The 57,671-nt window shown below is 65.1% G+C and carries 49 protein-coding genes and 1 pseudogene (1 of these 50 running past the window's edge); 21 read left to right on the forward strand and 29 right to left on the reverse strand.

Annotated elements, in window-relative coordinates; translation table 11 throughout:
- The 3 genes and pseudogenes from EV560_RS33995 to EV560_RS34005 form a co-directional block, all read left to right on the forward strand.
- A pseudogene (locus EV560_RS33995) lies at nucleotides 1–519 on the forward strand (porin); the annotation flags it as partial.
- Between the two features lie 291 nt (nucleotides 520–810).
- Nucleotides 811–3,222: an OmpA family protein gene (locus EV560_RS34000; RefSeq protein ID WP_131860311.1), complete on the forward strand. Its 2,412-nt coding sequence runs from the start codon at nucleotides 811–813 to the stop codon at nucleotides 3,220–3,222.
- A gap of 9 nt (nucleotides 3,223–3,231) precedes the next feature.
- On the forward strand, nucleotides 3,232–3,723 hold the full coding sequence (locus EV560_RS34005) for a hypothetical protein (protein ID WP_131860312.1): 492 nt from the start codon (nucleotides 3,232–3,234) through the stop codon (nucleotides 3,721–3,723).
- A 21-nt stretch (nucleotides 3,724–3,744) separates the two neighbouring features.
- On the opposite strand, the gene EV560_RS34010 is transcribed toward EV560_RS34005, so the two are convergent.
- Complete coding sequence (locus EV560_RS34010) at nucleotides 3,745–4,638, reverse strand: alpha/beta fold hydrolase (protein WP_131860313.1); 894 nt, start codon at nucleotides 4,636–4,638, stop codon at nucleotides 3,745–3,747.
- Nucleotides 4,639–4,775: 137 nt separating this feature from the next.
- Here EV560_RS34010 and EV560_RS34015 point away from each other — a divergent pair, with 137 nt between their 5' ends.
- Nucleotides 4,776–5,495, forward strand: a complete 720-nt coding sequence (locus EV560_RS34015; RefSeq protein ID WP_131860314.1) for a class I SAM-dependent methyltransferase — start codon at nucleotides 4,776–4,778, stop codon at nucleotides 5,493–5,495.
- A gap of 196 nt (nucleotides 5,496–5,691) precedes the next feature.
- Here EV560_RS34015 and EV560_RS34020 read toward each other — a convergent pair whose 3' ends face one another.
- Nucleotides 5,692–7,794 (reverse strand): lytic transglycosylase domain-containing protein, encoded by a 2,103-nt coding sequence (locus EV560_RS34020; protein ID WP_131860315.1) that lies wholly within the window; start codon nucleotides 7,792–7,794, stop codon nucleotides 5,692–5,694.
- Between the two features lie 165 nt (nucleotides 7,795–7,959).
- Here EV560_RS34020 and dapA point away from each other — a divergent pair, with 165 nt between their 5' ends.
- Genes dapA through smpB form a run of 3 tightly spaced genes read left to right on the forward strand, consistent with a single transcriptional unit; the run spans nucleotide 7,960 to nucleotide 10,020 of the window.
- A complete protein-coding gene (gene dapA / locus EV560_RS34025) occupies nucleotides 7,960–8,853 on the forward strand; it encodes a 4-hydroxy-tetrahydrodipicolinate synthase (protein ID WP_131860316.1) in 894 nt (297 codons plus the stop codon).
- A gap of 52 nt (nucleotides 8,854–8,905) precedes the next feature.
- Entirely contained in the window at nucleotides 8,906–9,553 is a 648-nt protein-coding gene (locus EV560_RS34030; RefSeq protein WP_131860317.1) for an FMN-binding negative transcriptional regulator, read from the forward strand.
- Nucleotides 9,550–10,020, forward strand: coding sequence for an SsrA-binding protein SmpB (smpB, locus tag EV560_RS34035; RefSeq protein ID WP_131860318.1), 471 nt, complete (start codon nucleotides 9,550–9,552; stop codon nucleotides 10,018–10,020). Before EV560_RS34030 ends, smpB begins: the two co-directional genes overlap by 4 nt.
- A gap of 159 nt (nucleotides 10,021–10,179) precedes the next feature.
- On the opposite strand, the gene EV560_RS34040 is transcribed toward smpB, so the two are convergent.
- From EV560_RS34040 to EV560_RS34065, 5 genes are all read right to left on the reverse strand, one after another.
- A complete protein-coding gene (locus EV560_RS34040; protein ID WP_248312343.1) occupies nucleotides 10,180–10,914 on the reverse strand; it encodes a superoxide dismutase in 735 nt (244 codons plus the stop codon).
- A 118-nt stretch (nucleotides 10,915–11,032) separates the two neighbouring features.
- Entirely contained in the window at nucleotides 11,033–11,659 is a 627-nt protein-coding gene (locus EV560_RS34045) for a LabA-like NYN domain-containing protein (RefSeq protein WP_131860319.1), read from the reverse strand.
- A 305-nt stretch (nucleotides 11,660–11,964) separates the two neighbouring features.
- On the reverse strand, nucleotides 11,965–14,175 hold the full coding sequence (locus tag EV560_RS34050; protein ID WP_131860320.1) for a RelA/SpoT family protein: 2,211 nt from the start codon (nucleotides 14,173–14,175) through the stop codon (nucleotides 11,965–11,967).
- Nucleotides 14,176–14,320: 145 nt separating this feature from the next.
- Nucleotides 14,321–14,713 (reverse strand): DNA-directed RNA polymerase subunit omega, encoded by a 393-nt coding sequence (rpoZ, locus tag EV560_RS34055; protein WP_131860321.1) that lies wholly within the window; start codon nucleotides 14,711–14,713, stop codon nucleotides 14,321–14,323.
- A gap of 235 nt (nucleotides 14,714–14,948) precedes the next feature.
- Complete coding sequence (locus tag EV560_RS34065; protein WP_248312344.1) at nucleotides 14,949–16,658, reverse strand: ATP-binding protein; 1,710 nt, start codon at nucleotides 16,656–16,658, stop codon at nucleotides 14,949–14,951.
- 226 nt (nucleotides 16,659–16,884) lie between these two features.
- Between EV560_RS34065 and EV560_RS34070 the strand changes: the two genes are divergently transcribed.
- From EV560_RS34070 to EV560_RS34080, 3 genes are all read left to right on the forward strand, one after another.
- Nucleotides 16,885–17,637 carry a pyridoxine 5'-phosphate synthase gene (locus tag EV560_RS34070; protein WP_131860322.1) on the forward strand — a complete coding sequence of 251 codons (753 nt, stop codon included), beginning with the start codon at nucleotides 16,885–16,887 and terminating at the stop codon, nucleotides 17,635–17,637.
- A gap of 278 nt (nucleotides 17,638–17,915) precedes the next feature.
- Nucleotides 17,916–18,320: a holo-ACP synthase gene (acpS, locus tag EV560_RS34075; RefSeq protein ID WP_131860323.1), complete on the forward strand. Its 405-nt coding sequence runs from the start codon at nucleotides 17,916–17,918 to the stop codon at nucleotides 18,318–18,320.
- Nucleotides 18,317–19,387: a DUF2332 domain-containing protein gene (locus EV560_RS34080; protein WP_465247067.1), complete on the forward strand. Its 1,071-nt coding sequence runs from the start codon at nucleotides 18,317–18,319 to the stop codon at nucleotides 19,385–19,387. Before acpS ends, EV560_RS34080 begins: the two co-directional genes overlap by 4 nt.
- A gap of 87 nt (nucleotides 19,388–19,474) precedes the next feature.
- On the opposite strand, the gene aqpZ is transcribed toward EV560_RS34080, so the two are convergent.
- Complete coding sequence (gene aqpZ / locus EV560_RS34085) at nucleotides 19,475–20,200, reverse strand: aquaporin Z (RefSeq protein WP_131860324.1); 726 nt, start codon at nucleotides 20,198–20,200, stop codon at nucleotides 19,475–19,477.
- Between the two features lie 227 nt (nucleotides 20,201–20,427).
- Between aqpZ and EV560_RS34090 the strand changes: the two genes are divergently transcribed.
- From EV560_RS34090 to era, 4 genes are all read left to right on the forward strand, one after another.
- Nucleotides 20,428–21,564 carry a mechanosensitive ion channel family protein gene (locus tag EV560_RS34090; RefSeq protein ID WP_131860325.1) on the forward strand — a complete coding sequence of 379 codons (1,137 nt, stop codon included), beginning with the start codon at nucleotides 20,428–20,430 and terminating at the stop codon, nucleotides 21,562–21,564.
- Between the two features lie 156 nt (nucleotides 21,565–21,720).
- Complete coding sequence (gene lepB / locus EV560_RS34095) at nucleotides 21,721–22,479, forward strand: signal peptidase I (protein WP_131860469.1); 759 nt, start codon at nucleotides 21,721–21,723, stop codon at nucleotides 22,477–22,479.
- A complete protein-coding gene (rnc, locus tag EV560_RS34100; RefSeq protein ID WP_248312345.1) occupies nucleotides 22,476–23,207 on the forward strand; it encodes a ribonuclease III in 732 nt (243 codons plus the stop codon). Before lepB ends, rnc begins: the two co-directional genes overlap by 4 nt.
- Nucleotides 23,200–24,111, forward strand: a complete 912-nt coding sequence (gene era / locus EV560_RS34105) for a GTPase Era (protein ID WP_131860327.1) — start codon at nucleotides 23,200–23,202, stop codon at nucleotides 24,109–24,111. The genes rnc and era overlap by 8 nt, the downstream gene beginning before the upstream one ends.
- Nucleotides 24,112–24,219: 108 nt before the next feature.
- Here era and EV560_RS34110 read toward each other — a convergent pair whose 3' ends face one another.
- Genes EV560_RS34110 through EV560_RS34120 form a run of 3 tightly spaced genes read right to left on the reverse strand, consistent with a single transcriptional unit; the run spans nucleotide 24,220 to nucleotide 25,895 of the window.
- Nucleotides 24,220–24,699, reverse strand: coding sequence for an SRPBCC family protein (locus EV560_RS34110; protein ID WP_131860328.1), 480 nt, complete (start codon nucleotides 24,697–24,699; stop codon nucleotides 24,220–24,222).
- Entirely contained in the window at nucleotides 24,696–25,007 is a 312-nt protein-coding gene (locus EV560_RS34115) for an ArsR/SmtB family transcription factor (RefSeq protein ID WP_131860329.1), read from the reverse strand. Before EV560_RS34115 ends, EV560_RS34110 begins: the two co-directional genes overlap by 4 nt.
- Nucleotides 25,008–25,037: 30 nt before the next feature.
- Entirely contained in the window at nucleotides 25,038–25,895 is an 858-nt protein-coding gene (locus EV560_RS34120) for a LysR family transcriptional regulator (protein ID WP_131860330.1), read from the reverse strand.
- A gap of 113 nt (nucleotides 25,896–26,008) precedes the next feature.
- Here EV560_RS34120 and EV560_RS34125 point away from each other — a divergent pair, with 113 nt between their 5' ends.
- The 3 genes from EV560_RS34125 to parC all read left to right on the forward strand — a co-directional run bounded on the left by EV560_RS34125 (nucleotide 26,009) and on the right by parC (nucleotide 29,664).
- A complete protein-coding gene (locus tag EV560_RS34125; protein WP_131860331.1) occupies nucleotides 26,009–26,389 on the forward strand; it encodes a tautomerase family protein in 381 nt (126 codons plus the stop codon).
- 186 nt (nucleotides 26,390–26,575) lie between these two features.
- The gene (gene recO / locus EV560_RS34130; RefSeq protein WP_131860332.1) at nucleotides 26,576–27,304 is read left to right on the forward strand and encodes a DNA repair protein RecO; all 729 of its coding nucleotides are present in this window, start codon (nucleotides 26,576–26,578) and stop codon (nucleotides 27,302–27,304) included.
- A 113-nt stretch (nucleotides 27,305–27,417) separates the two neighbouring features.
- Nucleotides 27,418–29,664, forward strand: coding sequence for a DNA topoisomerase IV subunit A (gene parC / locus EV560_RS34135; protein ID WP_131860333.1), 2,247 nt, complete (start codon nucleotides 27,418–27,420; stop codon nucleotides 29,662–29,664).
- Between the two features lie 566 nt (nucleotides 29,665–30,230).
- Here parC and EV560_RS34140 read toward each other — a convergent pair.
- From EV560_RS34140 to hemB, 10 genes are all read right to left on the reverse strand, one after another.
- Nucleotides 30,231–30,839, reverse strand: coding sequence for an outer membrane protein (locus EV560_RS34140; protein ID WP_165923763.1), 609 nt, complete (start codon nucleotides 30,837–30,839; stop codon nucleotides 30,231–30,233).
- Between the two features lie 131 nt (nucleotides 30,840–30,970).
- The gene (locus EV560_RS34145; RefSeq protein ID WP_165923764.1) at nucleotides 30,971–31,996 is read right to left on the reverse strand and encodes a DUF2336 domain-containing protein; all 1,026 of its coding nucleotides are present in this window, start codon (nucleotides 31,994–31,996) and stop codon (nucleotides 30,971–30,973) included.
- A 145-nt stretch (nucleotides 31,997–32,141) separates the two neighbouring features.
- The gene (locus EV560_RS34150; RefSeq protein ID WP_131860336.1) at nucleotides 32,142–33,491 is read right to left on the reverse strand and encodes a PepSY-associated TM helix domain-containing protein; all 1,350 of its coding nucleotides are present in this window, start codon (nucleotides 33,489–33,491) and stop codon (nucleotides 32,142–32,144) included.
- 35 nt (nucleotides 33,492–33,526) lie between these two features.
- Nucleotides 33,527–33,898, reverse strand: coding sequence for a hypothetical protein (locus tag EV560_RS34155; protein WP_131860337.1), 372 nt, complete (start codon nucleotides 33,896–33,898; stop codon nucleotides 33,527–33,529).
- An 89-nt stretch (nucleotides 33,899–33,987) separates the two neighbouring features.
- Complete coding sequence (locus tag EV560_RS34160) at nucleotides 33,988–34,638, reverse strand: RraA family protein (RefSeq protein ID WP_131860338.1); 651 nt, start codon at nucleotides 34,636–34,638, stop codon at nucleotides 33,988–33,990.
- Nucleotides 34,639–34,776: 138 nt separating this feature from the next.
- A complete protein-coding gene (locus EV560_RS34165; RefSeq protein WP_131860339.1) occupies nucleotides 34,777–35,529 on the reverse strand; it encodes an arginyltransferase in 753 nt (250 codons plus the stop codon).
- 100 nt (nucleotides 35,530–35,629) lie between these two features.
- Nucleotides 35,630–36,100 carry an RDD family protein gene (locus tag EV560_RS34170; RefSeq protein WP_165923765.1) on the reverse strand — a complete coding sequence of 157 codons (471 nt, stop codon included), beginning with the start codon at nucleotides 36,098–36,100 and terminating at the stop codon, nucleotides 35,630–35,632.
- Between the two features lie 66 nt (nucleotides 36,101–36,166).
- Entirely contained in the window at nucleotides 36,167–37,411 is a 1,245-nt protein-coding gene (locus EV560_RS34175; protein ID WP_131860341.1) for a threonine ammonia-lyase, read from the reverse strand.
- 101 nt (nucleotides 37,412–37,512) lie between these two features.
- Nucleotides 37,513–38,850, reverse strand: coding sequence for a branched-chain amino acid ABC transporter permease (locus tag EV560_RS34180; protein ID WP_165923766.1), 1,338 nt, complete (start codon nucleotides 38,848–38,850; stop codon nucleotides 37,513–37,515).
- Between the two features lie 98 nt (nucleotides 38,851–38,948).
- Entirely contained in the window at nucleotides 38,949–40,022 is a 1,074-nt protein-coding gene (hemB, locus tag EV560_RS34185; RefSeq protein WP_131860343.1) for a porphobilinogen synthase, read from the reverse strand.
- Nucleotides 40,023–40,224: 202 nt separating this feature from the next.
- Between hemB and EV560_RS34190 the strand changes: the two genes are divergently transcribed.
- From EV560_RS34190 to EV560_RS34205, 4 genes are all read left to right on the forward strand, one after another.
- Complete coding sequence (locus EV560_RS34190) at nucleotides 40,225–41,280, forward strand: enoyl-CoA hydratase/isomerase family protein (RefSeq protein WP_131860344.1); 1,056 nt, start codon at nucleotides 40,225–40,227, stop codon at nucleotides 41,278–41,280.
- Between the two features lie 3 nt (nucleotides 41,281–41,283).
- Nucleotides 41,284–41,757 carry a DUF6163 family protein gene (locus EV560_RS34195; RefSeq protein WP_131860345.1) on the forward strand — a complete coding sequence of 158 codons (474 nt, stop codon included), beginning with the start codon at nucleotides 41,284–41,286 and terminating at the stop codon, nucleotides 41,755–41,757.
- 426 nt (nucleotides 41,758–42,183) lie between these two features.
- Nucleotides 42,184–42,696 (forward strand): transcriptional regulator LdtR, encoded by a 513-nt coding sequence (gene ldtR, locus EV560_RS34200; RefSeq protein ID WP_131860346.1) that lies wholly within the window; start codon nucleotides 42,184–42,186, stop codon nucleotides 42,694–42,696.
- A 325-nt stretch (nucleotides 42,697–43,021) separates the two neighbouring features.
- On the forward strand, nucleotides 43,022–44,263 hold the full coding sequence (locus EV560_RS34205) for a L,D-transpeptidase family protein (protein ID WP_131860347.1): 1,242 nt from the start codon (nucleotides 43,022–43,024) through the stop codon (nucleotides 44,261–44,263).
- A gap of 194 nt (nucleotides 44,264–44,457) precedes the next feature.
- Here the strand turns inward: EV560_RS34205 and grrM are convergent, their stop codons facing one another.
- The 8 genes from grrM to EV560_RS34245 form a co-directional block, all read right to left on the reverse strand.
- A complete protein-coding gene (gene grrM / locus EV560_RS34210; RefSeq protein WP_131860348.1) occupies nucleotides 44,458–45,603 on the reverse strand; it encodes a cyclophane-forming radical SAM/SPASM peptide maturase GrrM/OscB in 1,146 nt (381 codons plus the stop codon).
- Nucleotides 45,588–45,857, reverse strand: coding sequence for a hypothetical protein (locus EV560_RS34215; RefSeq protein ID WP_131860349.1), 270 nt, complete (start codon nucleotides 45,855–45,857; stop codon nucleotides 45,588–45,590). The genes grrM and EV560_RS34215 overlap by 16 nt, the downstream gene beginning before the upstream one ends.
- Entirely contained in the window at nucleotides 45,847–47,466 is a 1,620-nt protein-coding gene (locus EV560_RS34220; protein WP_131860350.1) for a hypothetical protein, read from the reverse strand. Before EV560_RS34220 ends, EV560_RS34215 begins: the two co-directional genes overlap by 11 nt.
- Nucleotides 47,467–47,488: 22 nt before the next feature.
- On the reverse strand, nucleotides 47,489–49,339 hold the full coding sequence (locus tag EV560_RS34225; protein WP_131860351.1) for an nSTAND1 domain-containing NTPase: 1,851 nt from the start codon (nucleotides 49,337–49,339) through the stop codon (nucleotides 47,489–47,491).
- A gap of 3 nt (nucleotides 49,340–49,342) precedes the next feature.
- Nucleotides 49,343–51,451: a trypsin-like peptidase domain-containing protein gene (locus tag EV560_RS34230; protein ID WP_165923767.1), complete on the reverse strand. Its 2,109-nt coding sequence runs from the start codon at nucleotides 51,449–51,451 to the stop codon at nucleotides 49,343–49,345.
- Between the two features lie 579 nt (nucleotides 51,452–52,030).
- Entirely contained in the window at nucleotides 52,031–54,235 is a 2,205-nt protein-coding gene (locus tag EV560_RS34235) for a DNA/RNA non-specific endonuclease (RefSeq protein WP_131860353.1), read from the reverse strand.
- A 151-nt stretch (nucleotides 54,236–54,386) separates the two neighbouring features.
- Nucleotides 54,387–55,106 (reverse strand): hypothetical protein, encoded by a 720-nt coding sequence (locus EV560_RS34240; protein WP_131860354.1) that lies wholly within the window; start codon nucleotides 55,104–55,106, stop codon nucleotides 54,387–54,389.
- 146 nt (nucleotides 55,107–55,252) lie between these two features.
- Nucleotides 55,253–57,671 carry the 3' portion of a DNA/RNA non-specific endonuclease gene (locus EV560_RS34245; RefSeq protein WP_165923768.1) on the reverse strand. It continues 1,268 nt past the right edge of the window, so 2,419 of the gene's 3,687 nt are visible here — the last part of the coding sequence; the start codon falls outside the window, past its right edge; it ends in the stop codon at nucleotides 55,253–55,255.

Consider the following 57,671-nt stretch of genomic DNA (forward strand, 5'->3'; position numbering starts at 1 on the left):
ATGCTCGCCGCTGGCGACAACATCGTCCTGCAGGCTGCCTATGCTGACGGCTCGCTCGGCTACATCGGCTGGTATCCGGGCACCTTCGGCGTCGGCCGTCTCGGTGGCCTGACCCTGGCTGACGCCACGCTGAACACCATCACCGGCAGCGTCGACAACAGCTCGGGCTTCTCGCTCGTTGCGGCTCTCAAGCACTTCTGGACCCCCCAGCTGCGCACCGAGATCACCGCTTCGTACTCGCAGCTCAAGCTGAAGTACATCGACGCCGCCAGCTTCGGTGCCTTCGCTCGCTCGCTTGATCCGAAGGAATACAACATCGCTGCGAACCTGATCTGGTCGCCGGTGTCCGGCCTGGATATCGGCGTTGAGGTTCTCTACACCCACCTCGACGTTCGCAGCCCGGTTCAGGAAGCCATCAATGTCGGCACCGGCGCTGCCGCCAGCGTCCGCAACGGCCTCCTCGGCATCAAGAACGACGATGCTTGGGCTGGTCGCCTCCGCATCCAGCGCGACTTCTGATCGCCTCTCGCGATCCTAGTCGGAAGCCCCGGGGAAACCCGGGGCTTTTTTGTTTGGATATCGTGACTTAGCGACTTCGCCGCGCTTGACAGGTCAGCGCAGTGTCGAGCGAAATAGGCTACGGTTCGCGTAGCTGAAAGCGCCACAACGGAACGGTCGGATCGCTCACCTGAGGGGTCGGGCCGGAAAATATCCAGGGTGCAATTCGCTCCGAGCCGGCGAGATGGGGCTGGCATCGAGGCGGGGATTGGAATGGCGCAACCGGCAGGTTGGCTATGGGGTCTGATACCTTTGACCCTGCTCTGGGGCGCGACCAATCTCGTCTTGAGCGATGCGGTTCAGCGCGATGTCGCGCGCCGCGCGGTCGCGATTGCGGCGGAAACGGCCGGCGAAGCGCCCGGCGCCCGCGCGATCGCGGCTCGGGTCATCGGTCGCGACGTCTGGATCAGCGGCGAGGCGCTCTCAGCCGATGGCGCCAACAAGGCCATGGCGCGGCTGCGCTCCGAATTCGGCGTTCGCCGCGCCCTTGGCGGCCTGTCGCAGGTCGTGGCCATGACGCCCTATAGCTGGGCCGCCAACCGCGACGACAAATCCGTCACCCTGAGCGGCTTCGTGCCGGACGAGGCGACGGCGAAGGCCAATGTCGCGACGGCCAGGGCGACATTGCCCGGATTGCGCGTCGAAGACCGCCAGGAGCTGGGCTTTGGCGCGCCGGCGGGCTTTGCGGCGATGGCGCAGGCGCTCCTGGCCAGGTTGCCCGGCCTCGCGACCGGCAAGATCGCTCTGGACGATACCCGCTTCTGCATCGAGGGCCGCGCCGCTACGCCGGAGAATTTCCTGGCGCTGCGGGCCGCGACGGGGCAGGGCGATTTCAAGCTGGTCGAGTGCAATCTCGAGCCGCCGGTCGTGAGCCCCTATCGCTGGAGCGCGGAAAAATCCGCCCAGGGCGCGATCGCGATCACCGGCTTCTATCCCTCGGATGCGGTCAGGCGCCAGGTCGCGGCCGCGCTGCGCCGCAGCTTCCCGGAGCCCACCGGGATCGACGATCAGACCAAGCCGGCCCTCGGCGCGCCGAGCGCCTTCATCGCGAAGACCGCGCGCGCGATCACCGATCTCGCCCGGCTGCGCAGCGGCAAGGTCGAGCTCAGCGCCGACAGCTATACGCTGAGCGGCGCCGGGCCGGCGGATTTCGACTCCTGCCAGGCCCTGCGCCTGCTGATCGCGCAGACCGATGGGCCCGATTCGGTCGCGCAGGCCTCGATCGAATGCCCGCCGCCGCCTCCGCCCATGCCGCCCTTGCCGGAGATCCCGCCGCTCTTCATTCCCGTCGAGCCGCCGCCGCCGGCCCCTGTCGCCGACAAGCCCGTCCCGGTGCCGGAACAGCCTGCGCCACCGGTCGCGGCCGTGCCGAAAGGCGTCGAAGCGAAGGAAGCGTCCCTGGCGCCGACAGCCACGGGCCTGTCGGTGCCGGCCGAGCCCCAGGCCCTGCCGAGGCCGCCGGCGACCAGCGCGTCCCTCGCCAGGGAGCCCGCTCCACCTCCTCCTCCAGTTGCGCCTCCTCCGCCGCCGCCACCGCCCGTCGCTTTGCGCTGGCAGGCCGAGAAGAAGGATGGCGGCGTCACCCTCAGCGGGCTCGTGAAGGACGCGACGACGCGAGCCGGCTTGTTGCAGGCGGCGCTCAAGGCGGCGCCGTCCGGCCTCGTTCAGGATCGCTTGAGCCTCGAGCCGAACCTGCGTGAGACGCCCGACTACGCCGCGGCGACCGGCTTTCTCCTCGAAGCGCTCGCGAGCATGAGCGCAGGCTCTGTCGCGATCGACGGCACGACGGCGGCGCTTTCCGGTGCCGTCGCCGACGAGGAATCATGGCGCGCGCTCGACGCATTGCTCGCGACGAAACCTCTGCCGGGCAACCTCTCGGGCAGCCTCGATCTGAAATCCGTCGGCATGCGGCCCTACGCGCTGACGATCTCGGCCGACAAGTCGGGGGCTGGCCTGACCGGCTATTGGCCGGATGCCCAGACCCGTGCCGCCGTGCTGTCGGCGCTGGAGGCCTCGCCCCTGCACGGCAAGGTCACGGACGAGGCGCGGATCGCCCCGGGCGCACCGGCGAGCTTTGCCGCAGCGGCACAGGTGGCTGCGACCAATCTGCTGCGGCTCGACCTCGGCAGCGCCCGCCTGACCGAGGCCGGGCTCGAGATCCAGGGCCTGACCTGCCGCGACCTGATCAAGTCCGAGATCGAGACCAGCATCGCCTCCGGCCTGCCGGCGGGCGTCGGCGGGCGGGCCGATATCGGCCTGCGCCAGACCGGCTGCGTCATCGACCCACCCAATACCTGCCAGAATGATCTGGACGCGCTGACCAAGCGCTATTCCGTGCTCTTCGGCCAGGGGACGGCGGTGGTCGTGCTCGATCCGGTGACCGAGCGGGCGATCACGGAAGCCTCCGCCATCCTCAAGCAATGTCCGGCGGCGCGCGTCACGATCGAGGGCCATGCCAATCGCGACGGCGAGCGCTTCGGCTTCGACAATCTCGACCTGTCGAACCGGCGCGCCCAGCGCGTTCGCGACGAATTGGTCAAGCGCGGCATCGTGGCGGCCCAACTCGACGTGAAGGGCTATGGCGCACAGCGGCCGCTGATCGGCCATGACGAACCGGAGGCGAAGGTGACGAACCGGCGCGTCCAGTTCACGGTCGCGAAATAGGAGGCCGGAATGCTGTATCTGGCCACGCAATTCGCCTGGTTCCTGCTCGCGGCCTTCGCCATGGGCGCTCTCATGGGCTGGATCAGCGGCGCCGGGCGGCTGCCGCTGTCCGGCGGGCCGCTTCCCTATGCCATTGCCGGCTGGCTGCTGGTCGCGGCCCTGACCTGGCTGCAGAGCGTCAATGGCGCCGTCGCGCTCTGGACGGAGACCGCGCTGCTCTACGTCGCGGCCTATCTCGCCGGCTGCTATCTCGCCTGCCTCATTCGCGGCGCGCTGCCCGCGGCCATGCCGGAGCCCGCGGTCGCGGGCGCGGGGCCGATGGTGAAGCCGGACAATCCGCCCGCCGTTGCGCCGGTGGTCGCGGCCGCTGCCACCAGCATGGCGGCGCAGGCCCCCGCGGAAACCGATCCTGTTGCAGTCGGAGCCAGGCCGGCGGATGAAGCCTCTCCCGAGGCCACGAAGCAGGCACGGAAGAAGCGCACGAAGCCGGGCAAGGCCTGAGCCTTCCCGAGATCCTTCGTCTCAGGCCGCCCGCTTCTCGGCCCGGCTGATCAGCTTGCCGACACGCCGGACCATGTCCCTGGAGCCGAGCAGCGGCGCATGGCCCTGGCCGGGCGCGACAAAGATCTCGCAATCGGGATGACGCTCGCCCATCTCCTGCAAGGTCTTCTCGGCGAGCAGGTCGGAATTCGCGCCGCGGATCGCCAGCAGCGGCACGGCGTTGAGCCCGTCGAAATAGCTCCACAGCTCCGGCAGCGGCACTTCGAGGTCGAGCGCCTCCAGCACCTTCATCAGGTTGGGGTCATAGTCGGGCACCAGCCGGCCGTCGCGCTCGGTCCAGGTCCGGCGCGCCATCATCTCCCATGCCGCATCGTCGAATAGCGGGAACTGCTGGTCCGAGAGACGTTTCAGGATCTCGGCGCCCTCGGTAAAGCTGCGCGGCATTGGTAGTTTGCCGACATAGCCCCTGATCCGCAGCAATCCGCGTGCATCGATCACCGGACCGACATCGTTGAGCACGGCGCCCTTGATCAGCGCCGGCCGTGCCGCCGCCAGCGCCATGGTCAGCAGCCCGCCGCGCGACGTGCCGATGAACACGGCCTGCTCGATCCCGGCCGCGGTGAGCACCTGCAGGAGGTCGTCGAGTTCGATGCGGATATCGTAATTCGCCCAGGTCTTGTCGTAGTCCGAGCGGCCGCGCCCGCGATAATCCAGTGCCAGCACGCGCCGCGACTTGGCCTCGTCCTGCGCCAGAGCCAGCGCCAGTTCATGGAAATCGGCCGCGGTGCGGGCAAAGCCCGGCAGGCAGATCACCGGCATTGAGGGCGAGGCGAGCGGGCCATAATCGCGGGCGTGCAGCTTCAGGCCGTCGCGGGCGCTGATGAAGAAAGACCGAAAGCCCGTATCAGCGCTCATGCCGTCCTCGCGCGTGAGATATTCCCGGAACCAGCTTGCGGCTTAGCCGCGAAGCCGGCCAAGCTCAATATCGGCGGGCCAATTGGAGCGCTTGCGCTGCTCCCCTTCTGCGGCCGCCACATCAAAGGACCCAAATCTTGACTGCACCATCCGCCGATGCGGCGCGGAAATTCGATCCGGGCCGCGCTGCCGAATACGAAACCCAGAGCCGCATCGCCCTGGCGGGCTATGATGCCTGCCACGAGCTCTCCGCCTGCATGCTTGCGGCCACGCTCGGCCAGGGCAGGGAAGCCCATGTCCTCGTCGTCGGCGCGGGCGGCGGCGCGCAGGAGGTCGTCACGGCCGGCGCGCTGGAGCCGGCCTGGCGCTTCACGGCGCTCGATCCATCCGAGCCCATGCTGGACCTGGCCGTCGCCAGGCTGCGGCAACATGGCCTGCTCGAGCGTACTGAGGTTCATCTCGGCTATATCGACGATCTGCCGGCCGAAACGCGCTTCGACGCGGCGACCCTGATCGGCGTGCTGCATCACATCCCCGGCGATGAGCCCAAGCGCGCGCTGCTGCGCGCGCTCGCCGCGCGCCTGCGGCCAGGCGCGCCACTGGTCCTGGCCGGCAATCGCTACGCCTATGCCAGCCAGCCCCTGCTGCTCAAGGCCTGGGGCGAGCGCTGGCGCATGCACGGGGCGAGCGCGGACGAGGTCCAGGCGAAGCTCGGCAAGATCCTGCAAGGCGCCGACCCGCCGCATTCGGAAGCGGCGGTCGCGGCCCTGCTGGACGAGGCCGGCTTCGAGCCGCCGACCTGGTTTTTCTCGAGTCTGTTCTGGGGCGCCTGCATCGCGCTCAGGCGCGGCGGCTGAGCCGCCTCGCGCATCGGCCCGAAAAGTGGATTGCGGTTTTCGGAAACAGCCGATGCGCAAGACAGGAAGCCAGATCATCGGCCCGAAAAGTGGATTGCGGTTTTCGGAAACAGCCGATGCGCAAGACAGGAAGCCAGATCATCGGTCCGAAAAGTGGATTGCGCTTTTCCGAACAAGCCGGTGCGAAGACAATAACCTAGTCGGAGTTGCGGCCGCCGCGCTTCAGATCGTAGTCGATCAGATAGGCGGTGCGCTGGTCGAGCCTGTGGCGGTAGACCTGCAGGTTCTCCATCACCCGCTGCACATAGTTGCGCGTCTCGTAGAACGGGATGCGCTCCACCCAGTCGACCGCGTCGACCTCGGGCTTGCGCGGATCGCCATAGGCGTCGATCCATTTCTTCACATTGCCCGAGCCGGCATTATAGGCGGCGAAGGTCAGGATGTAGGAGCCCTTCCAGTCCTTCAGCAGGTCGTTGAGATGCGCCGCGCCCATCTGGGCCGAATAGAGCGCATCCTGGCTGAGCCGCGGCAGGTCGAAGGGCAGATTGGCGCGCCGCGCCGTCTCGCGCGCGGTCGCCGGCATCATCTGCATCAGCCCGCGCGCCCCGGCATGGGAGACCGCCCCCGGATCGAAGGCGCTTTCCTGCCGCGCGATCGCATGGACGATGGCGCGCTCCATGGGGTCGCCGACGACGGGGAAATCCGGCACGCCGAAGGTCGGGAAGGCGGCCATGTCGAGCGGGAAGCCGCGCTGCAGCGCTGTCTTGCCGACGGCTAGCAGGGCTTTGACATCGCCCTCGCGCCTGGCGATCGCGGCGACGGCCTCCAGGGCCGGCGTCGTGTACAGGCGCTGGGCCAGATCGAGTAGCATGATTCCGGCGAGATCGCGCGCGCCGATCTGGTAGAGCAGCCTGACGCCGCGATGCCCCGGCAGCTGCGTCAGCTCGGCCGCTGCCGCGCTGCGCAAGGGCAGGTCGGACAGGCCGAGGCGGGCCCGGGCGAGTTGGCCGTAATAGGCGATCGGATGCGCGGCCGCTTCCTCGTAATGGGCCTTCGCGGCCTCGCTATTGCCCATCGCCTCGGCGGCGCGGCCCTGCCAATAGGCGGCGCGCGTGACCGAGATCGGCGTCTCCGCCAGCTTGAAGGCTTCGGTGAAATGCGCGAGCGCCAGCCCGGGCTGGTTGCGGAAACGCAGCGCGATGAAGCCGGCATGCCATTCGGCATCGATCCTCTCGGCATTGTCCTCGCCGCCATGCGCGGCCGCGACCTCATAGGCCTTGGCGGCATTGCCCTCGTCGAGCAGCTTGCGGATGACGATGCGGCGCTCCACCCACCATTCGTCGCCATCGCCGAGCAGGGCTGGATCGCGCGGCGCCTTGTTGAGGAACTGGGCCGCTTCGAGCGGCTTGTTGGCGCGCCTCGCCTGCTGCGCCTGCAGGAACAGGAAGGAAAGATCGTTCCGCAGCGAGGCCGGCACGGCATCGATCTGCTTTTGCGGGAGCGGGGCCTTCGCCTTGGCGCTGGCGAGCCGGGCCTGCGCCAGCTTGACGTAATCGGCCGAGACGCGCGCCGCATTGCGCAAGGCGGCCTCGTCCTTCTCGCGGAACAGGTAGCGCTCGGTCCGCAACCGGTGATCGGCCGGCGTCAGCACGTCGCCGAACTCGGCCAGGACCAGCTTTTCCAGAGGCTGGCCGAGATGGTCCATGCGCCAGGTCTCGCGGATCAGCGAGGCGGCGTCGGCGGCCTTGCCATCCGCCTTGAGCGCGCGCGCCAGCGCGACGCGTCCGGCCGGGCTCACCGGCCTTTGTGCATGGAAGAAGGCACGGATCGTCGTGTTGCTCTTCTTCTCGGCGATCAGCGCCTCTTCGGCGCGGCGGCGAAACAGGGTCGTCGCCGGATAGTTCGGATAGGTGGTGAGGAAGCTGTTGATCCGGGCGAAGTTGATCGCGCCGCCGCCGCAGCGGATCGCCACCCATTCCAGCAGCGCGCGCGCCGCGCGATCGTCGATCGAGGCGGCGAGCCCATCGCCTTCGCCGATGGAGCCGTTGCGATAGGCCTCGACCGCGCTCTTCAGCGCCGTCAGGTCGGGCGCCGGCTCCGGGCGGAGCTGTTCGGCGGGATAGGGCAGCGCGCTGGTGGTCTCGACATCCGCGACAATCGCAAGGCGCTGCTTTTGATTCTGGTTCTGGTTCTGAAACGGGTGCTCGCCATCGTCGCCGGCCTGGGCGGTCATGACCAGGGCGATCAGCGTGGGCACAAGAAACGTAGTCAGTCGTCTGACGGCAGGCGACCTGTACATGGCTGATTCCTGAAGGACGCTCGATCCTGATGGTCCGGGAAGGGGATTGATGAAGCCTTAACTCTACGGCCACGCATTTTGATGGGTTGCCGGCTTTGCGCATGCCGGGCGAGGGTTTATGTGTCTTGCCCACTCATTGTGGAAATTCTGTGGGACGCCTCGACCATGACCAAGCACGCGCCGATCACGGGCTCTCTAACTGCGCTGGTGACCCCCTTCAAAGGCGGCAAGGTGGATGAGGACGGTTTGCGCGCGCTGGTCGAGTGGCAGATCGAGAGCGGCAGCCATGGCCTGGTCCCGGTCGGCACCACCGGCGAGAGCCCGACGCTGAGCCATGACGAGCATAAGCGCGTCACCGAGATCGTCGTCGACCAGGTCAAGCGCCGCGTCCCGGTCGTCGCCGGCGCGGGCTCGAACGATACCACCCATGCGGTCGAATTCGCCGTTCATGCCGAGAAGGCCGGCGCCGACGCCCTGCTGGTGGTCACGCCCTATTACAACAAGCCGACCCAGGAGGGCATGTATCAGCACTTCAAGGCGGTGAACGATGCGGTCGGCAAGCCGATCATCATCTACAACATCCCGCCGCGCTCGGTGGTCGACATGTCCGTGGAGACCATGACCCGGCTCTACGAGCTGAAGAACATCGCCGGGGTCAAGGACGCCACCGCCAATCTCGCCCGTGTCTCGCAGCAGCGCCACGCCATGGGGCCGGACTTCATCCAGCTCTCGGGCGAGGACATGACGGCGCTGGCCTATATGGCCGCCGGCGGTCATGGCTGCATCTCGGTCGTCGCCAATGTCGCGCCGAAGCTCTGCTCGGACCTGATGGTCTGCGTGCAGAAGGGCGACTATGCCGCCGCGCTCAAGATCCAGGACCGGCTGGTGCCGCTGCATGACGCCGTCTTCAAGGAGCCTGGCCTTGCCGGCGCCAAGCACGGGCTGAAGCTGCTCGGTCGCGGCGAGGAGGAGGTGCGCCTGCCGCTGCTGCCGGTCACGCCCGGGACGGGCGAGATCATCCGCAAGGCGATGGTTCACGCCGGCCTGTTGAATGCCTAAATAACAACGCTGCGCTCGCCCGGCCCCGCCCGGCAAAGCGCCGGAGGGTGAGATGTACGAGCCGAGTCATTTCAAGGTCGAGGATCGCGAGGCGCTGCACGGCGTCATTCGCGCCAACCCGCTCGCGACGCTGGTGACGGCGGGCGAGGGCGGGCTGCTGGCCAATCCCGTGCCCTTCGTGCTGCATCCCGAGCTCGGCGAGCAGGGCGTGCTGCGCGCGCATCTCGCCCGGCCGAATCCGCAATGGCGCGCCATCGCGGAGGGGGCCGAGACGCTGGTGATCTTCACCGGCGTCGAGCGCTACATCACCCCGGCCTGGTATGCCGCCAAGCAGGAGCACGGCAAGGTCGTGCCGACCTGGAACTATGTGACGGTGCAGGTGCGTGGCCCGGCTCGTGCGATCGAGGACAGCGACTGGCTGATGGCCCAGCTCGAATCCCTGACCCGGCAGCAGGAGGCGCCGCGCGCCGAGCCCTGGGCCGTGACCGATGCGCCCGCGCCCTTCATTGCGGCGCAGACCCGCGGCATTGTCGGCATCGAGCTCGAGATCGCCTCGATCATCGGCAAGTTCAAGCTGAGCCAGAACCGGCAGGAGGCCGACAAGCTCGGCGTCCTCAACGGCTTGAGCGCCGACCCGGAAACGGAGTCCCAGGCCATGGCCGGTCTCGTCAAGGAATATGGTTTCAGGCCGCGCCCATGAACAAGCCCAATCCGGAGCGCTACAAGCTCGCGGCCGATAACCGCAAGGCGCGCTTCAACTACGAGATCACCGAGACGCTGGAAGCCGGCATCGCCCTGCAGGGCACCGAGATCAAGTCGCTGCGCGGTGGCAAGGCGACGATCGGCGAGAGCTATGCCGGGCCGATGGGCGAGGAGCTCTTCCTCTTCAACGCCCATATCCCGGAATATCTCGAAGCCAACCGCTTCAACCACGATGTCCGGCGGCCGCGGAAGCTGCTGCTGCATCGCCGCCAGATCAACAAGCTGATGGGCGCGATCCAGCGCGAGGGCTTCACCGTCATCCCGCTCAAGGTCTATTTCAACGACAAGGGCCGGGCCAAGGTCGAGCTCGGCCTCGGCCGCGGCAAGAAGCTGCACGACAAGCGCGAGACCGAGAAGACGCGCGACTGGAACCGCGACAAGCAGCGGCTGCTCAAGAACAGCTGATTTCCTTCTCCTCCTGCTGGAGAAGGTGGCGGCGAAGCCGAGACGGATGAGGGGTCGCGCGACGCTCCCCGTCCGGGCTTTCTGATCTGCGAGAAGGCCGATGTCGCGCGACCCCTCACCCCAACCCTCTCCCGCAGGGGGAGAGGGGGCAGGTCGACGCTACCCCATCGCCTTCTTGAAATTGGCGTTGGCCTTGTCCCAGTTCACCGTCTTCCACCAGGCCGCCAGATATTCCGGACGACGGTTCTGGTATTTGAGGTAGTACGCATGCTCCCAGACATCGACGCCGAGCACCGGCCTGGCGCCGAGCTCGAGCGGTGTGTCCTGGTTGGCGGTCGAGATGATCGCGAGCTTCTTGTCCTTGTCGACGACGAGCCAGGCCCAGCCCGAGCCGAAGCGGCCAGCCCCGGCGGCGTTGACCTTGGTCACCATGTCCGCGACCGAGCCGAGCGAGCCCTGGATCGCGCTCGCCAGCTCGGCCGAGGGCTGCTGCGCGCCGCCTGGCGTCATCAGCTCCCAGAAGAAGGAATGGTTCCAGTGGCCGCCGACATTGTTGCGCACGCCGGTGCGGACAGTCTCCGGCACGGCGCTGAGATCGGCGAGCATCGTCTCGATCGGCGTCGTCCGCAGCTCCGGCCATTGGCCGACCAACGCATTGGCATTGTTCACATAGGCCTGATGATGGGCGCTGTAATGGATCCGCATCGTCGCCGTATCGATATTCGGCTCCAGCGCATCGAAGCCGTAGCCGAGCGGAGGCAGCGTGAACACCGGTGGAGGCGGGGGAGCCGCCGGAGCGGGCGCTGCCTGTGCCAGCACGAGCGCTGGACGGGCGAGCATGAAGGTGCCGGCGGAGCCGGCGGCAAGCGCGGTGATGAAGCGGCGACGATGCACGATGAACCCTCCATGGTAGCGAGCGGTCAGTGTGGCGCGCCGTCAGGCGCGGTCAAGCACCGGCCGGCGCGATGAAAGGTACCGTCGGTCCGTCGCTGCCGCAGCGCGGCATGTCGACTCAGGGCTCGACGGTCTCGTCGCCCTGGCGGATGCCGTAGCGGCGTTCCAGGCCGGGATTGCCGGGGGTCCCGGGAGCAGCAGGGCCGCGCGAGCCACGCTCGGACGGGTCGCGCCCGATCTTGGGCATCAGATGCGCAAGGTCGAGGAACTCGTCGCATTGCCGGCGCAGCTCGTCCGAGACCATCGGCGGGTTGGTGGTGATGGTCGAGACGACCGAGACCTTGACGCCCTTGCGTTGCACCGCCTCGACCAGCGGCCGGAAATCGCCGTCGCCCGAGAACAGGTAGATCTGGTCGAGATGCGGGGCGAGCTCGAGCATCTCGATGGCGAGCTCGATATCCATATTGCCCTTCACCCGGCGCCGCCCGGTCGCGTCGGTGAACTCCTTGGCGGCCTTGGTGATGACGCGATAGCCATTGTAGTCGAGCCAGTCGACCAGCGGGCGGATCGACGAATATTCCTCGCTCTCGACCAGGGTGGTGAAATAGAAGGCCCGGATCAGGTTTCCGCGCGCCTGGAATTCCTTGAGCAGCCGACGATAGTCCATGTCGAAACCGAGCTGCTTCGACGTGGCATAGAGGTTGGCGCCATCGATGAAGAGCGCGATGCGCGGGTCGGCGGCCATGGGAAAATTACTCCTGCTCAAAGAATGCCTTAAATGACAGAATTAAGAAAGATGGCGGTCTAACCATGTCGAATGGCCGCCAATTTTTCAGCAGCGAGGTCGTTCCGATGTGGCTTCTCGCCGCACTCGGTCTTGCTCGGCAGCTCAGGCCAGGACCTCGTCTTCGGTCATTGGGTGCTCGATTCCGGTCACAAAACTCTAACGTCTTAGCGGTGGAGCGGGGGAAGTTTCAAGCTGGGCCTTCGACCTAATCACAACAAGGAAAACGGCCCGCTTCCCTGCCCGGACGAGGTACTTCCCCAACGTCAGCCGACCACGCGTTCGACCCGGCTGATCACCCGCTTCTCGCGCAATTCGCTGATGATCGCGCTGAGATGCTTCAGGTCCCAGACCGTGAGGTCGATCGTCACATTGGTGAAATCGGGGTTGGGCCGGTTCATCGCGACCGCGTCGATATTGCCGTCATGCTCGGCGATCGTGGTGGTGATCTGCGCCAGCGAGCCGGGCTCATTGATCGAGTTCAGGGCGATCCGGGCCGGGAAGCGCTGCGGCACCTTGTCGTCGAGATCCCAGCGCACGTCGAGCCAGCGGTCCGGCTCGTTGTCGAAGGCGGCGAGCGAGGGCGATTGGATCGGATAGATCGTCACGCCTTCGCCCGGCGTCAGGATGCCGACGATGCGGTCTCCCGGCACGGCGCCGCCATCGGGCGCGAAGCGCACCGGCAGGTCGCCGCCCAGGCCCCGGATCGGGATGGCGTTGGCGCCTGGCGTCTCGCCGGGCAGCTTGAACTTGAGATTGTCGCCCTTGCGCAGCTCGAACCAGCCCTTGCCGTTGCTGGCGGCCTTGGGGTCGCCGGCGCCCCCGCGCTTCTCCGGTTCGAGATCGGGATAGACCGCCTTGACGACGTCGCCCGAGAACATCTCGCCGCGCCCGACAGCGGCCAGCACGTCATCGACCGCGGTGCGCGCCAGCCGCTTCAGCGCCGCCTTGAGCTTGTCGTCGGTGAAGGGGCGCTCGGCCCGCGAGAAGGCGCGCTCCAGGATCTGGCGGCCGAGGCCCGCATATTGGCGGCGCACGGCGGTGCGGGTGGCGCGCCGGATCGCGGCGCGGGCCTTGCCGGTGACGACGAGCGATTCCCAGGCCGCCGGCGGCGCCTGGCCCTCGGCGCGGGTGATCTCGACCTCGTCGCCATTCTGCAGCTCGGTCAGCAGCGGCGCGATGCGCCCGTTGATCTTGGCGCCGACGGCGGTGTTGCCGACATCGGTATGAACCGCATAGGCGAAGTCGATCGGCGTCGCGCCGCGCGGCAGGGCGATCAGCCGCCCCTTCGGCGTGAAGCAGAAGACCTGGTCGTGGAAGAGCTCGAGCTTGGTATGCTCGAGGAATTCCTCGGGGCTGTCGCCCTCGGCCAGCAGGTCGACCGTGCGCCTGAGCCATTGATAGGCCCGGCTCTCATCGGCGAACTGGGTCAGCTCGGTGGTGCGCCCGTCCTTGTAATGGGCATGGGCCGCGATGCCGTATTCGGCGATGCGGTCCATCGTGTCGGTGCGGATCTGCAGCTCGACGCGGCTATGGCCGGGCCCGACCACGGTCGTATGGATCGAGCGGTAGTCGTTCTGCTTCGGCGTCGAGATGTAGTCCTTGTAGCGGCCCGGCACCATCGGCCAGGTGGTGTGCACGATGCCGAGCACGCGGTAGCAATCGTCGATCGTGTCGACGATGACGCGGAAGCCGAAAATGTCGGAGAGCTGCTCGAAGGAGACCGATTTGCGCTCCATCTTGCGCCAGATCGAATAGGGCCGCTTGCGCCGTCCCGCGACCTCGGCATGGATGCCGCGGGCGGAGAGCTTCTCCTTCAGGTCGATCTCGATCGCGCTGATCACCTGGCCCTCGCGCTCGGTGACCTCCTCGAGCCGCTTGGTGATGGTGGCGTGCGCTTCCGACTTGATATGGCGGAAGGCGAGCTCCTCCAGCTCCTCGCGCAGCTCCTGCATGCCCATGCGGCCGGCAAGCGGAGCGTAGATCTCGGCCGTTTCCTCGGCGATGCGCAGGCGCTTCTCCGGCGGCACGAAATGCAGCGTGCGCATGTTGTGCAGCCGGTCGGCGAGCTTGACCAGCAGCACGCGGACATCGTCGACGATGGCGAGCAGCAGCTTGCGGAAATTCTCGCCCTGCGCCGCCTTCTTGGAGACGAGGTCGAGCTTCTTGATCTTGGTGAGCCCGTCGACGAGCCGGCGGATCTCCGGCCCGAACATGCTCTCGATCTCTTCGAGCGTCGCGGCCGTGTCCTCGACCGTGTCGTGCAGCACGGCGGCGACGATGGTGGCATCGTCGAGCTTGAGATCGGTCAGGATCGCCGCGACTTCGAGCGGGTGGGCGAAGAACGGGTCGCCGGAGGCGCGCTTCTGCGTGCCATGCGCCCGCATGGCATAGACGTAAGCCCGGTTGAGCAGGTCCTCGTCCGTGTTCGGATTGTAGCTCCTGACCCGGTCAACGAGCTCATATTGCCGCATCATGCCCATGCGGGCCCCAGTACCTGCCAATGGTTTGCAATCATTCAATATCGGCACGGCAGCAGGACGCGGCAAGGCAAAATTGGAAGGGCGGCATGAAAAAGCCCGGCAGTGCCGGGCTTTAGCATAGGCTGGTGAATCGTTCTCTTCAGTCTTCGTCGTCGGCGCTCTCGGTCGGCGGCACGAGGCCGTCGAGGCCGCGCAGCAGGTCCTCTTCGCTCATCCGGTCGAACTGGATCTCCGAATCCGGGGTCGAGGCGCTCTGTCCGGGTGCGGCGAGCAGCGGCACGGTCTCGGCCTCCGGCTCGTCGACCTCGACATGCTTCTGCAGCGAATGGATCAGGTCTTCCTTCAGATCCTCGGGCTTCAGCTTCTCGTCGGCGATCTCGCGCAGCGCGACGACGGGGTTCTTGTCGTTGTCGCGGCCGACCAGGATCGGCGAGCCCGACGCGATCATGCGGGCGCGGTGGCTGGCGAGCAGCACGAGCTCGAAGCGGTTATCGACCTTGTCGATGCAGTCTTCAACGGTAACGCGAGCCATGGAGCGACTCCTTCTGATCTTAGAGCCGGATGACTTCGGATTGCGTCGCAGGCGGCGCAATCCGAAGTCTGAATCCGTCTCTCACCAAAGAGTTAGAGCAAGGTGTCGTCCGAAAACGCTTCGCACTTTTCGGCATCATGCTCTTGCGATGCAGGGAAAGATGATTTGAGCCGGCCATACAGCGAATGCCGGCCGGATGCAAGATTCTTGCGACGATGTTCCCACGGTCGCGTGCTCAGCTGCTGCCGCGCATCCGGTTGACCAGCTCCTCCAGCCCCGGCTCGCGCTGCGGCAGCCCGTCATGGACGAGGCCGGCCATGGCCGGCAGCTCGTGCGGCGGCACCTGGGCGAAGCGCATGCGCATCGGCGTCGCCACCGCCTCGCCGAAGGCGATGGCCTCGCGGTTGCCGATCGCGGAGAGGAAGCTGATCGTGCTGGTCGAGGCATCGGCGATGGCCGAGCGGATGATCTGCTGGTCGCGGTCATTCGCCAGGCGCATCGCGAAGATCGTCGAGCATTGTGACAGGATCGTCGGGTCGAGCTCGCCCGGGCGCTGCGTCACCACGCCGAGATAGGCGCCGTATTTGCGGCCTTCCTTGGCGATGCGCGCGATCGCCTGCCGGGTCGGCGCGAAGCCGAGCGCGGGATCGGAGGGGACGTAGCGATGCGCCTCCTCGCAGAGCAGCAGGATCTCGTAGCTGCCCTGGCTCCACATCGCCAGGTCGAAAGCGATGCGCGCCAGCACGGAGGCGACCGAGTTGACGACTTCGGAGGGCAGGCCGGCGAGCTGGAACACGGTGATCGGCCGGCCCTGTTCCGGGATGCGGAAGATCTGGCCGATGACCGGGCTCATGCTCTCCATCGTGTTCGCCCGTGCGAACATGAAATAGTAGCGCGGGTCGCCATGCAGCGCTTCGAGCCGGACCTTGAGCGAGCGCAGCGCGGCGCGCGGATAGCGCAGCTCGTGCAGGCCGATCAGCTCGTCGATGACAGCGAAAGCGTCGAGCATGCGATAGGGCAAGGGCGCATCGGCCGCCGCGCCCGCGCTCTCGGGCGTGGCGCGCGCCGCATTGGGGTCGAGCGGGCGTTTCAGCAGCGAGGTGTTGACGTCGCGCAGCATGTCCCGCGCGCTGGGCGCCCGGTAGCGCGCCCGTGCCGAGGCGATGACCTCGCGCAGGATGTCGACCTCGTCCGGATCCGGCCGGCCGCGGAAGACGACATCGGCGAATTCCTCGAGGCGGAACATCCAGAACGGCAGATCGAGCGTCGAGGCGTCGATCGTCAGCGCCCGGTCGGGAAAGGCATGGGCGTATTCGTTATGCGGATCGAGGATCAGCACGCGCAGCCTGTGCCTGGCCATGACCGCCTTGCGCAGCAGCAGCGCGACCGCGCTCGACTTGCCGACGCCGGTGGTGCCGACCAGCGCGAAATGGCGCGAGAGCAGGTCCCCGATGCAGACCGTCGCCGGGATGCTGGCATCCTGGGTCAGATGGCCCACCGCGGTGCCGTTGCGGCCGCCGAGATCATGCATGAGCGCGAGGTCGCCGGCACGGATCCGATGCGCCACCGCGCCGATCGGCGGATAATTGGTGATGCCGCTCTGGAAGCGCTGGCGCCCGTCCTCGCCCTCGGTCACCTCGCCGGCGAGCTCGACCTCGACATGCACGGCATTATCCGCCCGCTCGTCCCAGCTCTCCTTGACGGTCCTGACCTCGTAGACGGTGCCGACGACGCGGCTGCGGCCGAGATTGATCGAGATCACCCGCCCGATGGCCCAGGCCTCCGACGGGCCACGGCCGTTCTGGGGCAGCATGGCGGCGATCGTGGCGCGGGCGCCGGTGCAGGCGACGACATGGCCGAGCGTGCGCTCGGGCGCCTGGCTCACATCGCGGCGCTCCGGCGAGAGATCGGCTCCGAACTCACCCATATTGGCCGCAAGCTGCATGGCGGCTGCCCTCCGCTCTTTCCTTGGTAGCCGGCAAGGCTAGTGCGGAGCGCTTAAGATTGGTTTCCTCCCTGCCGCGCTCTGGCGCTGCGGTTACCAGATCGTCAAGAATTCCCGGAGATTGGCCGCGATACCCATCAGCGAACGTGGTCTGCCGGATCAATTTCCTTGCCTTGAGCCCGGCCGGGTCCGGGTCTATGCACGGCGCAGAGGCGAGGGGACGACAATGACGACGAGCCGGCTGCGATTGGGCGTGAACATCGATCACGTCGCCACTGTGCGCAATGCGCGCGGCGGCGCCTTGCCGGATCCGGTCCGCGCCGCCCATCTCGCGGCCAAGGCCGGTGCCGACGGCATCACCGCGCATTTGCGCGAGGATCGTCGTCATATCCGCGACACCGACATGCAGCGCCTGGCCTCCGAACTGAGCGTGCCGCTGAATTTCGAGATGGCCGCCACCGCCGAGATGATCGCGCTGGCCGAGCGCTTCAAGCCGCATGCCGCCTGCCTGGTGCCGGAGAAGCGCGAGGAGCGCACCACCGAGGGCGGGCTCGATGTCGTCGGCCAGGAGGCCGCGCTGGCCGCTCCGATCGCGCGGCTGAAGGCGGCCGGCTGCCGCGTCTCGCTCTTCATCGAGCCGGACGAGGCGCCGATCGCGGCTGCCGTCAGGCTCGGCGCGCCGGTGATCGAGCTCCATACCGGCACCTGGTGCCATGCCGTGGCCGACGGCCATCAGGACAAGGCCGAGGCCGAGTTCCGCCGCCTGGCCGCCGGCGCGGCCTTCGCGGCCTCGCTCGGCCTGGAGGTCCATGCCGGCCACGGCCTCGACTACGACACGGCGCGCAAGCTCGCCGGCGTGCCCGAATTCGTCGAGTTCAATATCGGGCATTTCCTGATCGGCGACGCGATCTTCATCGGGCTCGAGCAGTCGATCGCGCTGATGCGCGCGGCGATGGACGAAGGCCGCGCGGGCAGCTAAGCCCGCCAGGGTGTGTCGTCAGCCATGGTCAGAGTGTTGGACGGGAGCGATTTTGGCCGAGTAGAAGGAGCGTGAGGACGCAAGCCTTTCGGCTTGCTACGACACGCGACGCGCTAATCGGCCAAAGGCGCCCCGCCGCGAAGCGGTGAGGTGAAAAATGGCCATCTGCCGTGTCGTATCATTCGCCAGGACGGTAGTCCCGGCGTCCCGCGGCTCCTTGCATTTGGCCATTTTTGACCTCATCCAAGCCCTGACCATGGCTGACGACACGCCCTAACATGATTATCGGCATCGGCTCCGATCTCTGCGACATCCGCCGCATCGAGACCTCGCTCGCCCGGTTCGGCGAGCGCTTCACCCATCGCGTCTTCACCGAGGGCGAGCGCGCCAAATCGGACCGGCGCGCCACGCGCGCGGGCTCCTATGCGCGCCGCTTCGCGGCCAAGGAGGCCTGTTCGAAGGCGCTCGGCACCGGCATGCGTGCCGGCGTGTTCTGGCGCGACATGGAGGTGGTCAACCTGCCGAGCGGGGCTCCGACGATGCGGCTCACCGGCGGCGCGGCCGAGCGGCTGAAGCTGCTGACCCCGCCTGGCTTCGAGACCGTGATCCATGTCTCCCTGACCGATGATCCCCCGCTCGCGCAGGCTTTCGTCGTGATCGAGGCGCGGCCGAAATCGGTTTGACGGAGCAGATCATGGCGCATGGCGGCAATGAGGCGGGTAGGGAGCGCATCCACGCGCATTTCATGGGCCAGGCCGTGGGCTGTCGCCAGCTCGGCTCGCCCTTCACGGCGCTGTTCTGCGAGCTGATGGCCGAGCGGCTCGACCGCAGCAGCGCCTTTGACCGCCGCATTTTCGACTGGCCCGGCGATCCGCGGGCCGATGCGCTCTCCTTGCGCGCCGCCGGGGCCTGCAATGCGCTGGCGCGCTCGGGGCGCGATCCGGCGCTGCGCGCGGCCTATCCGCCGAACGAGACGCAGGCCGAGCCGCTCTGGCAGGCGGTGCAGGCCGCCATCGCCGGGCATGACGCATTCCTGACCGCCTATCTCGACAGCGCCCCCCAGACCAACGAGGTTCGGCGCTGCGCCGTGCTGCTGGGCGGGGCGCTCACGATCGCCAGGGAATGCGGCCTTCCACTCGACCTGCTCGAGATCGGCTCGAGCGCCGGGCTCAATCTCGGCTTCGAGCGCCAGCGCTACGAGCTCGGCTCGGCCGAATGGGGCGGCGGCGCTGCGCCGGTGACGATCCGGAGCCAATGGCGCGGCGCTCTGCCGCCGCTCGATGCGCCGCTCTCCGTCGCGGCGCGCCGGGCCTGCGATCTCAATCCGCTCGATCCCTCGCGCAGCGAGGATCGCGAGCGCGTGCTCTCCTATATCTGGCCGGACCAGGCGGAGCGCCTGCGCACGGCCGAGGCCGCTTTCGACGCCGCCGCTGCCGCACCCTGGCGGGTCGAGCGCGCCGATGCCGCGGCCTGGGTCGAGGCGCGGTTGGTTGAGGAGGGGCCGGCAGGGCGCGCGCGTGTGCTGATGCACACGATCATGTGGCAATACCTGCCGGAGGCGACCAAGCAGCGCATCACCGCGGCGATGAGGCAGGCGGGCGCCGCCGCGACCGCGGACCGGCCGCTTTACTGGCTACGCATGGAGGCCGATGGCGACAGCGCCGCGGTGACGCTCGGCCAATGGCCTGGCGGAGCAGAGCGCGAACTGGGACGCGCCGATTATCACGCCCGCTGGGTGGAATGGCACTGACCTGATCGCGACCGCTCAAAAGCGAGCCGCCCGCCGAAGGGGCGGGCGGTCGAAACATCCGTCGTAGGACTCAATTTGCGCCAGGCGCTATTCCGCCGGCGCGTTGCCCACGATCTGGCCTTCCGGCTCCTCGCTGAGCCAGCGATAGATCACGCCGCCGAGAATGCCGCCGATGATCGGCGCGACCCAGAACAGCCAGAGCTGCTGCAGCGCCCAGCCGCCGACGAAGAGGGCGGGGCCGGTGCTGCGCGCCGGATTGACCGAGGTATTGGTCACCGGGATGCTGACGAGGTGGATCAGGCAGAGCCCGAGCCCGATCGCGAGCGGGGCAAAGCCGGCCGGGGCCTTGCCATGGGTCGAGCCCATGATGATGAACAGGAACATCATCGTCATCACAACCTCGACCAGGAAGCCGGCGACGAGGCTGTACTGGCCGGGGGAATGCTCGCCATAGCCGTTCGAGGCGAAGCCCTTGGCGAGGTCGAAGCCCGGAGCGCCTCTGGCGATCAGGTAGAGCACGAGCGCACCCAGGATGCCGCCGACCACCTGCGCGACGATATAGGGCACGACCTGGCTGCTCGGGAAACGGCCGCCCGCGGCGAGGCCGACCGTCACGGCCGGATTGAGATGGCAACCGGAGATATGACCGATCGCATAGGCCATGGTGACGACAGTCAGGCCAAAGGCGAGTGAGACGCCGAGCAGGCCGATGCCGACCTGCGGGAAGCCGGCGGCGATCACCGCGCTGCCGCAGCCGGCGAAGGTCAGCCAGAACGTGCCGATCACTTCGGCGGCATATTTCCTTGCTTGCATGATGAACCCCCGTTTGGCCGACCGCATGTCGGACCGCTGCACGACCCGTCAAAGGAGGACGGGGTGAGGCTCTGAAGGGAAGCGCATCCCGAGCGGTCGCGGCAAACGGCGCAGGCTCCGGGGCGACCGCCCCCCGCGGCCAAGTTGGAACCGTTCATGCGCCCTTGTGCGTTGCAACAGCGGCGAAGACTCGACGTGGGCGCCGCCGGCCTTCTGAGGAGCTGTGCATGAATCCGATTGAACGTTGGTTCACCGAATCTATCCGCAGCTTACCGTGGATTCCGTCCTGGTTCATCTCCCTGATCATTTTTTTGGCAGCGTTCTGGCTGGCCTTGCTGGTTCACCGCCTCGCCTTCGAGATCATGACGCGGCTGGTCGCCGGCATGGACCTGTTCTGGCGCTCGCTGGTCTCGCGCACCTTCGGCCCGGCGCGCTTCACCGTGATCACGCTCGCGCTCGCCTTCGCCGCCAGCGTCGCGCCGCTGTCGCAGGAACAGACGGGCGTCATCCGCCATGTCCTGCTGCTCTGCTTCATCGCGCTCGTCGCCTGGATCGCCAGGACCGCGCTGCATATCTGGACGACGGTCTACCTGCGCCGCTTCAAGCTCGACGCCGAGGACAACCTGCTGGCGCGCAAGCACGTCACGCAGACCCGCATCCTGAAACGCGTCTGCGAGATCCTGATCCTGCTCGTCGCCTTCTCGATCGTGCTGATGACCTTCGACGGCGTCCGCCAATATGGCGTCAGCCTGCTCGCCTCGGCCGGGGCGGCCGGCCTCGTCGTCGGCCTGGCGCTGCAGCCTTTGCTCAAGAACATCTTCGCCGGCATCCAGCTCGCGGTGACGCAGCCGATCCGCATCGACGATGCGCTGCTGGTCGAGGGCGAATGGGGCAATGTCGAGGAGATCACCTCGACCTATGTCGTCGTCCGGCTCTGGGACTGGCGCCGGCTGATCCTGCCGCTGAGCTATTTCATCGAGAAGCCGTTCCAGAACTGGACCCGCGAGAATGCCGAGCTGATCGGCACCGTCATGCTCTATCTCGACTATCAGGCGCCGGTGGAGGTGATCCGCGCCAAGGTCCAGGAGATCGCGCTGCAGTCGCGGCTCTGGGACGGCAAGGTCGTCAATGTCCAGGTCACCGATTTCCGCCGCTCCACCATGGAGGTGCGCGTCCTGGTCAGCGCCCGCAGCTCGCCGCGCGCCTTCGATCTGCGCTGCGAGGTCCGTGAAAAGCTGATCGGCTTCCTGCAGCGCGAGTATCCGCAATCGCTGCCGCGGCTGCGCGCCGAGCCCTCGCCGCCGGTCAATGCCCCGCTGCCGGTCGCGCTGGTGCGGGCCGGGGCTGCGGCAACGCGTGCATGACGGCTCGGCGTGGAAAGCGGCTTGCGGACGAGATCATGCCCCAATCTCGTGGTGAGAGGCAGGCAAGCGCGTTGTCCCTGACCCAATAGTCCGCTATGCCGCGCGTTGGAATTGTGAAGGAGCGCCCGCGTGGCCAACGACGCCGAGATCAAGAAAATGGCGAAAGAGCAGGGCAAGGCGGCCAAGGACGAGGGCGGCATCCTCGAGACGATCAAGGTCGTCGTCCAGGCGCTGCTGATCGCGCTGGTCATCCGCACCCTGCTGTTCCAGCCCTTCAACATCCCCTCGGGCTCGCTGATCCCGACGCTGCTGATCGGCGACTATCTCTTCGTCTCGAAATACACCTACGGCTATTCCAAGCACTCGATCCCGTTCAGCCCGCCGCTGTTCAACGGCCGCGTCTGGGCCGCGCCGCCCAAGCGCGGCGACATCGCCGTGTTCAAGCTGCCGAGCGACAATTCGACCGATTACATCAAGCGCGTCATCGGCCTGCCGGGCGACCGCATCCAGATGATCGACGGCATCCTGCACATCAACAACCAGCCGGTGAAGCGCGAGCGCGTCGCCGACTACACCACCACCGACAATTGGGGCCGCAACGTTCCGGTCATCCAGTATCGCGAGACCCTGCCCGAAGGCGTCAGCCACATGATCATCGAGCGCGAGGGCGATACCGGCACCTTCGACAACACGGCTGTCTTCGTCGTGCCGGAAGGCCACTATTTCATGATGGGCGACAACCGCGACAATTCGCTCGATTCGCGTGACCGGAGCGTCGGCTACGTGCCCTTCGAGAATTTCGTCGGCCGCGCCGAGATCATCTTCTTCTCGATCGATGACGGCGCTTCGGCCTGGCGCGTCTGGGAATGGCCGTGGACGGTTCGCTGGAACCGCATCTTCAGCACGATCAAGTGACGAAGCCGCAAGACAACGCCCGCAAGCTGCCCGATCTCGCGAGGTTGGAGGGCAGGCTGGGCCATGCCTTCGCCGATCGCAGCCTGCTGGAGACGGCGCTCACCCATATGAGCGCCGAGGGCGCGCGCCGCGCGAGCTACCAGCGGCTCGAATTCCTCGGCGACCGCGTGCTCGGCCTCAGCATCGCCGACATGCTCTTCGCCCGCTATCCGCAGGCCGAGGAGGGCGACATGTCGCGCCGCCTCGCCGATCTCGTACGCAAGGAGACCTGTGCCGAGGTCGCGACGGCCTGGGAAATCGGCGGCTATCTGCGGCTCGGCGAGGGCGAGATCCTCGGCGGCGCCCGCAAGAACAAGGCGATCCTCGCCGATGTCTGCGAATCGATCATCGGTGCGGTCTTCATCGATGGCGGCTATGATGCGGCGCGCGGCCTGGTCGAGCGCGCCTTCGGCGAGCGCCTGCTGAAGCCGGCGCGGCCCCTGCGCGACGCCAAGACGGCCTTGCAGGAATGGGCGCAGGGCAGGGGCTACCAGACGCCGACCTATAGCGAGCGCGGCCGTTCCGGCCCGGACCACGCCCCGCTCTTCCGCGTCGCGGCCCGCATCACCGGCCTGCCCGATGCCGAGGCGGAAGGGCCGTCGAAGCGTCTGGCCGAGCAGTCGGCGGCCGAGGCCTTCCTGCGCCGCGAGGGGCTCTGGAGCGAAACCATGGAGGGCGGCAATGGCTGAGCCTGAACAGCCCACCCGCGCGGGCTTCGTCGCGCTGATCGGCGCACCCAATGCCGGCAAGTCGACGCTGCTGAACCAGCTCGTCGGCGCCAAGGTCTCGATCGTCTCGCGCAAGGTGCAGACGACGCGCACCCAGGTGCGTGGCATCGCCATGTCCGGCCCGACGCAGATCGTCTTCGTCGACACGCCCGGCATCTTCGCGCCCAAGCGCCGGCTCGACCGCGCGATGGTGACGAGCGCCTGGGGCGGGGCGACCGATGCCGACCTGATCGGCGTGCTGATCGATGTCCAGAAATTCGATCAGGAGGAGAATACCAGGCTGCTCGAGCGGCTCGGCGAGCTGAAGCAGCCGAAATTCCTGATCCTCAACAAGGTCGACACCGTCGCCAAGGAAAAGCTGCTCGCGATCACCGCCGCGGTGAACGAGCGCGGGCAGTTCGAGACCACCTTCATGATCGCAGCCCTGACCGGCTACGGCGTCAAGGACGTGCTGTCCTGGCTGGAGACGAGGATGCCGCTCGGCCCCTGGCTCTATCCAGAGGATCAGATCTCGGATGCGCCGCTGCGCTTTCTCGCCGCCGAGATCACGCGCGAGAAGATCTTCGAACGGCTGCACGACGAATTGCCCTATCGCTCGACGGTCGAGACCGAGCAATGGCAGCAGCGGCCTGACGGTTCGGTCCGCATCGAGCAGACGATCTATGTCGAGCGCGAGGGCCAGCGGAAGATCGTGCTCGGCGAGGGCGGCCAGACCATCAAGGCCATCGGCCAGGCCGCCCGCAAGGAGATCACTGAGGCGGCCGAGGCGACGGTCCACCTCTTCCTGTTCGTCAAGGTGCGCGAGAACTGGGCGGATGACCCCGAGCGCTATCGCGAGATGGGGCTGGAATTCCCCAAGGGCTAGAGGATTCTCGAGCGAAGTGGATGCCGCTTCGCGTGAAGAAAATGCGTTAAAACAAAACGTTAGAGAGTTTCCGCGCTTCGGAGAAACGCGGAAATGCTCCAGAGTCCCCTAGGCTGCGGCCTCGGCCTCGGTGCCGAACAGCTGCAGCAATCCGCCCCAGCCGCCATCGGCGTCGATCATGCCGCGCACACGCTCGGCCGCTTCGCCGTAGCGCTCGAGATTGCGGTGCTCGAGCGTCACCAGCGTCCCGGCCTCCTGCGGCGTGAAGGTGATCTCGACCTCGGTGATGAAGTCGGGATCGTATTGGAACTCGGCATTGAGCTGCCAGCCGAGGACGGCGCGGCCGGGCGGCTCCCAAGCCAGGACCCGGCCCCAATCCGCTTCCCCGCCATCCTCATGCGTCGAGAACCAGCGCCCGCCGACCCGCGGCTCGATCACCACATTGGTGATCGGCGAGGGCTGCGTGTTGTGCGAGCCGGGCCACCAGCGCCCCATGCCGCTCGTGAAGACCTCGAAGGCGCGCGCCGGCGGCGCTTTCACGACAATGCTCTTGCGCACCGCCGCCGGGCTGATCGTCGAAACCGTCATGTCGTCTCATCCTTCTCCACTGCCGCTGCGAACGCGTCCAGGTTGGTTGCCCAGAACTGGTCGAGCCAGGCCCGCAACGGCCCGAGCCCATGCGGATCGATGCGATAGACCCGCCGATTGCCCGCGGCCGCGTCGACCACGAGCCCGGCCTGCTTGAGCACCTTCAGATGTTGCGAGACCGCCGGGCGCGAGACCGGGACGATGCGGGCGAGATCGACGACGGCCTGCGGTCCGCTCCGCAACTGCTCGAAGATCCGCCGGCGCGTCGGATCGCCGAGCGCCTCGAAGAATTGCTCTGCGTTAGCCATGGCTAACCGTAAGTCGTAGCTTACTATCTGTCAACGGCGTTCTCCCGCCCGGAACGCCGCCGCCAGTTCCCTGACGAAGGCGTTCGCGCGCGGCGTCGCGACATGGCTGCGCAGGACGACTTCGGACGAGCCCAGCGCCGGCAGTCCCCAGGCCTCGCCGACATCGACAGCGCCGACCGGCGCGATCCGCGCCGCCAGCGGCGAGACGCCGAGCCCGCCCTCGACCGCCGCCAGCACCGCGGCCATGCCGCCGCCGATGAAGGCCTCGCGCCAGGCGATGCCGGCCCGGCCGAGCGCCGCGACGGCATGACGCCTGAGCCCACATTCGCTCATCAGGCTGACCAGCGGCAGCGGGGCATTTGGGTCGCGGATCAGGGCGGGCGCGGCGAACCAGCCGAAATCGTCGCGCCGCAAGGTCTCGCCGACGCGCCCGCCGCCGATCCGCCTGGTCACCGCGACATCGAGCTCGCCGCGCTCGAAAGCGGCCTCCAGGAGGGTCGAGCGGTCGATCGTCAGGTTGATCACCAGGGTCGGGTCGTGCCGGGAGAGCCGCGCCAGCAGCGCCGGCGCATCCGCCCCGACCGCCTGCTCGCTGATGCCGATCGCGACCTGCTCGCGCGCCTCGCTGAAGGCGGCGCGCGCCCGCTCATGCGCTGCGAGCAAGTCGCGCGCCGCCGGCACGAAGCGCTCGCCCTCGGCGGTCAGCTTCACCAGCCGCGGATGGCGCTGCAGCAGGGCGCGGCCCAGGACTTCCTCGAGCCGCTTCACCCGTGTGCTGACCAGCGATTGCGTCGTGCCGAGCGCCTCGGCGGCGCGGGTGAAGCTGCGCAGATCGGCGGCGCCGAGAAAGGCCGCGACCGCGTCGATATCGAGCGTCGTAGCGATCATAGATCTAAAATCAATATGATTGATATCATCACCGATATTCTACCAAGATGAATGGGGCAGCGCTAGCTTTGGGATGTCGCGAGGCGAGGCCTCGCCCGCAACGGAGAGCCACGATGCCCCTGATCCGAATTTCGATGCGGCGCGGCCGCCCCGCTTCAGAGCCCGCCGCCATCGTCGACGGCGTCTATCGCGCCCTGCGCGAGACCTTCGAGGTGCCGGAGGACGATCTCTTCGCCGTGATCCACCAGCACGATCCCGACGAGTTCATCTTCAACGCCAATTATTTCGGCTTCGCCCGCTCGTCCGGGCTGGTGATCATCCAGATCACCGTCAGCGCCAGCCGCGGCGTCACCCAGAAGAAGGCGCTGTTCGCCAAGATCGCCGAGAACCTGCGCCGCGATCCCGGCCTGAAGCCGGACGACATCTTCATCAACCTGATCGAGACGACGCGTGAGAACTGGTCCTTCGGCGCGGGCGTGGCGCAATACGCCTAGACTTGGTGCGGCCTCGTGGACGGGCTCTCCCGTCATGGTCGGGCTTGTCCCGACCATCCACGTCTTCGCCTGGCGAGGAGCGTGGCCAGGACGTGGATGCCCGCCACGAGGACGAGCACGACGACCAGGCGATCGTCGGCATGCCCGCGAATTGACCCCGGCCCGGCCGCCGCCCTAACTGCCGCCATGGAATGGAGCGACGAGGGCACGATCATCGGCGTCCGGCAGCATGGCGAGAGCGCCGTGATCCTGGAGGTGATGACGCGCGGGCATGGCCGCCATCTCGGCCTCGTCCGCGGCGGCCGCTCCACCAAGGTCCAGCCGGTGCTCCAGCCCGGCAATGCGGTGGCGCTGACCTGGCGCGCCCGGCTCGACGAGCATCTCGGCGAATACAGGATCGAGCTGCTCACCTCCCATGCGGCCAGGCTGATGGCGGCGCCGGTCGCGCTCTACGGGCTCGCCACCATCGCCGCCTTGCTGCGGCTCTTGCCGGAGCGCGATCCGCATCCCGGCCTGCACGAGGCGCTCTCCGTGCTGATCGAGCATCTCGACGAGCCCTTGCTGGCGCCGGCGCTGATCGTGCGCTTCGAGGTCGCGATGCTCTCCGAGCTCGGCTTCGGGCTCGATCTCCTGCGCTGCGCCGTGACCGGCGTGAACGAGGACCTGACCCATGTCTCGCCGAAATCGGGCAAGGCGGTCAGCCGCAAGGCGGCGCAGCCCTATCTCGACCGGCTGCTGACCTTGCCGGCCTTCCTCAGCGAAGGGCAGGGCGCCCGCCAGCCGAGCGCGGCCGACATCGCGGCCGGCTTTGCGCTCACCGGCTTCTTCCTGCGCCGCCATGTCTACGAGCCGCGCGGCCTGCAGGAGCCGCCGGAGCGGGCGCGGCTGATCGAGCTCGCCGTGCGAATCCACTGACTTTTTCGGTTTGGGGCGCTATGACGCTTTGCGCGGCTTGCGCCCGCCCGGCATCGTGATGCCAAAGTGATTCGCGGCACGAGCGGCCGCTTCCAATTCGAGGTTGAGTACATATGGGCAAACCGGTCGATCCGCCGCCGGAGGACGAGACCGAGCGCATCGATCTGAAATCGGCGCTCGAGGATCGCTATCTCACCTATGCGCTCTCCACCATCCTGCACCGCGCCCTGCCGGATGCACGCGACGGGCTGAAGCCGGTCCATCGCCGCATCCTGCATGCGATGCGGCTGCTCCGGCTCGATCCCGGCCAGGTCCACAAGAAATGCGCCCGCATCGTCGGCGACGTCATCGGTAAGTTCCACCCGCATGGCGACCAGTCGGTCTATGACGCGCTGGTGCGCCTCGCGCAGGATTTCGCCCAGCGCTACCCGCTCGTCGACGGCCAGGGCAATTTCGGCAATATCGACGGCGATAACGCCGCTGCCTACCGCTATACCGAAGCGCGCATGACCGAGGTCGCGCGCCTGCTGCTCGACGGGATCGACGAGGACGCGGTCGATTTCCGCGAGACCTATAATGGCGAGGACGAGGAGCCGGTCGTGCTCCCGGCCGCCTTCCCGAACCTGCTCGCCAACGGCTCGCAGGGCATCGCCGTGGGCATGGCGACCTCGATCCCGCCGCACAATGCCGCCGAGCTCTGCGATGCGGCGCTCTACCTGATCCAGCATCCGGAGACCTCCTCCGAGCAGCTCATGACCTTCGTGCCCGGTCCGGATTTCCCGACCGGCGGCATCATCGTCGAGAGCCGCGCCTCGATGGCGGAGACCTACCGCACCGGCCGCGGCGCCTTCCGCACGCGGGCGCGCTGGCATGTCGAGGACCAGGGCCGCGGCACCTGGTTCGTGGTCGTCACCGAGATCCCCTACATGGTCTCGAAGGGCCGGCTGATCGAGAAGATCGCCGAGCTGCTGAACGAGCGGAAGCTGCCACTGGTCGCGGACTTGCGCGACGAGTCGGCGGAAGACATCCGCGTCGTCATCGAGCCGCGCGCCCGCAATGTCGACGCCAACCTGATGATGGAATCGCTCTTCCGGCTCTCCGAGCTGGAGGCGCGCATCCCGATGAACATGAACGTGCTGACCGGCGGGCTGGTGCCGCGCGTGCTCGGCCTCGGCGAGGCCCTGCGCGAATGGCTCGACCATCGCCGCGAGGTGCTGCTGCGCCGCTCGCGCTTCCGCCTCGGCCAGATCGAGAAGCGGCTCGAGATCCTGCGCGGCCTGCTCATCGTCTATCTCGACCTCGACCGGGTCATCAAGATCATCCGCGAGGAGGACGAGCCGAAGGTCGAGCTGATGCGCGTCTTCGAGCTCACCGAGATCCAGGCCAACGCCATCCTCGACACGCGCCTGCGCGCCCTGCGCAAGCTCGAGGAGATGCAGCTCAAGACCGAGCTCGACGAGCTCACCACCGAGAAGGGCCAGATCGAGGATCTGCTCGGCTCGGAGGCGACGCAGTGGAAATTCATCTCGCACGATATCCGCGAGGTGAAGAAGCTCTTCGGCCCGGAGACGGCGATCGGCAAGCGCCGCACCGATTTCGCGGATATGCCGGAGACCACCGAGATCGACCTGACCCAGGCCATGGTCGAGCGCGAGCCGGTCACGGTCGTGGTCTCGAAGAAGGGCTGGATCCGGGCGCTGAAGGGCCATGTCCAGGACCTCTCGACCCTGACCTTCAAGGGCGACGACGCGCTCCAGCTCGGCTTCTTCACCGAGACCACGGCGAAGGTCCTGGTCCTGGCCTCGAACGGCAAGGTCTTCACGCTGGAGGCCTCGAAACTGCCCGGCGGGCGCGGCTTCGGCGATCCGATCCGCTTGATGATCGAGCTCGAGGAGACGGCCGAGATCGTCTCGGCCTTCCCCTACAGGCCGGGCGCGAAGCTGCTGATGGTGACTTCGGATGGGCGCGGCTTCGTCGCCCCGACCGACGATGTCGTCGCCAATACCCGCAAGGGGCGGCAGGTCGTCAATGTCACGGCCCCAGTCGTCGCCATGCTGGCGGCCCCGGCCGAGGGCGACCATGTCGCGATCATCGGCGAGAACCGCAAGCTGAATTGCTTCCCGATCTCGGAAGTCGCCGAGATGGGCCGTGGCAAGGGCGTGCGCCTGCAGCGCTACAAGGATGGCGGCGTCTCCGACGCCAAGGTCTTCAAGCTCGCCGACGGCCTGACCTGGCTCGACACCTCCGGCCGGACCTGGACGGTGGCCCAGAGCGAGCTGATGGAATGGCTCGGCCACCGCGCCGAAGCCGGCCGCCTGCCGCCAAAAGGCTTTCCGAAGAACAACAAGTTCGGGGGGTAGTTCCTTCTCCCCTTGCGGGAGAAGGTGGCTCGGCGAAGCCGAGACGGATGAGGGGTCGCGCGACGATTGCCGCGCAACCCTTCGAACAAGCTCGACGATGAAGGGTGGCGCGACCCCTCATCCGCCCCTACGGGGCACCTTCTCCCGCAGGGGGAGAAGGGGGCGCTCTTCGCTTGACCGATGCGACCCAGAGCTCCTTCCTTCTCCCCTTGCGGGAGAAGGTGGCTCGGCGAAGCCGAGACGGATGAGGGGTCGCGCCACGATTGCCGCGCAACACTTCGAACAAGCTCAACGATGAAGGGCGGCGCGACCCCTCATCCGCCCCTACGGGGCACCTTCTCCCGCAAGGGGAGAAGGGGGCGTCCTTCGCTTGACCGATGCGACCCAGAGCTCCTTCCCTTCTCCCCTTGCGGGAGAAGGTGGCTCGGCCCAGCCGAGACGGATGAGGGGTCGCGCGACGGCCACCGCGCAAGCTTTCGAACAAGCCCGCAAGGAGAGAAGCGATTCTACGTCAGCGCCTTACGCGGTGTCCTTGAATCAACCCGGCAGCGTCTTGAATCAAAATCTCAGGGGCGGATCGCCTGGCCGACGACGCCGACCTCGAGGCCGAGCGTCAGGTTGTTGGTCACCGCCCATTCGACGCCGGCCCGCGCTTCCGGCCGGACCGCGATGTCGCTCTGCTTGAACGGCGACGAGAACGGGCTTGCGCCGAAGCGCCAGGTCTCGTTGGCGGCGACCATGCCGACCTTGGTGTAGAGCAGCACGTTATCGACCGGGAGCCAGCCGGCCTTGACCTCGAAGGCGCCGGCGATGTCGCGGGTGAAGACGGCATTGCCGAAGCCGGGCGTGTCATAGCCGCCGAGCGGGCGGACATAGTCGAGCGCGCCGGCGATGCCGAATACGAAATCGCCCTCGCGCCACATCTTGCCGGCCTCGACCCCGATGGTCGGGCCGGCGAAGGTGCCGTAATGCTTCGAGCTGGTCACCTGGAAGCCGGTGGAGATCCGGGCATAGGTGCCGTCCCATTTCACTCCGCCGGGCGCCAGCGTCGGCTCCGACCAGGCGAAGGAGGGCAGGGGCGCGAAGCCGGTGAAGGGCAGGAAGGTCTGCGCCGAGGCGCCGCCCGCGGTCATGGCGAGCGCGCAGACCGCGCCGGTCAGGATCGATAATCTCACGTCGAAGGCACCCTTGCGGCCGAACCCCATGGAGAGGCTAGCAGATGGGTGGGCGAATGTCGCGGATTTGTGGCGGCGCCCCGCCCAGTGGATCTTTGGCTCGGCGGATCCTTGGCTCGGCGCAACTCGGCTCAGCGGAGCTTGGTGCGCATCTTGAGGAAGCGCATCGTCCGTTCCGCGGTCGCATTATCGAGCGTGGCGTAGCCGCGCAGATCGTCCTTGGTGCTCTTCGGTGCGAAATAAAGGCGTCGTCCCCGCATGTTCAGCACTGTCTCGAAGGTCGCCGTCGTGACGTTGAGCGAGCGGCAGGTCACGGCGATGCCGGTCACGTCGCGCTGCATCAGCACGCGCAAGGCCTGTTCGGTGCCGATCTCGGCCGCCTGAGCGACGACCTGGGCGAGGTGATAGGCGCGATCCTCGTCTGCGAGCATGGCGATGATCTCGTCGACGGTGCGGCTGCCGGCTGCGAGATCGGCGAGGAGCAGCTTGACCTCCAGGCGCTGTTGCCGCGCCTGGCGCGCCAGGCTCGCGGCTTCGTCGGAGGGTTTCGACCAGAGGCCGCCATTGTCGTTCAACTGCTCGACGATCCGCATCACGCGCGCGGCGCGGTCGGGCTTCAGGTCGGCGCGGGCGGCGAGTGCGCTGCTGATGCTGATGTCCTGGCCACCGCGCTCCAACAGGCGTTCGAAGCCCTTGTCGGAGAAGGCGGCGCCATCATTGCTGCTGACCGTATGGAGGACGTCGCGATTGCCGCGCTCCACGAGAATGTCGGTCAGTCCCTCCGACAGCTTCGCGCGCTCCGCGATCGCGACGAGGTGATATTGCGACTGGCTGACTGCGATCGCAGCAAGATCGGCATCCGTCAGCACGGGAGAAAGCTTCAGAACGAGCCGCGCGACCTCGCCGTCCTGGTCGCCGGCGAGCGTGACGGCGACCTGATGCGGCAGCGTCGGCACCGCCGCGACTTTCTCGGCATAGGCCTGCCGGTCCGTCGCGTTGAGCTTGGGGAGCGACTGGTTGGCGATCTCGCCGTAATGCTCCTGCGATTCCTCGCTCGGATCCTGGTCGAGCAGGAACAGGTCGGTGACGGCATTGAGCAATTGCCGCCTTGTATCCGACGACATTTCGCCCGGCATCTTCGACAGGGAGTCTAACATCGGCATTCTGCCCTTGAGGAATTCCAGCAATTACGCTGTTCCGGCTTGATTTAGTCTTAAGCCGCCGCCCGATGTGAAGCTGTTGCCGCGCAAATGGTTTCTGATGCGTGACCGGCCCGCGCGGGGGCGCGGGCCGGCGTAGCAATCAGGCCCTCGCCGCCGGCCAGAACAGCCGGTCGAGCGCGAGCATCGCCAGCAGCGACAGGCCGACCAGCGGGAAGATGACGCCGCCGATGGCGAGGATGGCGAAGACGCCGTAGAGCGTCGCCTTGTTCGGCGGCAGCGGCGGCACGCCGAGCGAGCCGGAAGGGCGCCGCTTCCACCACATCACCGCGGCCGAGACGGCGAGCAGGATGATGGACAGGCAGACCGCCAGCATCAGGAGCTGGTTCGCCAGCCCGAATTCCTGGCCCATATGCACGTTGATGCCCCATTCCAGCGCTTTGCCGAGCGGGCCGTAATCGGCATAGGACATGTCGAGCAAAGCCTCGCCGCTATACTGGTCGAGATGGATCACGCGCTGGCGCGACAGGTCCTTCGGATAGACCGAGCCGGTATAGACGCCGCTTGGGCTGCTCGGCAGGTTGACCGCATAGCCGGGCGTCAGGCCGAGCGCATCGAACTTCGCCACCGCCGCGTCGAGCCCGATCGGGCCGTCTGCCTTCGCCACCGATTCCGGCACCTGCGCCTGTTCCAGCGACCATGAGGTCGGCCCGGCATGGTGCAGGTGCTCCTCCGACATCGGCACGGCCACCCGCACGCCGGCGGGGTAGCCGAAATTATGGCCGTTGGCCCAGCGATTGACCTGATCGCCCCAGAACACCGACCAGGGCATGCCGGTCACCGCCAGGAAGACGATGAAGAGCCCGACAAAGGCGCCGGTCACCGCATGGAGATCGCGCCAGAACACGCGCTTGCCGGCATCGCCGCGCACCGAGACCACGCCGCCGCTGCGCCCGCGCGGCCACCACAAGAAAAGCCCGGTCAGGACCAGCAGGATCGCCCAGCCGCCGACGATCTCGATGACGCCATTCGCCACCGGTCCGAAATAGGCGAGGCTGTGGATCTGCCTGACGATCCACATCACCGTGCCCTTGTCGGGCAGCTCTCCGAGCACGCGCCCGTCATAGGGGTCGAGATAGGCGACCTTGCGGGCGCCGTCGGCAGCGCGGATCGTCACCTCAGCCGAGGCGGCCGGCGTTTCCGGCGCGGTGAATTTCACGGCCTGGCCGGGGATGGCCGCGAGCGCATTCGCCACCAGCGCGCTCGGCGCCGCCATGGCACTGGCCCGGATCTCGACCTGCTTGAGGTCGCGATGGATCAGGCCGTCGAGCTCGGCCCGGAAGAGATAGAGCCCGCCGGTGAGCGCGAGCAGGATGAGGAAGGGCAGCGTCAGCAGCCCGGCATAGAAATGCCAGCGCCAGACGGCGCGATAGAACGAGGCGGCCCGATCCGCGCGCGCAGGCGCGGTCTCCGCGAGTGAGACGGTGGTCATGAGATTGTCCTGTCCTGAAGATGGCTGGGAGGGCTTCAGGTCAGGGCAGGCGGGGCGCGGGCTCCGAGCGGATAGGCGAGGCGGCCGGGCAGGGCGGCCGGCGCCGGCGGGGGCAGGAAGGCGGCTTCGGCGAAATCCGCGTGGCGAAGCGGCAGGAACCCGTTTGCCGCAAGTGGCAGGGCAGTGCCGCTCGCCAGGCAGCCGAGCGCGCAGCAGATCGGCCCATGCTCGGGCTGGCCCGGTGCATCCGGCCCGGAGCCGCCGCTTGGCAGGCAGAACACATGCTGCGGCAGCGGCGAGGGGGCGGCCGCAAGGCCCGAGCCGAGCGCCAGCAGCACCGCATGCAGGATCAGGCCATAGCTGCAGAGCAGCGCGACCGCGCTCCGCTTCCAGCCCGTCCGCTGCATGGTCCTTCCCATCCTCAAGGGCTAGGCCGCAGCTCTCCCATGGTCAATGCCGGCGTCGCGCTGCGGCACTGCGCCGTTTGGCCGCGCGCTCAGAACTTGCCGAACTGCAGATAGGCCTGCTGCGGGTCGACGCCTGAGAGGATCGCGGTGCGGACCTTGTTCTCGGTCGAGATCGCAGCCTCGGCCTTGGCCAGCACGTCCTCGATGATCTCGACGGGGATGCGCACGACGCCGTCGCGATCGCCGAGGATGTAGTCGCCCGGCCTGATCCAGACCGGGCCGATCTTGATCGGCTCGTCGATCGCCTTCGGCAGCCAGAAGCCGACGATGTCGCGCGGGGTATAGGCGCGGAAATAGGCCTGGAAGCCCATCGCGATCATGAATTCGGTATCGCGCGCCAGCCCGTCGATGACGCAGCCGCGCACGCCCTTGTTCTTCAGGGTCTCGGCCGAGAGCTCGCCCATCAGCGCAACCTCGTCGGTATTCGGCTGGCAGATCCAGACATGGCCGGGCTTGGCCCGCGAGAGCAGGCCGGTCCAGCCGAGCAGCGTCTCATGCGCGTCGAAATCCGGATCCGTCTTGCCCTCGACCGTGAAGGCCGGGCCGGCCAGCACCTGGCCGGGCAGGAGCGGGCGCAACTCCGGCGGCAGGGTGAAATCGCTCAGGCCCATGCCGCGCATCACGTCGTGGACGACGCCGGTATAGCAACGCTCCAGCCGCTCGGTCAGTGTCTCGCTCATCAGTCCTCCACTTGGCTCCGCGATGCGGCGCAGCCGCCATCCGGGCCGTTGCCTGAGAGTGCGGAGATGGGATGCTGGCGGCAAGCGCGTTCTTCGCGCGGTGCCGATGCGCCTCGGGCGGTCCGGCGCGAATGCCCGTCAGGCCTGGTCGACGCGTTCCCAGCCCTGGCCGGTCAGCCGCTGCTGCGGCAGGAAGCGGGCCTTGTAGGACATCTTGGGCGAGCCCTCGACCCAATAGCCGAGATAGACATAGGGCAGGCCGAGCTTGCGGGCGCGCTCGATATGGTCGAGCACCATGAAGGTGCCGAGCGAGCGCAGCTCCAGCATCGGGTCGTAGACCGAATAGACCATGGAGAGCCCGTCGCTCAGCCGGTCGGTCAGCGCCATCGCGAAGAGATCGCCCTCGCCGCGGCCGGTGAAGCCGCTATCGGGCCCGCGCCGGCGATATTCGATCAGCGAGGTATCGACATGGGTGTCCTCGACCATCATCGAGAAATCCAGCGCCGACATCGTCGCCATGCCGCCATCGGGATGGCGCTCGTCGAGATAGGTGCGGAACAGCGAATAATGCTCGGAGCGCGGCTGCGGTGGCAGCGCCTCGCCGATCAGGTCGCTATTGCGCGAGAGGACCTTGCGGAAGCCGCGCGAGGGCCGGAAATCGTCGACGACGACGCGCACCGAGATGCAGGCGCGGCAGGTCTCGCAGGCCGGACGATAGGCAATGCTCTGCGAGCGCCGGAAGCCGCCTTGCGAGAGCACGTCGTTGAGATCGCGCGCCCGGCCGCCGACGAGATGGGTAAACACTTTCCTCTCCTCGCGCCCCGGCAGATAGGGGCAAGGAGTCGGCGACGTCAGATAAAATTGCGGGGCATCCCGCAACGGGCGCGTCAAGGTCGGGTCGCTCCGGAAATCGCTTCGCCTCTACCACTCTACCAGTCGCAGCGCCGGCAACAAGATCAGGCTTTGGGCAGCCACGATCTGTCCGCCGATCCTACGCCCTCACCACCACGAAGCCGACGAGAATATCATGCCCGAGCCGGCGGTCGGCGCGGACGAACCCGCACAGGATGTCGAGCACCCAGAGCCCGACCGTGCCGGCGGCAACGTAAAACAGCAGCGCATGTACCGCGGCGGCGAGCCCGTCCGGCGGCGCGCCGGTGACGGTCTCGACCCTGAGGCCCGCCATGCGCATGCCCCAGGTCGCCTGTTTCCGTCCGCCGATCGTCAGCGCCGCGTAGCCGAGCGCCGTCGCCACGGTCGCGATCGGGATCAGCAGCCAGGTCGCGCCGAAGGTGACGATGCCCAGGACGAGCAGCAGCAGGAAGATGATCCAGCCGAGGATGAAGAGGATGATGATGTCGCCGATCCAGGCGAAGAGCCGCGAGCCGAGCACACCCCGCACATCCGGGAATGCCCGCGGCTCGACCGGCGTGATCGGCTGCTGGTAGCCACGCTCGCTCATCGGAAAACGAAGCCCCCCTGTTGCCGCGGGGCCGGCAAGTGACGGCCCCGCCGCCATAATGTTTGGTCAGCGCTCCTGTTCTGCAAGGCCGCGCGGCAGGATCCGGCGGGGTGCATAGCCATCCTCGCGCAGGGCCGCCTCGATCGCGCGCGTATGCGCCTCGCCGCGCGTCTCGACGGTGACGTCGATCGTCACGCCCTTGGCCGGAACGTCCAGGAAGAGCCGGCCATGGCTGACCTCGAGGATATTGGCGCCATGCTCGCCGAGCAGGCTCGCGACCTTGCCGAGCAGGCCGGGCCGGTCGCTGGCGGTCAGCCGGAAGGCGCAGATCCGCTCGTCGCGCTCGAGCTCGCGCACCATGATCGCCGCGAGCAGGCGGGTGTCGATATTGCCGCCGGTCAGCACGAGCCCGACCTTGCGGCCGCGATAACGCTCCGGCTCCTTCAGGATCGCGGCAAGGCCGATCGCGCCGGCGCCTTCCGCCAGCGAGTGCTGCAGGCTGGCATAGGCGTTGACCGCGCGCTCGATCAGGTCCTCGCCGATCAGCACGATATCGGCGGTCAGGCTCGCGACGACCGGCAGGGTCTGCTGGCCGACGGTCTTGACCGCAATGCCTTCGGCGAGCGTCGCGCCGCCGATGAAGAGGTCCTTGCCGTTGACCGCGTTGTAGAAGGACGGGTAGAGCGCGGCCTCGACGCCGATCAGCTCGATCTCCGGCTTGATCGCCTTCGCCGCGATGGCATTGCCGGCCATCAGCCCGCCGCCGCCGAGCGGGATCACCAGCATGTCGAGATCGGGCGCTTCGGCGAGCATCTCGCGCGCGACCGTGCCCTGGCCGGCCATCACCGCCGCATCGTCATAGGGGTGGACGAAAACCAGGGCCTCGCTCTCCGCGAGCTCACGCGCCTTCTGCGCGGATTCGTAGAGTGTTTCGCCATGCAGCACGACGCGGGCGCCATGGGCGCGGGTATTCTCGACCTTCACCAGCGGCGTCGTCTCCGGCATCACGATCGTCGCCGGGATGCCGAAACGGTGGGCGTGATAGGCGACGGCCTGGGCATGGTTGCCGGCCGACATGGCGATGACGCCGCGCTTCTTCTCATCGGCGTCGAGCGAGAGCAGCTTGTTGACCGCGCCGCGCTCCTTGAACGAGGCGGTCGCCTGCATGTTCTCGTGCTTGACCAGGATGGTCGCGCCAGTGAGCTCGGAGAGGCGCGGCGCCGGCACCAGCGGCGTGCGCAGCACATGGCCCTCGATCCGGCGTGCGGCGGCGTCGATATCGGCAGGGGTGATCGCGAAGGGCGCGCTCATCGTCGGTTTTCCACTCGAGTCCCGGATCGTTAAGTGTTCAGACCTGCACGCCTTCAGACCTGGCCATGTTCAGACTTGGCCATGTTCATACCTGGCCATGTTCATACTTGGCGTGGCGTCAACGCGCCCTCGCCGAAGAAGCCGCCGGGGCGCAGGATCAGCACGACGGCGAGCAAGCTATAGACGGCGAGGTCGCGCTGTTCGAGCGGCATTGTCGACGACCAGACGGCTTCGAACAGCGCGATGCTGAGCGCGCCGAGGCAGGCCCCCGAGACCGAGCCGATGCCGCCGAGAATGGCGGCGACCAGCGCCTTCAGCCCGAGCGTGAAGCCGCCGGCAAAGCCCATGCCGCCATAGATGATCGTGACGATCACGCCGGCCGCCCCGCAGCAGGCGCAGGCCAGGACCAGCGCCCTGTCGTGCACGGCGCGGGCATCGACGCCGAACAGCGCCGCCGTCCTGGCATCGTCCGAGACGGCCCGCCAGGCCCGGCCGAAGGACGAGTACTTGATCAGCAGCACCAGCCCGACCGCCGCCGCCAGCCCGAATGCCGCCAGCGCCAGCCCGACCGGCGTCACCGTGACGATGAAGCGGCCGGCCCGCGCCAGCGCCCAGGGCTCGTTGAAGACCGGCGGCAGCCAGCGCAGGTCCGGCCCCTGCGCCAGCCGCAAATATTCCGACAGGCCGATCGCGAGCCCGATCGTCGCGATCAGCACCTGCTGGCCGGTGGCCTTCTCCAGATGGCGCAGGACGAAGCGGCCCATGGCGAAGCCGTGGAAGGCCGAGACCGCCATGGCGACGACGAAGGCGACGAGCAGGCCCGAGACCGGCGTCGAGAGCGAGGCCGAGACCAGCAGCGCGACGCCGACGACGGAGGCCAGCGCGCCGAGCGACGCGAATTCGCCGAAACTCAGGATGATGCGGCCGGTCAGCCCGTAGATCAGCGCATAGGCCGAGGCGAGCAGCGCGTAGACCGCGGCCGAGGGCAGGGCGCTCAGGGTCTGCTGCAGGCCGTAGGCCAGCGCCGCCGGGATCTCCGGCAGGTCCTCGATGCGGGCCGAGCCCGGATCGGGCGGCGGCTCCTCGCGATTCTCCAGATAGAAGCGGCGCAGCAGGTAGAAGCTGGCATCGCTCATCGGCCTGCCATCGGCCGCGACGCCGATCAGCGCGCCGCGCTGCAGGCCGACGCCCTCGCCGGCGAAGAGGCAGTCGATGAAGCGGGTCCGCGCCGGCCCCTCGCCGAGCTCGACCTTGTAGATGATGCGCAACGTATTGGGCCTCGGCCCGACCGTGCCGCGCTCGACGGTGATGCGCGCCTCCGGCGGGTTCAGCGGCGGGATCGCCTGCCGGCACAGCCGCGTCTGGTCGGTGTCGAAGCGCTCGCCGCAGCCGACGAGCGCCAGGCCGAGGAGAATCAGCAGGAGGAGGGCGGGGCGCATTGTCGCGACGCTACCGCGGGATTGTCCGTGTTCAAACATGGCGTCATCCCTGCGCTCCGCTTCGCTGCGGCCGGGATGAGGCGCGGGTTCTGGCAGCCTTACGCCAAGGCCTTCAGCTTCTCGGCCACGCGCGGTGCGAAATAGGTCAGCACCCCGTCGGCGCCGGCGCGCTTGAAGGCGATCAGGCTCTCCAGCATCGCCTTGTCGCCGTCGAGCCAGCCATTCTGGGCGGCGGCCTGGATCATCGCGTATTCGCCGGAGACCTGGTAGGCGAAGGTCGGCACCCGGAAATGCTCCTTCACCCGCGCGACCACGTCGAGATAGGGCAGGCCCGGCTTGATCATCACCATGTCGGCGCCCTCCTCGAGATCGAGCGCGACCTCGGCGATGGCCTCGTCGGTATTCGCCGGGTCCATCTGATAGGTGCGCTTGTCGCCGATCAGCGTCGCATTGGTGCCGATCGCATCGCGGAACGGGCCATAGAAGGCCGAGGCGTATTTCGCCGCATAGGCCATGATCTGGACCTCGTCGAAACCGGCTTCGTCCAGCTCGGCGCGGATCGCCCCGACCCGCCCGTCCATCATGTCCGACGGCGCGATCACGTCGGCGCCGGCCTCGGCCAGCGCCAGCGCCTGCTGGGTCAGGATGCCGACGCTGGCATCGTTGAGCACGGTCTCGCCCGACATCACCCCGTCATGGCCGTGCGAGGTGTAGGGATCGAGCGCCGCATCGCAGATGATGCCGAGCTCTGGCACCTCCTGCTTGATCGCCCGCACCGCCCGGCACATCAGGTTGCGCGTGTTCAGCGCTTCCGAGCCGGTCGCGTCGCGCAGCGACTTCTCGACATTGGGGAAGGGCGCGATGGCGGGGATGCCGAGCCTGGCGGCCTGCACGCTCTGGCGCACCGCCTCCTCGATATTCAGCCGGTCGACGCCGGGCATCCAGGCGATGGGCGTGCGCGCCTCCGACGAATCGACCAGGAAGATCGGCCAGATCAGGTCGTTGGTCGTCAGCACCGACTCGCGCACCAGCCGGCGCGACCATTCGGCCTTGCGGTTGCGCCGCATGCGCCGGGTCAGGCCGAGCGTATCCGCCTGCTGGGCCGCGGCGGAAGGCGCCTCGTCACGCCGTGCCAGCGCACCCGGAAACGGCCGTACAACCCGCGATGCCATGAATGCCTCCGCCCGTTCCGGGCCGTCGCTCTTGTTCGTTATGACGTCCTTATCACATCGGAACCATTCCAAAACAGGGGTGGATGGTCGCAACTGCAAAGCCGGGTTGCGGCAGCCGCGCGCGTTGACAAGCGCCGCCGGCCCGGCCCAGAACCGCCCGGCAACCCGGCCGCACGAGCAATGACTGTCTCACGAGCACTGAATGTCTGAGGACCCCGAGATCATCTGCGAAATCCGCGGCGCGGCCGGGGTCGTCATCCTCAACCGGCCGAAGGCGCTGAATGCGCTGAGCCACGGCATGGTGCGCGAGCTCGCCCGCGCGCTCGCCGCCTGGGAGCACGATCCCAAGGTCACGCGCATCGTGCTGATGGCGGCGGGCGAGAAGGCCTTCTGCGCCGGCGGCGATATCCGCGCGTTGCATGATCTCGGACGCGCCGGCAAGTTTGACGAAATGCTCGCCTTCTGGGCCGAGGAATATGTCCTCAACGCCCATATCCAGCGCTATCCCAAGCCCTATATCTCGCTGATCGACGGCATCGTCATGGGCGGCGGCGTCGGCGTCTCCCTGCATGGCCGCTATCGCGTCGCCGGCGAGCGCTATCTCTTCGCCATGCCGGAGGTCGGCATCGGCTTCTTCCCGGATGTCGGCGCGACCTATGCCTTGCCGCGCCTGCCGGGCGCCGCCGGCATCTATCTGGCGCTGACGGGCGATCGTGTCGGCGCCGCCGATGCGCTGGCGCTCGGCCTTGCCACCCATGCCGTGCCGAGCGCGCGCATGGCCGAGCTCGCCGACGCCCTGACCGGGCGCGGCGCGGTCGACGACATCCTCGCCGAATTCACCCATGACCCCGGCCCGGAACAGCTCGCGTCCAACCGCGCCACCATCGCCGAATGCTTCGGCGCGCCCGATCTGGCCGGAATCCGCGACCGGCTCGCGCTCAAGGCCAGGGAGGGCGATACGTTCGCCGCCAAGGCGCTGCAGACCGTCGCGGTGAAATCGCCGACCAGCGTCGCCATCACCTTCGAGCAGATGCGCCGCGGCGCGACGCTCGACTTCGCCGAGGCGATGCGCACGGAATATCGCATCGTCTCGCGCGTCGCCCGCAGCCCGGAATTCTACGAGGGCGTGCGCGCGGTCGTCATCGACAAGGACCATGCCCCGCGCTGGCAGCCCGCCAGCCTCGACGCCGTCGATCCGGATGCCATCGCCGCCTATTTCGCGCCGCTCGGCGCCGACGAACTCGATCTGGAGCAATAGGGCATGGCGCTCGGGCGCGGCGAAACGGATACCCAGCGCGGCCAGCGCGTCGTCGGCAATCCCGGCCTGGACGCGCCCGGCCTGGCGGAGAAGCCGCGCCGCCTGATGCGCTGGCGGCTCCTGCTGGTCTGGCTGCTGCGCCTGCTCTCGATCGCCTGGATGGCCAAGGGCCTGCTCGCCTGGGCGGCGATCTTCGGCATCGGCACCGAGGGCCAGCTCCCGTTCGAGGAGCAGCTGCTGAGCTCGCAGGCGATCACGGTCTATTTCGCGGTGATCGATCTCGTCGCCGCGGTCGGGCTCTGGCTGACCAGCACCTGGGGCGGCGTGCTCTGGCTGCTGGCGGCGGTCAGCCAGCTCCTGCTCGGCTTCTTCTTCCCGCGGCTGCTGCCGATCACGCCCTATCTGATCGCCTCTTATGTGGCGCTGATGGCGGCCTATTTCCTGGCGACCTGGGCAGCGGAGAACGAGGAGACCTGAGCCCTCGGCAGGGGAGGGTGCGCATCGGCCCGAAAAGTGGATCGCGGTTTTCGGAAAAGCCGATGCGGAAACAACGCATCGGCCCGAAAAGTGGATCGCGGTTTTTGGAAAAAGCCGATGCGGAAACAACGCATCGGCCCGAAAAGTGGATCGCGGTTTTCGGGAAAAGCCGATGCGGAAACAAGGGGCCGGATTAGCGGACCGGATGAGATCCGGTCCGCTGATCCGGCCCGTCGATTGCGCAGAGTCTTGGTAACAAACGCTTTAGCTTAAGCAATTCTGGCTTCATGTTGGATTCACCCAAAGGGGTAAATCCCTGATTCATCCTGATATTTAAACTCGTTTTCATCCGTGCCGCCTATGGTGTTCCTCAGAAGCGGACCGGGAGAAAAATCCTGGCCGATATTCAACAGGCGGGATTATACCATGAAAGCGAGCGTAAAGACTTCGGCTCCGGCCAAGTCAGAGGAAGTTCAACTCAAGGTGAAGCCCCTTTACCTTGAGTCCCTCACTCTGGTGGAGCGGCTGCATCGTCGCCTGCTCGATGTCATCAAGGACGAGTTCGAGCGCCGCAACCGCGACGACGTCAACAGCGTCCAGGCGCTGCTGCTCTACAATATCGGCGATGCCGAGCTCAGCGCCAGCGAGCTGCGGACGCGCGGCTACTATCTCGGCTCGAACGTCTCCTACAACGTCAAGAAGCTGGTCGAGCTCGGCTATCTTCACCACGCCCGTTCGCGCATCGACCGCCGCTCGGTCCGCATCAGCCTGACCGAGAAGGGCCGCGACGTGCACAATCTCGTGAAGGGCGTCTACGACAAGCATGTTCAGACGGTCGAGCAGATCGGTGGCATCGCCGCCGATGATTTCGAGCGCATGAACAACGCCCTGCTGCGGCTCGAGCGCTTCTGGACCGACCAGATCCGCTACAAGCTCTGATTTCGGGCCTCGAGAGCCGCGTCGCGCGGCTTTTCCCGCCAGTTCTTCAGCCTCCGCCGCGCGGAGGCTGAAGCTTGCGCAGCTCTCGCGGCCGCGTCGGATCTTCGCCCGAGCTGTGGCTGAGATCACGCAGGTCGCCTGCAAAACCGCTCTCTGCCTCCATTGCGCCCCCACTGCCCTAAAAACGCCGCGCTCACGCGACGTTAACTCTGGTATTGGATCGTCGCTCGCAGCCGGGCCGCCTTCCGAGGCGTAGGCCCGATTGCTGTCTTGCGACGCTTTGGGCGCGCAGCTTTGCTGTATGAGGACTTGGAAGAGGGGTGTTATGTCGAATTTCTGCCTGACCCGCCGTGAAACCGTGCTGGCGCTGCTCTCGGGCGTCGCGGCAAGCGCGGCAGCGCCGGCCTTCGCCCAGCAGGCGGAGTGGCGGCAGAGCTACGATTCCGGCGCCCGCAACGCGGTGCTGCGCTCCTCGACCCCGATGCTCTCCCCGGAAAGCCTCCAGGCCACCGAGCAGGCCATCGCCGCCTATCGCGATCTCGCCGCCCGCGGCGGCTGGCCGATGCTGCAGGTCAGCGAGCGCCTGAGCGTCGGCTCGCGCGGCCCCGGCGTCGTGGCGCTGCGCCAGCGCCTGATCGTCACCGGTGATCTCGATGCCAATGCCGGCACCAGCAATGTCTTCGATTCCTATGTCGAGGCCGGGCTGCGCCAGTTCCAGTCGCGCGTCGGCCTTTCCACCACGGGCACGCTGACCAAGGCGACGCTGGCCGCGCTCAACGTGCCGATCGACCGCCGCATCCGTCAGCTCGAGACCAATGTCGTGCGCCTGCGCACCTGGTCGGGCAGTCTCGGCCAGCGCTATGTCGTCGCCAATATCCCGGCCGCGATGGTCGAGACGGTCGAGAACGGCCATGTCGCGACGCGCCATGCCGCCGGCGTCGGCAAGATCGACCGTCAGTCGCCGCTGCTGCAGACCAAGATCCCCGAAGTCAATTTCAACCCGACCTGGACGGTTCCCGCTTCGATCATCCGCAAGGATCTGATCCCGAAGATGCAGAAGGAGCCGAACTACCTCACCGAGAACAAGATCCGCATCATCGGCCCGAACGGCGAGATCCCGCCGGACCGGGTCAACTGGCGCTCGGACGAGGCGACCCGCTACACCTTCCGCCAGGATCCTGGCGGCGACTTCAACTCGCTCGGCTTCGTACGCATCAACATCCCGAGCCCGCACGGCGTCTACATGCACGACACGCCCTCGAAGGGCATCTTCGGCGACGATTACCGCTTCGTCTCCTCGGGCTGCATCCGCGTCCAGAACGTGCGCGACTACATTGCCTGGCTGCTCAAGAACACGCCCGGCTGGGACCGCGCCAAGATCGACGAGGTCATCGCCTCCGGCGAGCGCATCAACGCCCGCATCGCCGACCCGGTGGCCTGCTACTGGGTCTATGTCACCGCCTGGGCGACCCCGGACGGCGGCGTCCAGTTCCGCGACGACATCTACAACAAGGACGGCCTCGGCCCGGCCCCGGTCGCCGCGCTGCAGGGCGAGCAGGATATCTGAGCGAGCTGACTGCTTAGGTTCGCGAAATGGGGATGGGCCCGCCGGGTGACTGGCTGGCCTTTTTTTGTTGGCGGGGGAGGCGGGTAGCCGAATCTCCGCAGAATCAATGAGTAATTGGCTAGATAAATTTGGATTAGATTTAAATGTATGCTGTCGTACAAGGGGCAGGAAACGAACGAGTCGCTTATCAATGCTCAAATTGTTAGCCTCGCTTCGATGTCAGCCAAGATCACGTCGGCCACAACTTGTTTTGTGAGTTGGCAATGAAGGGTTTCGGTTCCGGTGAACGTGCCATGTTCTGCCAATTTGTTGGAAGGCGCTCCGCCTAGGCAAACGTTGAAATAAACGCAATTTGATCGGCATGCTTCAACGCCGGTTTGGATATCTCGCCAGATGCGCTGGAAACAGTCTCCTTTTAGAACATCAGCGAATTGATCGCCGGGCAATTGACCGATCGACAGATCGCCCAATACCGGATCTTTCAGACCAGCGAGTTCCGGCGAGAAAGTGTAAAGCGCGCCGCGCGACGACACCGAAACGAACCCAAAAGGTTCGTTTTGAGAATTCCCCGCCAAGTCGCCGAAACCAGATTGTCGGAGGTTAGAGAGCACTTCCCTTTGCTCCCGAATAGCGAGAAGAGGCTCTGTTCTTTGAGCAAGATCGATCACTGCGTGGAAGAAGCGCCGGAACCTCGCGACGACATCAGCGCCGTGCAAACTTGAAATTCGGTTTGCGCCCTCCACTTCGTCGATATTGAATCCGACGTTGTATATTCCCTCTCCAACGAAAAAATCGACGATCTCTTGCGCAACATCCAGCGTCTTGTCGCCAACGACACAGATGACATGGAATGGAATATTGCGACGACGCAATAGATCGATACCCTTCATGACCCTTGCATGGGTGCCCAGACCGGACCGCGTCCGCCGCCGCGAATCGTGCAACCACGCGGGTCCATCGAGGCTTACGCCGAGCCGGATCTCATGCTCGAGAAACAGGTCGCACCAAGATGGATCAATGAGCATTCCATTGGTCTGCATCGCGTGCGGGATGGACCTTTGCGTCACGGATGAGATGCGCGCGAACGCGGCCTTGTACCATTCCGGAGGAACGACTAGGGGCTCGCCCGCATGCCAGACGATCGTAAAGTCAGGTGCGGGAAGTGCCGCATCGAAGACGAAGCGAACGGCCGCCTCGACGACATCTAGTGGCATACGGTGGCGGTCGGTGCGATCCGGAAGGTAACAGTAACTGCAGTCGATATTGCAGAAAGGCGTTGGTTGGAGCACAAGCAAGCGCGTTCGCCCGACGCAACTCGCTGCAGTCAATAATTTCGCCACCCGTTGCCCCAGTTCGGAAAATTGCCGAAATTCGGGAAATTCGGAAAGTACTGAGCGAAGCGCTGGCGATGTTGCGGTGGTAGATCAACCCACGTCAGATCGTCGATCGCCCGCAAGTAAGCGCCACGAATTTCCGAAAGTCTTTCGATCGGTCGACTGTCCGGTGCAACGCCGGGCTGGCTTGCGGATGCCGGTGGCGCCAATCCCGCCAAGGCGGCAAGGCCCAGACCTACAATCTTTCCATCATTCGCCATTGTTATTACTCAAGGTCGCAGGGAAATCCGGAACCGGTACCTTATCGCATTCTAGTCGCTTGCAGTCTACGCTCCATTCTGTCCTGCGCGCGGACTCTCGTTGACGCCCAATCCATCGGGCATTCAAAAGGTCTTTGAATCGATCGCGGTCCACAATGTAGCGCCACACATCGCCGTTCTCTTCGCGAACATAGAGATCGCCTTCGTATATAGTCGCCCGAGTTAATTTATGGGAGCGAAAGGCTATCGATACTCGTGAGTTATCGATCGAAAGATTATTATTCTCACTCGATATGAATACGACGTTGTCGTATAGATTAGTCTCATCATCTCTCCACGATTCTATGCTTATATGTTCCTCAAGTAAAATAGAGCCAAATTTAACTGGAGTTTTTTGCTTGTAGTCGCATTTGTATACATGTTTTTTCGCTCTGCCTCCGTCAACTGAGTGCGGTTCTCCCTGTTGGCATGAATCGACTGAGGTGTCAGGTTTAGAATTTTCGATAAGAGAGATTATATTTTCATTCGTTTCACCCATGGCGGCCCGCGGATTGATTAGACCGGTCGACGTCCACAATAAAAAATAAAAACTATCTGTTTTTTTAACTAAGCCGGCCTCAGATCTGGATTTATCTGAGAATGCGAACCCCGCAGTATCCTTGTTGTTGTAAAAGCGTACATTTCCAGATTTCACGCTCTCCGTCAGCGCGTCAAATACTTCTTTGTTTCTATTTTTCCAAGTCTCTGAGCTCGGTAGGTTCTTGATATTACGAAGATCGCCGTCTACTAAAACGTGCCACTTCTCATCTTTTGCTCTTATCCAACGTAAGTGCATCAAAAAGGGCTGGGACCACTCATTCTCCCACGCTAGCAACCATCGTGCGTCGCCGGACAGGCACAGTAACCCCGAATAGGAGGATGGCAGACCAAGATTGGCTTGCTCGATTGCGCGGTCATCTGCATAGGGTATCCACTGCCGGCGTCCTGATTGCGCTCCTTCCATCTTTCCCATCGGATGTGTGCCTGGCGTGGTGGCGGGTGTGGACACAGTCGCTACTTCGCGAATAGAAAAATTCTGGCCACCCGCCCCAGGCGAGTTGGGCCGGCCCGATATGCGTGGCGTTTCGGATTGTGATGTTGCGCAATCTGCGTCTTCTAGATTTTTATGGTCAATTGACGTATATTTCAGCGAAAGGTCGCTAAGTGTTTGGCGCATATTTTTGTCGAGTGTAGAAACTGTACGTGCCAAGGCAGTTTTGTCCGATTTCCATGCCGATTCGCCGTGCTTGTCTATTAGATTGAGAGCCGCATATATCTCTCGGTCCGCCTCCATTGTCCTTAGCGAAGAAGGGTTGCTCTGCGAGGAAATAAGACTAGAAAGAGAAATTTGCGTTACGGCACTCGAAAGCCCTGAGTTAATGCCTATAATGAATGTCACGGCCGCAATTCCTAGCGTCAGTATCGCCAGTATGAGCAGGTGAGCTCTATATCGAACCGTGAACGCGCGACCTCGCCGAGAAGCAAAAATGGCGGACCTCAAATCGTCCATTCTGCGATCGACATTGCGCTCAATCTTGTCACCCTGCGCAACCCAAGATGTCTTCGTCATCGCTGCCACCCGTCGGTCTGCATTAAGCCTTACTGCGCGCGAGCAACGCACGGCACCAGCCTGTGCTGAACGTCCGATCGTCGCCGAAGACGTTGGCCAGAAGCCCAGTCATCGCCGTTTCAGAAATGATGGATCTCGCCCAGACCTCGTTTTCGGCGTTTATCCAGTTCAGCAGCCCAATGGGACTCCACAAGTTCGAGGGAGCGCGGCGCATTCCGACCGCCCGGTCGATCTCGATCAGTTGCTCCTCCCTGTCCTGCGCATCCTTCCAAAGCTCCTGATATAGGTTCCAGCCGCGGATGAAAGCTTCATGGACGACCGTATACTTCAACTCGGCCCCATCCGGAGTGAGTTCAATCAAGCCAGCCGCCATAAAGAAGCCGAGAGTCATTTCGATGATTTCGGCGGAGATCGACGTTTGCTTTCGGCTATCCAATTCGCGTTCCGCGACGCCGGACGCGTCCAGGATCTCGGCGAGTGACGCGAAAGCCCGTTTTGGATTGCCGCGGTCGTCGCGCTTGGCGAGTAGCGTCAGGGCGACCGTAATGAGTGAGCCGATCTCGCGTCGCGCCAGGCTGGCGGCGCGGGTATCAGCCCCGCGTCTGTCGGCTTCGTTGCGCCGTAGACCCGGCTGCGAACGGATGACCTGCCAGCGCTTCTCGGCGCTCGCCATCGCCTCGGCGAGAATGCGATCCGCCTGGGCGTTCAGGCAGCCGCGCAACGTGCCAAGTTTCGGATCGGCCCAGCCTGGAACGGCCTGAAGATCGCTCGCCTCTACCTGAAGTTCCTCCGGGTCCGTCTCGCTCCAGCGTTGCACGGCACGGTCCCAGACGATCGGCAAGAGGTGCTGCGTCAACGGCAGCTTATCGGCTGCGAGCAGAACGCGATCGCCGGCGCGATAGGTTTCCAGAAGCGCCTCTAGCGCCGTCTCGGTAAAGGGTTGCCTGGATGCCAGTCCCCAGGATGCTAACACCACCTTTGCGGGTCCTTGGATGGCTTTGGCCAGTTCAGCCTTGCCCATCAGGTCGACGAGATAGAGAGAGCCATTGATGACCTTCGCCAAGCCGTCATGTTCTGCGCAGCGGTGCAGCTCCTCACTGCGCGCGGTGACGGCCAAAAACAACGAGGCAGGAGGATCGTTGTAGATCGACTTGACCAAGGCAATCATCTGTTTGCGATCAAGCTCTCCAACATCGTCTTCAAATACTTCTTCAAACTGATCGAGGACGATCAGGAGATTCGGCGGGCCGGCGGTCGCGGCGCCAGATAGAATTGTATCAAGCGTATACAACTTGGCCACGATACTGCGAACCGCGTCGATACTGATAATCCGACCTTCTTTGGCATCAGGCTCGTTCTCGTAGAGTAGCTGCTCTACAGCTTTCAGGCATTGCGATAAGACCGCTTCCGGCGAGTCGTTCTCGTCGACTCCCTTAAGTTTGAACGTCTTCCTCAGCGCGTCGTAACATAGCTTTTTTACGCTTACGTCTTTGGCGCGATCAATGATCGGCGCGATAATGTCGTCGACAAAAGCCTGTACGAATCTTGCAGAAGGCGCCTCGCCCGGCCTGAATTGCAGCGAGTACCATACACCAACACGCTGCGTGATCGGCTCGGCACGCAAGCTCGGGATCAGACCGGCCTTGACTAGCGAAGACTTTCCAGACCCGGAGCCGCCGAGCACGAAGACAACGTTTCGTTCGGCCATGAGTTCGCGCAACTCGTCGATTTGTTCGTCGCGACCAAAAAAAAGATCCGCCTCGGAGCTACCGAAGCTGCGCAACCCCGGGAAAGGTTGAACAGAGAAATTGCGATCAGGGGTAGTGCTGTCCCGCACAGTCCGCCATTTTGCGATGAAATCGTCTCGTTGCATGATTTATACATTCGCCAATGTACGAACCGATGCAATCTTGCGCCGGATATGACTTTGTTGGGCCGGATCTGCTATATAACCATCATCATTTTCCGTCATTTGCAGCAAAAGCCAGTTTGGCAACCGTGCATTGCCGTTGAATTCCGGCATCAAAGGGAAATTTTTAGAGCGAACGAGCACCGCTATTCTCAAAAGCCTCAAACTTCCCGCCGCACGTTCGAGCCCGTTATCGATTTGCCTGTTTAGTCCTCGAAAAGCTTCGATTGTGAGAGCCTCTGTGGTCGGCTCGGTCAAGCGAAAGTAGTCGCTTAGCGCGAGAATGCGTACTCCCGTCGGCGGGATGCCGGCGACCACTTGGCTGACGCGGCCTTCGCTCGGGAGAAACGGGCGCCAGTCAGGTTCGGGTTGGCCAGCTGCCTCGATCAAGCTGTGCCTAATGGCCTGCTCAAGTCGTTCGATTTTCTGAGCTTCATCACTAGTCATCTTGTCGCTGGATGGTAGCTCCACGTGCAGGTAAATTTCATTTGCTTGCCTCTCAGGCGGATCAATAGTGCTGGCCAGCCATTGGACCAGCTCCGGAGCCGTTCCGTTGCTAGCGTGGATTGGCGGTCGCGCAAGCTTGTCCCAAACCCTTCCGGGGCGCCATAACACAGCGGGCGCCGCCAACAACTGCCGGCGCGGCATCGCGTCATCCGGAGCGTCGGCCGAGATAGCGAGATGTTCGCGCAGCTTGACGACGAGGTCGTCCGCAGAGGCATCCACCTTCGCATGGGGATCGGCGATCAAGCGAACGAAGACGGGCTTGCTCTCGAACAAAAGGTCTCGCGCTGCGACGTCCAGCGGGGGATCCAGCCAACCATCGCCCCACTGCTTGAGCGCGAGGGGAGGCGTCATGCCAGCCGCGGCTGCTCCAAGCGCGGCAAGGCCCGCAATGGCTGGCGGACCGGATGCGTTGACCGGCTCTCCTAAAAGCACAATCGTTTTGGGACGATCCGGCAGCGGAAGGGGCTCAGGAGGGGGAAGGGGAGGATACGTTGGTGGCAAAATTCCTTGAGAAAGCAGAACATCGGCGATCAGATAGATAGGAACGCCTTGATTGTACTCGGCGTGAGTTCTGCGCCGCGGGTCGCCGGCGTGATGCAGCGCGACAACTGACAAATTGATGTCAAGGACGGGTGATCCTGATGAGCCTTCGTCAGTGCTCGCATTGTAACGCATTCGAAAACGCGGGGCTTCGAGGAGATCCCCATGCGATTCCGCCAATTGATTACCCGCTGCGTATTGATAAACTCTAATCTTATCACCAGGTTTGTAGTTTTTTCTATTTCGTATATCAATAACACCGCGAGGTGCGCCTTTTTCGGCGGTGTCTTGACCCACATACTCCGCCATTCGTAGCACGGCAAAATCTAGCTGTTCAATGGTCGGCGGCTCTTCATCAATGCCGTCGTCGTAGGCTGCATAGGGAGATGACTTAACAAGCCATTTTTCTTGGACTAACCGCGCAATTCTATCAGGGTAGTGGCTCGAGAAGTCAAAAACGCACCTAATTTGGTCTCCGCTTAATCCGATCGAGTCCTCAATAACATGGTAATTTGTTAGAACCAAATTATCGGCTATAAGGAATCCTGTTCCATGGAAATTACCTCTCGATTCTATTCTACAAATTCGCCTCTGAATTGAGGCTATTTCATTCATGGTAATTATATTGCTGGTTAAGGTTTTGCGCTCAAGGATCGTTCTACGATTCTGGTTGGGATGATCATCTTCGGGTATGTTTTTTCGACCAGATTCTTGAGCGGTTTGCGGGGGGTACATTATACTTTTCGGGGACTCTGCTAATTTGAGAACGAATAATAAATTAGAAATTCCGCTATTGGAACTGCGCTCATCGCGAATTGTATCAATAAACAATTCGATCAAATTCTCTGAATTCAAATATTCGATCAAGTAATAGCATTTCTTCTGGAAGGAAATGTTTCTATCTACTAAGGAAAAAAAATTGATATTCATCCTACGATAGAGGGTATCTGTTAGCTCCGGTTCAGTGAAGGCTCCTGCGACCGCTAATCTGATCGCTTCGCGCTGATGCGGGTTCCAATCGATTGGCATCACGAGTTTCCAGCCGTCATGCGACCCAAGGTTGAGCATAATAGTGGCACAAACTCTATTGAACGACAACTAGTTGTTGCGTTATGGCGGCTAAGAGATGGGCGGCGTGACGATTGCAAGGGGGGCGACAGCGCGGTGTTGGAGATTGCACCGCACTAACTCCATCCAGAGCAGTATTTTTCTTTGGGAACCAGCGCGTTTGCCATTCCGCCAAAAGACGCCCGCGTTCGATTGCGTTGGCTCAGCAGGAGGCTGCTAGTCATTTCCCTGCTCTGAGAAGCCGAGTTTCTCAAAGATGTCGAAGATCGTGCTGTAGAACTGGAAGAACAGCATGTCGGAAATGATTCCTGTCGGATGGGCGCCAGGGCTTGAAGCTTGTCGATGCGCTTGTAGCCGAGCTTCGTTTCGAGAGGCGTCGGCGGCCAGACTTCCTCAACATCGCCCCATGTCGCGAGCGCAGTACCAATCTGGTTCCCATGATACCGGGTATGAAGACGACGAGGAGCCGCGCACCCCGAGGGTAAGCGCTGCGCTGCGGCACATCATCCAGGCTCGCTATCGCCCTTGATGGGGGCTGCTCTAGTGCCGCTTCCGGCCAATCGAAGCCTTCAAAGCCAACTCCGGCCCGCGACCATCGAATTGGTCTGCTCCGGTAATCGCTGTGTCGAACGCGACGCCGGCGAGCGCCGCGATTGCTTCTATCGGCATCATATAGGCTCGGAACGCCTCCCGCATGGCGGACTTGCTGGCCTCACCATCGGCCAGACTCTGCTCAAGCATGAAGCCGAAAGCCGCGATTCCGGCGCTCGACCGCGCCACGATCACCTTCCAGAATTTGATGGGAATTTGGATTAGCCCGCGTTGGCCTTGCTCGAAATTGCCGAGGAACCGCGGATCGTCTGCAGCGAGAACCGGGCCGGCGAAAACGCACAGCCGCTCGCTGGCGGCCTGTTTGAGTACCTCGTTCTCAATTTCTCTCCAATTCTCGCGCCCCCCGGTGCTCTGGTCAAACACTGAGATCTGCGGCGAACAGTTGGTGACGTGAAAGATGTCGCCGTTTGCCCGCCGCAGATCGGCGTGTCTCGCGCCCCAGGCGACGTCCTCGCGACGGACTATGTGCTCCTTGTCAAAAACGCCATGGTCTTTGGTGTAGAGTGTATAGGGCAGTTGAAAGAGCTCATCGAGCCGGCAGTCAGCGAACCAGCGCTCTTGATCGCTGGGGTCAATTCTGCCGAGAGCCCTGCGGGTATAAGTTCTCGCCACTTCAGGCGTCGTCAACGTGGTCTCGGCCGAGACGTTTGATCCTGTCACCAACGCGAGCCGCCGCTTGGCGTGCATGATGATGGAAAAATTTTGATAGTCGAGCCGCATACCGCCTTGTCGGGTAATCGCGACGGCTCCGGGATCCTTCGGTTTGGGAAATGGCACCTTTACGCCCAAGAACGCTGCGTCGTAGCCTCGGCGCGACCCGTAGTTCGTATTTTGCGCCGGCTCCGCCGTCCGTTCTGTGGTCGCGCCGGTTTGCGGGGCCGCCTCGATCCGTATAGTTGGCGCCCCGCCCTCTCCGAGTCGAATGCAGATGTGCAGCGGGATACGGATCGCGGTCTGGCCGCTGGCCATCACGGCGGCCGGCCGAGACTCGGCTGCGTGCGGGTTAAGCGCGGCGGCATCGGCCGGTGTGTTCTCCTGCGTATCGCTGTCTTGCCAATAGCCAGACCAGCTCGGGACTTGCGCTGGGCTGGCCTTGGGATCGAATGTCACACCGGCATCCACCACGCGCCCGTCAAGGGCGAGATCAAAGGCTGCGACTGCAAAATTGCGGATGAGGTACTCGCCGCCAAAATGCAGTCCCAGCACCTGTCCGGAGGCGATATGGATCACGGCCGATCCCGAATTGCCTCCGAGCGTCGAGCAATCATGGGTGACGGCTTCTACGATCTTGCCGAAGCTCTCGGTCGGCCGGCGATTCCTCAGAAGCCCAGGCTGCAACTGCTTGACACCGAAGCGGCTGTCGAACAGCTTGAGTTGGACATCGGAATCGTTGCGCGGATCGTAGGCGGGGTAGCCGATGACTGCGATCTCCTCTTTATCATAGAACGCTGCGTCTCGCGGGCTTAGGGTAAGAGGGGCGGAAGTCAGCCCAGCCACCTCAAGGAGTGCCATATCCCAATAGGGATGCAGCATCCTGATGCCGCTGATAGAGGGCGGTGGTTCCTCGTCATTGTCGGGTGCGAAGCTGTCGCTGAAGCCGGGCGAGACGCCCGAGCGAAAGACCAGATCACGGTCGCCGACGCCGTCGACAAAGATCTCGGCCACATGCCGATTCGTCATGATCAGCCCGGGTGCGACCACGAAGCCCGTGCCGCCATAGGGATACTTCGAGCCCGGGACCTCGATCCGACCGATCGAGCGGGAGGCCTTCACCAGCATGTCGCGCACGGCGGGATTGTTGAGGTGGAGCCATTTCTCGTGCGTTGCCGTAAAGGTGCCACGCGCAAGCGGCATGACCGGCCGCTTGCCCGGAATGATTATCGCCTCCAGGCCTCGGGCAAATTCGCGGTTGAGTGGCGTGCCAGAGGCGACCGACTCTAGAGCGGCGTTTACGGTCATTGCTGACGCCGACGGGCGGGCGCGCTCCATGCCGCCGACGCTTTCCTGGGCCCGGTTCGCACGTTTCAGCGCCTCGAGCGCCTGCTCATCGACCCGAAGCGCATCAACGCCATCCTCGCCCGCAATGTCCCGGAGATAAGCGGAGATTCTATCGGCCCTGAGATCATTTATCACGAACGCACCCTTCAGATTTAAGAATGTAACCGAGGAGTTCTATCTGCGTTTTCCGGAGTTTATATTCTCACTAAATTGGTTATATTGTCACATCGGCGCGGAAAGCGCGCGATCAAATGCTATTTATTTAAGAAATTCTGACTTGTGGAGCTTAGATTGTTACAGTGAAATCTACGACGGCACGTGGCGCGAAGCTGCCGCGATGCAATACTATCGAATTTCCGGTCTCGAGTTTGACCGAGATAACGTAAGGCTGGTTCGAGCTAACGACATGGCCGCCGTTGGGTGGGTACCGATTGGGTCGGGCCAAGAGGGCTTCCCACGCCAGTCGGCGCGGCGACCTTGGGTCGATCACTGCGGCGAGCGCTGCGCCGGCGTGTTGTTCGTTCGGCAGTTGCTCGACGAGAACCTGAACGGCTTCCCGGGAGGTCAGATCCTGGCGTTTGACGGAAACGGAGATCCAGGCCTCTCCATCGTTTCGCGGTGCGGGCGCCGGCACTTCGCTGGCCACGGCCCGAAAACCCATCGCCTGGAAGAGCCGGTTGACGCCGGCGGTGCCCCCCGCCAACACCAGCGCCGACATCAGATAAGTCACCCAATTCCCCTGCGCGGCCTGAGTGGCCTGCGCATCCTTCAGGATGGCGTAGAAGGGATCGTAGGAAACTGTATTGACGATGATCAGGGCGGCCAGCACCGCGAGCGGAACCTTCACCGCCTTCTCGGCGAACAGGATGCGAAAGATCCGCCACTGGAAAATGATCGCGAGAGCGCATTCCAGCAGCGTCGCCACGACGAGAAGCCGCCCGAGATGGACGATCAGCGGCGACAGCTGATCAGCGACACCAGGCGCCGCTGGGCTATCAGCGAGCACGGCACTTGTGCTGCATAGGAGGAAAGCGGCCGAGGCCACAAGGCACCGACTGCGCCCAGACTGACTCCGCCTACCGCCCCTCAGCTTCGCAGCGCTCGCCAAAGTACGCCTCCTATCCTGTTCTGTCTCGACTGGCAGCCGCTGCTTCAGGCGATCGTCTCGACGTAATGCCGCCTAACGACGCCGTCGACGTTCTGGAAATACGCTGCTTCGGCCGATCCGCCCTTGAGTTCGAGGATGGCGAAGCCGTGGGCGTAGTACTCGCCATCCGGCAAAATGCGCGTGTCGGCGATGATCTCAGGCGGATCGACGAGCTCCGCCAGCGGCTCGTAAGGGTCTTCGTCAGTGAAGACGGGAACGCCGCCGTGACCGACGCAGCGTCCGCGCGCCAGCCCCGCATAAGGCTCGTAGACACCAAGATTGTGCTCGTGGCCCCAGAACCAGGCCACGATGTTCCCACCGGCTGCGACGAGCTTGTCGAGCACCGATTTGAGGCGCCGGTTCACAGGGTCGGCGGCTCCGGAAGGCAGGGGACCGCCCGGCGCGTCGAAAGCGGAGAAGAGCTGATGATGCGAGGCGAGAATCGTGCGGCCGGGAAAGTCCTTCACCCGCTCCACGAGCCAAAGCTGCTCCGCTTCCTCGATGAAAGTTTGCCGGTGTAGCAATGGGTGATAGTCATTGCGACCGCTGTCCATGGCCAGTATCTGCCAGGAATTGTCGGTAGCGCGAAGACAGAACCAACTCGCTTTCTGTCGCAGCTTGCCGGTATTGAGACGGGCGATCAGATCATGATAACCCTGCCCGCCGCTGTACATGTCGTGATTGCCGCACAAGGTGTAGATGGCAGGACGCTGCTGGGCGCCTTGGTAAGCTTCGGCAATGACGTCTTCGAAATTCACCTTGGTTTCGTCCGGCGTGCCGGAATAGTAGATATCGCCAAGATGCAGCAGAATATCTGGCCGCTTTTCGCGGATGTTGCTCATCACGAGCCGCGCCGGACCCGCTCCGGTGCCCCAGTCGCCGAAGATCGCGATCCGGCTTGCGGGATTCATCGGGATAACCTGGGCATCGCCCGGTCGGGGTGGGACGTACACCCGACGTGAGGGGTCGGTCAGAACGCCATAGGCCTTGGCATGCTCATAGACCGTGTCGGCCCAGGCTGGGTCGCATTTCCCGGTCTTGGCCTGGTCGAGCAGTGATTTCGCCGTGGCCTCGTCGCCGAACGCCCTCGCCTTGGCGAGTTCGAGCAGCAACTTCGCGCAATGCGACGCGTGCTCCAGCGGTGTCAGGCCCTCGTGCCTGGATGAGGTGGTCGAGCGTGCTCCCAGCGCCCCTTCGCCTCCGAATGTGGCCTCGCAGGCGCGCTCGGCATCAAGTATTTCCAGCCCCTTGCGACGAACCGCCTCGGTCGACGGACGCGAGCTGTCCGTTGAGGCTGCAGCCCGTTCGCGAACGAATTTTGCGGTGGCGGATTGAAACACCGACAGGATCGGATCCCGGAAGGTTTTCGGCCCCGCCGCGAGCTCCTTGACTGTCCGGCGCCGCTTGGCCCTGCGGGACACTCCGCGACCGGGGAGCCCTTCGGCTTCGCGCACTTCGCTTCCCCGGGCGGTGTGGAACTGGTCAGCCGCGTGAAGCTCGGGCGGGAACACTACGAACTCGAGCCTTCGCTCGAGGTCGGCCAAAGGCAGCATGAACGGCTTGAATGCCGCCGGAACTTGAAGCCGCTCTTCCCAGCGCACGCCGGAGAGGTCCTGCTGCTGAACGAAGGCATAGGCGAGCAGGGCTCCGTCCTCGGCCTCGACTACCACCTTCCAGTACGCCTTCGGGATCTTGACTTGCACTCGGCCGTCATCGTCGACGCCGTGGAAGATGTCGTCGCTCCGCTCGAAGATCGGGCCGGAGAACAGTGAGACCTGGCCGCCTTTCACGGCCTTAGCCACGAAGTTCTCGAGGGCGCCCCAATTGTCCCGGGCTTTGGCCGAGCGGTTGAAGCCCGCCACCTGGGGCGAGCAGTTCGTCACATGGTAGGTGTCACCGTTGGCGCGACGAAGCTGGGCGAAGCTGTGGCCCCAGGCTGCATCCTCGCGCCGGACGAGATGACCCTTGTCGAAGGCCTGCCGGTCCTTGGTGAAGAAGCGGTCCGGCAGCTGATGAAGCGCCGGGATGCGCGGATCGGTGAACCATTTCTCTGTGTCGCTTTCTCCGAGCCCTCCCAAGGCTCCGCGTGTCGTAGCTTTGCTGTCGTCGGGGCGCTTGGCCGCCGCCGTGCCGTCGACATTGGCTGCGGAGAAGAGCGCCAAGCGCCGCGCCTTGTTCATCACGATCGAGAAGTTCTGGTAGCGGAGCACGTGGTCACCATCGTCGAGCCTGGAGACCTGCGAGAGATCGCTCACGGTCGGCAGCGGCAGCGCGACGCCAAGGAAATCCTCGTTGTAGCCGTCGCGGGTTTCGTAATCCTCCTCGTGGAACGGTTCGACGGCCTTTTCGGTCGCCGACGTGTCGTCCGCTCGGCCGGGGTCGTCGGCGGCCAGCGCCTGACTCGCAATGACCGTCGGGCCGAGG

Origin of the sequence: Allobosea sp. BK604 (assembly GCF_004341515.1) — a bacterium.
Lineage (GTDB): Bacteria > Pseudomonadota > Alphaproteobacteria > Rhizobiales > Beijerinckiaceae > Allobosea.

Bases quoted from the DNA above. Each gene is read 5' to 3' on its own strand.
- EV560_RS34190 (WP_131860344.1), top strand. From the start codon at position 40,225: ATGTCTGAGGACCCCGAGATCATCTGCGAAATCCGCGGCGCGGCCGGG.
- ldtR (WP_131860346.1), top strand. From the start codon at position 42,184: ATGAAAGCGAGCGTAAAGACTTCGGCTCCGGCCAAGTCAGAGGAAGTT.
- parC (WP_131860333.1), top strand. From the start codon at position 27,418: ATGGGCAAACCGGTCGATCCGCCGCCGGAGGACGAGACCGAGCGCATC.
- EV560_RS34195 (WP_131860345.1), top strand. From the start codon at position 41,284: ATGGCGCTCGGGCGCGGCGAAACGGATACCCAGCGCGGCCAGCGCGTC.
- EV560_RS34120 (WP_131860330.1), bottom strand. From the start codon at position 25,895: ATGATCGCTACGACGCTCGATATCGACGCGGTCGCGGCCTTTCTCGGC.
- EV560_RS34030 (WP_131860317.1), top strand. From the start codon at position 8,906: ATGTACGAGCCGAGTCATTTCAAGGTCGAGGATCGCGAGGCGCTGCAC.
- EV560_RS34155 (WP_131860337.1), bottom strand. From the start codon at position 33,898: ATGCAGCGGACGGGCTGGAAGCGGAGCGCGGTCGCGCTGCTCTGCAGC.
- EV560_RS34005 (WP_131860312.1), top strand. From the start codon at position 3,232: ATGCTGTATCTGGCCACGCAATTCGCCTGGTTCCTGCTCGCGGCCTTC.
- EV560_RS34220 (WP_131860350.1), bottom strand. From the start codon at position 47,466: ATGACGAAGACATCTTGGGTTGCGCAGGGTGACAAGATTGAGCGCAAT.
- EV560_RS34065 (WP_248312344.1), bottom strand. From the start codon at position 16,658: ATGCAGCTTGCGGCCAATATGGGTGAGTTCGGAGCCGATCTCTCGCCG.
- EV560_RS34180 (WP_165923766.1), bottom strand. From the start codon at position 38,850: ATGCGCCCCGCCCTCCTCCTGCTGATTCTCCTCGGCCTGGCGCTCGTC.
- EV560_RS34115 (WP_131860329.1), bottom strand. From the start codon at position 25,007: ATGGCTAACGCAGAGCAATTCTTCGAGGCGCTCGGCGATCCGACGCGC.
- EV560_RS34215 (WP_131860349.1), bottom strand. From the start codon at position 45,857: ATGGCGAATGATGGAAAGATTGTAGGTCTGGGCCTTGCCGCCTTGGCG.
- EV560_RS34020 (WP_131860315.1), bottom strand. From the start codon at position 7,794: ATGTACAGGTCGCCTGCCGTCAGACGACTGACTACGTTTCTTGTGCCC.
- rpoZ (WP_131860321.1), bottom strand. From the start codon at position 14,713: ATGGCTCGCGTTACCGTTGAAGACTGCATCGACAAGGTCGATAACCGC.
- EV560_RS34090 (WP_131860325.1), top strand. From the start codon at position 20,428: ATGAATCCGATTGAACGTTGGTTCACCGAATCTATCCGCAGCTTACCG.
- aqpZ (WP_131860324.1), bottom strand. From the start codon at position 20,200: ATGCAAGCAAGGAAATATGCCGCCGAAGTGATCGGCACGTTCTGGCTG.
- EV560_RS34110 (WP_131860328.1), bottom strand. From the start codon at position 24,699: ATGACGGTTTCGACGATCAGCCCGGCGGCGGTGCGCAAGAGCATTGTC.
- EV560_RS34070 (WP_131860322.1), top strand. From the start codon at position 16,885: ATGACGACGAGCCGGCTGCGATTGGGCGTGAACATCGATCACGTCGCC.
- hemB (WP_131860343.1), bottom strand. From the start codon at position 40,022: ATGGCATCGCGGGTTGTACGGCCGTTTCCGGGTGCGCTGGCACGGCGT.
- EV560_RS34045 (WP_131860319.1), bottom strand. From the start codon at position 11,659: ATGGCCGCCGACCCGCGCATCGCGCTCTTCATCGATGGCGCCAACCTC.
- EV560_RS34125 (WP_131860331.1), top strand. From the start codon at position 26,009: ATGCCCCTGATCCGAATTTCGATGCGGCGCGGCCGCCCCGCTTCAGAG.
- EV560_RS34010 (WP_131860313.1), bottom strand. From the start codon at position 4,638: ATGAGCGCTGATACGGGCTTTCGGTCTTTCTTCATCAGCGCCCGCGAC.
- acpS (WP_131860323.1), top strand. From the start codon at position 17,916: ATGATTATCGGCATCGGCTCCGATCTCTGCGACATCCGCCGCATCGAG.
- era (WP_131860327.1), top strand. From the start codon at position 23,200: ATGGCTGAGCCTGAACAGCCCACCCGCGCGGGCTTCGTCGCGCTGATC.
- EV560_RS34175 (WP_131860341.1), bottom strand. From the start codon at position 37,411: ATGAGCGCGCCCTTCGCGATCACCCCTGCCGATATCGACGCCGCCGCA.
- EV560_RS34150 (WP_131860336.1), bottom strand. From the start codon at position 33,491: ATGACCACCGTCTCACTCGCGGAGACCGCGCCTGCGCGCGCGGATCGG.
- lepB (WP_131860469.1), top strand. From the start codon at position 21,721: ATGGCGAAAGAGCAGGGCAAGGCGGCCAAGGACGAGGGCGGCATCCTC.
- EV560_RS34225 (WP_131860351.1), bottom strand. From the start codon at position 49,339: ATGCAACGAGACGATTTCATCGCAAAATGGCGGACTGTGCGGGACAGC.
- dapA (WP_131860316.1), top strand. From the start codon at position 7,960: ATGACCAAGCACGCGCCGATCACGGGCTCTCTAACTGCGCTGGTGACC.
- smpB (WP_131860318.1), top strand. From the start codon at position 9,550: ATGAACAAGCCCAATCCGGAGCGCTACAAGCTCGCGGCCGATAACCGC.
- EV560_RS34160 (WP_131860338.1), bottom strand. From the start codon at position 34,638: ATGAGCGAGACACTGACCGAGCGGCTGGAGCGTTGCTATACCGGCGTC.
- recO (WP_131860332.1), top strand. From the start codon at position 26,576: ATGGAATGGAGCGACGAGGGCACGATCATCGGCGTCCGGCAGCATGGC.
- EV560_RS34170 (WP_165923765.1), bottom strand. From the start codon at position 36,100: ATGAGCGAGCGTGGCTACCAGCAGCCGATCACGCCGGTCGAGCCGCGG.
- EV560_RS34050 (WP_131860320.1), bottom strand. From the start codon at position 14,175: ATGATGCGGCAATATGAGCTCGTTGACCGGGTCAGGAGCTACAATCCG.
- EV560_RS34145 (WP_165923764.1), bottom strand. From the start codon at position 31,996: ATGTTAGACTCCCTGTCGAAGATGCCGGGCGAAATGTCGTCGGATACA.
- EV560_RS34230 (WP_165923767.1), bottom strand. From the start codon at position 51,451: ATGCCAATCGATTGGAACCCGCATCAGCGCGAAGCGATCAGATTAGCG.
- EV560_RS34205 (WP_131860347.1), top strand. From the start codon at position 43,022: ATGTCGAATTTCTGCCTGACCCGCCGTGAAACCGTGCTGGCGCTGCTC.